We start from the raw sequence: 45,816 nt of genomic DNA on the forward strand, positions 1-45,816 counted from the left end.
ACCGATGACGCTCATGCTCGGGCTGGACCCGCTCGGGATGGCGCTGCTCGTCCTCACAGGTGTGGTGAGCACCCTCACAGTTGTTCGTGGCCGCGCGACGCGTCAGCAGGCTGGGCTGCACATCGTGCTTGCAGCGGCGTTTATCTTCCTCGCGGCGAACCCGTAGCGGGTGGGGGGAAGGGTGCGCTAGTCGTTCGGCTGCGCGACGGCCAGGTCGATTCGACGCGAGATCTTGACCTCAAGCGCGGGCACGCGCATCGTGATGTGGGCGATGCCGTTGGCATCCACGAAGAGCTCCTCTTCGACGAGCGGTCCAGCATTGAGACGCTGGATCGGGGCGTTCGCGAGGTCGTCCGCACCCAGGTGGCTGAGCGCTGCCGTGAAGGGCACGAGGACGTGTGCGAGCTGGACGAGCTCGCCGGCCGGAGTGTCGTCACCGGCCAGCTCGGTGAACTCGAGGAACCGGTAGCTGCCGATGTTGTGGGCGGCACGGTATTCGCGCCGTGCACGAAGCTCGCCTGCCGTATCCACCCGCGATCCCGGCTCAATGAGGACGTCGAAGCCAAACTTTGCGCCGCCTTCACGTTCGCGGAAGACGCCGATGCCTCGCCCGAGGCGCTCACGCATGACGTGCTGCGCGTCAGGGTCGGCGTAGAGCGCGAGCCCGATTGCCGTCGCCGCCATAGCCTGCGGCGAGCGGTGGACGCGTCGCGCAAAGCGCTCACGCATCATGCGGGGGACGAGGGGCAGAGAACTCGCACCGCCGACGAGGTACAGGCCGGCAACCTCGGCCTGCGCGAGTGCATCCTGGTCGAGCCCGCCCAGCAGACGTTCAATTGTGTCGAGGGTCATCAAGACGAGCTTCTCGGCGCGCGCAGAGAACTCGTCGACAGGGATTGTGATGACTGAGTCGCCCACTTCGAGAACGAGTCGACGCGACTGGGGCGTGAGCCGTTCCTTCGCGATCCGGGCAGCCTCCTGCAGCATTCCCACCTCGTGATCGCTGTGTGGTTTCGCCTCGTCCGGCACATGCTCGAGCGCGAGCTCAGCGAGGAGGGCATCGAAGTCCTCACCGCCAAGGTTCGGGAGCCCGAGCGTGCGATCGACTTCGTGGACGGCATCGCCGAGCTGCACCATCGAAGCGTCAAAGGTGCCACCACCGAGGTCGTACACGATGACGCTCTGTCGCTGTGAATTGATTTGCTTGGGGTAGCGGTGGAGGAACTCGAACGCGGCAGCCGTCGGCTCGTTCACAAGGCCGAGCACCTCGAAGCCAGCACGCGTGAAGGCGTCGATCGTCAGGAAGCGTTGAGCGGATGGGGCGTGGGCTGGCACGCCGAGCGCAATTTCAAGGCGTTCCTCACCGTCAAGGTCGAGCGAGGAGTGCTCAACAAGGGCGGTGCGCAGATCCGCGGCAAACATCCACAGCAGTTGGGAAAGCGTCGCTTCGGCGGTGCCGAGGGTGATCCGTTCCCGACCGGTCGTCGCCGGGTCTGCGAGTAGACGCTTCAAGGTGCGGAACGAGGGCGCGCCGTGGAGAACTGCCTCCTGGGCAGCCCATCCACTCACGAAGGAATGCCCCGGTCCGAGCGCGACCACCGTCGGCACGTGGTCGTGGAGGTCACCAGCCGCGTCCTCAAAAGAGACAACCGGATGATTGCCGTCCTTGACGGCGGCGACAACCGTGCGGGTCGTGCCGAAGTCAATTCCGAGGCGCACTGTGCGGACCATGGACACGACGTTAGCAACGCTCGATGACGTGAATGCGAACACCTGCTTCGGCTGGGAACCCGCAGAACGTGCCCCGTTACTTCGTGGCCGGGGTTTCGCTTGCGTCCTGTGCATCCTCCGAGGTCGCGGTCTCGGCCCCAGTTTCAGGCGTCGGCGCGCGGTGGGGGATGAGGGCGAGCACGCCCACGACCACCGAGCCGACGAGGAACCCCGCAATGGCCGAACCGAGCGTTTCAGTCAGCCACGCGAGCGCGGGAGCGAGTGCCGCCGGAGTAATGGTCTCCACCCAGTGCTCGGCTGCGTGCACGAGGTCGAACGGGGCCGTGAAGCCAAGCTTCGATGCGCCGTCAAGGAGGATGTGGCCACCCACCCAGAGCATTGCGGCGGTGCCGATGACCGAGATTGCCTCGAGCACGTAGGGCATTCCGTTCACGAGGCCGCGGCCAATGACGGAGCGCTTGTTGTGCTTCGTGATGCGCAGGCCCAGGTCATCCGCCTTCACGAGCACCGCAACCACGCCGTAGACGAGGATCGTCATGACGAGCGCGACGACGATCATGATGGCGAGCCGCTTCCAGAACGACTCATTCGCCACCTCATTGAGCGAGATGACCATGATCTCGGCAGAGAGGATCAGGTCGGTGCGGATTGCGCCCGAGACAAGCTGCTTTTCCTGCTCAGGATCTGCCGCGGCGCCTTGGTCGTCGTCAGACTCCTCATGGCCGTGCCCGGTGATGGCGTCCCACACCTTGTGGGCACCCTCGTAGGAGAGGAACGCGCCACCGAGCATGAGGATTGGCGTGAGCAGCCACGGCACAAACTGCGAGAGCAGCATGGCGACCGGCAGGATAATGGCGAGCTTGTTGACGAGCGAGCCCTTGGCGATGCGCCAGATGATCGGGATCTCACGGTCTGGCGTGACGCCGGTGACGTACTGCGGGGTGACGGCAGTGTCGTCGACCACGACGCCGGTAGCCTTCACGCTTGCACGGCCAGCGGCGGCCGCGACATCGTCGACCGAGGCGGCTGCAGCCTTGGCGATGGCGGCGACGTCGTCGAGGAGTGCAATGAGACCAGCGCTCACGGGGTGCCCTTCCTGGAAAGCGGAGTGATGCGGCGAAGACCGCACCGGGTCAGCCTACGGTGCCGTGGAAACGCGTGTGAGATGCCACAACATCGCGCGATAGCGCACGATTCGCAGCAAGGCTGGGCGAGTGCACAGCCAGAGTTGGGCGGAATTCCGGGTTGACTCCGTACCGTCGGGGTCATCACCGAAAGGATGTTGACTCGACATGATCCCCACTCCGAGCAAGGACGACACGCTGGACTTCATCGCCAAGGGTTACGACTTCGGCAAGGGGGTGTGGGAGCGAGCCCGCTCGCTCGGATCTCCCAAGGTTGCGCCCATGAAGCTCCTCGGCACCGACTCGGTGCTCGTTCGCGGTGAGGAGGGCATCAAGCTGTACTACAACGAGGAGCTCATCGACCGTCAGGGTGCGATGCCGGGCCTCATTGGTGAGCCCCTGTTTGGTCACGGTTCGGTTCACAGCATGGACGGCGAGGCGCACCGCCGCCGCAAGAACACCTTCGTGCAGGCAGCCTACGTCGACGAGCAGGTGGAGCGACTCACGCCGTACTTCGAGCGCGAGTGGACCCGCGAGCGCGACGAATGGATCGCGGGTGGCACTCGTAGCGCCTATGATGCCGCCGTTGGCGCACTCGGCCGCGGCATCCAGCGCTGGGCAGGCCTGCCGGGTACGGCGGACGCGAAGACCCGTTTTGCCGCGCGCCTCGCGCAAATCGTTGACGGCTTCGGCGCTGTTGTTGAGCCCGCCTATGTGCTTGCCTGGGCGAACCGCAAGTGGTGCGACCAGCACGCGGCGGAACTCATCGAGGCGGTCCGAGCCGGGACGCTCGAGGCCCGCGAGGGTACGGCTCTGCACGCCTGGGCCTGGCACCGGGAACTCGACGGCGAGCTGCTTGATGCGCGCCTCGCCGGCATTGAGCTGCAGAACATCCTCCGCCCGACGATCGCCGTCGCTCGCTTCGTGGCCTTTGCTGCGAAGGAACTCGAGGCGCGTCCCGAGTGGCGGGCACGTATCGCGCAAGAATCTGCGGAGCGTGGGGGAGTGCTCGTCGGTGGCCCGCTCGCGGTGGCCTTCGCTCAGGAGGTTCGCCGCACGGCGCCTTTCGTGCCGATGCTGCCGGGGCTTGCCAAGCGCGACATCGAGTTCGCAGGGGAGACGATCCCGGCAGGTACCCGCGTGTTCATCGACATCCAGGGCACGAACCACGACCCGGCCGCGTGGGATGACGCAGAAGCCTTCAACCCGGAGCGATTCCTCGGTCACGAAGACTACGAGGCGCTCACATCCTTCGTCCCGCAGGGTGGCGGGGAAGTGCCCACGGGCCACCGCTGCCCGGGCGAGAAGGTCGCCATCGCCGGTCTTTCGGCAGCGATCACGGCAATGAGCGATCCGCGCCTTGCCATCCTTCCCGAGGGACTCGAGGTGAACCGCCGCCGCTTCCCGACGAAGCCGAGTTCGGGCGGACGCCTTCGTTCGATTGCCAAGCAGGCCGGGGTCGGATGCCCCGTCGAGCACTAGCGCCCGAGAACACAGAATCTTCCTCCCAAGGTAGGGGAGTGGGGCCGCAGCAGTGGACCGCTGCGGCCCTTCTTCCGTGTTGCTGGATCGACGCGTGTCGTCTGGTTCCCGGTTACCTCTTCGTTACCGGGGATGCGGATACTCTGGCGGGCGCACGCTGCCGCGTGTCACACCATCCGCATCTCAAGGAGCCTCTGTGCGCAAGCTTGCTTCCGTTGCGGCGCTCTCGCTCATCGCCATGGGTGTTGCCACCCCGGCAGAGGCTGTCACTGGACAGCCGGGCGACATTGCCGACATCACGATCCTTGCCTCGACCGACACCCACGGCACGGCGCTCAACTACGACTACTTCACGGGGCAGCCCTTCGGTACCGCTGCCGCACCCAAGAATCTCCGTGGCATGGAGCACCTCGCGACTGCCATCCAGCAGGTGCGCGCTGACAAGGGCGCCGACTCGGTGGTGCTGCTCGACAACGGTGACGCGAACCAGGGTTCGTCGATCGAGACCGTCTACCACGCGAACCGCACCGGTGCCACGACCGACCCGATGGCCGCGCTCTCGAACTACCTCGGCTACGACGCTGGCACGGTGGGCAACCACGAGTTCAACTACGGCCTCGGCGACCTCTCGCAGTACCGTGGCTCGCTCAACTTCCCGCTGCTTGGTGCCAACGTCATCGACAAGGCGACCGGCCAGCCGTACCTCGACCCGTACACGATGATCGAGAAGACGACGGCTGACGGCCACAAGGTGCAGATCGCCGTCATCGGTGTCGTGACCCCCGGCATCCCGGGCTGGGACGGCTCGAAGGTCGCCTCGCTCGACTTCCGCGACACGGTCGAGACCGTGAAGCAGTGGGTGCCGCAGGTGAAGGCCCTCGGCGCGGATGTCGTCGTCGTGTCGGCCCACACTGGCCAGGACCCGCAGGGCTACGTCTGGAACCCGGCCGACCTGCAGGAGAACGCGGCTCGTTCGATCGCTGAAAACGTGTCGGGCGTCGACCTCATCATCGGTGGTCACTCGCACGTCACCGACCAGGTGCAGACGTACTACACGAGCCCGGACGGCCGTGAGGTGCTCTTCACACAGCCCGGCTACCACGCCCGCTTCCTCTCCGAGGTGAACATCCCGCTGAGCCTCGACGCGAACGGCAACCCGGTCGTTGACTGGACCGCCACGGAGAAGCCGACTGCGAAGGCCCTGAAGGCCGCTGACTACCCGGCCGACCCGCAGGTCGCCCAGGTGATTGCCCCTTGGCACGCCATGACCCAGGAGTGGGTGTCGACGGTCGTTGCCACGGCCACGGGAGACATGCCGGCTGCTGACGCTGCGTGGAAGGACACCGCCATCCTCGACTTCATCAACAAGGTGCAGACCGACGAGCTCACGCGTGCGCTCAAGGGCACCGAGCTTGCAGGCCTCCCCGTGATCTCGGAAGCTTCGCCGTTCTCGCGCACCGCTGTGTTCGAGAAGGGTGATGTCACGATCGCCGACATGGCGGCCCTCTACGTCTACGACAACACGCTCCTCGGCGTGAAGATGACCGGCGCGGAGCTCAAGGACTACCTCGAGCACTCGGCCCGCTACTACATCCAGAGCAGCCTGAGGGTGCCGCCATCGCTGACTGGTCGACCGTCACGAACGCGCAGTACGACGGCATGACCCGCGGTATCCCGGACTACTCGTACGACGTTCTCTCTGGTGTGAACTACCACATCAACATCTCGAAGCCGGTCGGTGAGCGCATCGAGAACCTCACGATGCCTGACGGCACGCCGATCAAGGACACTGATGTGTTCGCCTTCGCCGTGAACAACTACCGCCAGTCGGGTGGCTCGGGCTACCCGCACGTGGCGAGTGCTCCGGTCATCTACGACGAGCAGAAGGCCATCCGTGAGCTCATGATCGAATGGGCTCAGGAGAAGAAGGTCATCAACCCTGCCGACTTCTTCGTCGAGAACTGGACGGTGTCGACGAGCGCTGCACCGGTGGAGCCCCCGGCTCCGACCGAGGTTCCGACCGCAGCACCGATCGAGACCGCTGTCGCCACGCCGGAGTCCACCGAGGCTCCTGCGGAGGCAGCTGCTGAACCGCAGGGCGACCTTGCTGGCACGGGTGCTGAGATGCTCATCCCGGCATCCATCGCCGCCATGCTCATGCTGCTCGGCACGGTGCTCGTGCTTCGCCGCACGCAGCACTAAGAAGCTACGCGCACGCAATGTGGGGCGTCACCTTCGGGTGGTGCCCCACGTTGCGTGTTTGTGGCAGGTGAGAGGTGCCTAACTCTGCCCGAAGGCGCGCTCGGCGGCCCGGAATCGAGCTTCGTAGATGGCTTCGGGTTGCAGTTCGACTGCTGGCCACGTCGTGGTGTCGGCGCTGAGGTCAAGCTCGAGGTGCACGCCAAAGCGTACGAAGGGATGTGCAAGGTTCGAACGCATCGCGCTGTCGTGCGATCCAGGTGCGAGCATCCTTCGGAATCATCGTTGCTCCTTCCTGTCACGTCGAGAGCGAAGAAGCTGCGGCGGCGATTGTTCAGCGCTGTGGGGAGCGAGGGGAGGTAGTTCACATGGCTGTGTCCGCGTGGGCGCGTGTCCACAGTTCTTTAGATTGACATAATGTGCATTATCGGAAGCAGGCTGCGTAGGGCGGCGTGTAGTGTGCTGCAGTTCATCTCAATGTGAATTGCTCCTCCAGAATGCACTCACCGCAGCTCGGTGTGGGCGAGCTGCGGTGAGTTGATGCGTGTTGGTTACGCGTGCTTGTCCTGGGCGTCAGGAGCTGGCTGGACTGTCCACTCGGGCGGATTGTCATCGCCAGCTTCTTCGTCACGCTCGGCATCTGCCGCTGTCTCCTGGATGATGCCTTGAGCGTGATGCACGGGCGCGTACACCGTGTAGAGCTTGAGAGGTTCGTTGCCCGTGTTTTCGATGTCGTGCCAGTAGCCGGCCGGAACCTGGACGGCTGAGCCATCCTCGACGGACTCTTCAAATTCGAGGCGGTCCTTCGAGGTGCCCATGACGCAGCGTCCGGTGCCGCGGTCGATGCGAATGAACTGGTCAGTCTCCGGGTGCACCTCAAGGCCGATCGACTCGCCGACGGGAATTGACATAAGTGTAACCTGCAGGTACTTACCGGTCCACACCACCGTGCGGTAATTCGCGTTGTGAATGGTTGCCGATTCAATATTGAGCGCGTTCGGGCGTGCGCCCGGATCGATGATCTGCATGGTGATTCCCTTCGACATGCCCCACGATGTGGCGGCCTCGCACCCCAGTGTGGCTGCTCCAACTGGTAGCGCTCACAGCCTCCACTCCCCTAGGGCTTCCGAGGGCGCGAGGTACTGCTTGAGGTGCTGCACCGTGAGTCGTCGCTTCGGGATGCTCAGCGAGACGTCGTTGAGATTGTGTTCGCGTGCGCCGGAGATGCGAATGACGTCGTGCTGATCGGCCGGATGTGTGGAAGAAGCGGGCATGAGGAGGGTCTTTCTGCGGCCGCACCGTTGTGGGTCGGTGGGCTCGGCACACGGGCCGTCGCGATCACCATCCTTGCGTGTTCTCGTTGCACGCACGCAGAGAACACGAGGTTCACTCACTCGTGTCGCGTGAGGAGGGCGTGCTCGTCGCCCGAACGCGTTGTACGACTCGCATCCGGCGCCGACGTTCCAACAGAAGCAGCGTGCCGCCGACGAGGACAATGCCGCCGAGCGAACCGAAAATTGCAGCGCGCCCATCCGGTTGCGCGGACTTCGCCGGGAGCGGCGGCATCACGTTCATAGGCTCATGCGGCGTGCGCTCGAGTTCGGGATGCTTCGTCTGAATGGCATCCGCCGCCGTATTCGCCAGGTAGTTGTGTCCCGGCAGATTCGGGTGAAGTGCCCCCTGCTGTGCCGTCGGCGGGTCAAGCGTCGTAATCGTGATACCTGCAATGTACGACTCGTGACGGGGCGCGCACACGCTGTGCTCCGACGATGCCTCCTCGGTGTTCACGAAGGTGAAACCGGCTGCACTCGCTTCTTCTTCAACAGTGCGGTTGAGTTCGCGCACGATCTCGGCGATGAAGGTGATGTCCTCATCCGTGAAGGGCACTGAGTCGGGGGCGTAGCCGTCGAGACCGATCACAGGACGGAAGCATCCGTGCGCGGGAATCTTTCCGCCGACAGGGACGACCGCGGGGTAACCGACGACGTAGATGTCGGCGTTCGGAGCCGCCTCGGCAACGGCCTGAAAGTTCCGCCGCAAGCCGTCACGCACGTTGTAGTCGATGCGGTCCTTGAGGATGTTGCCCTCCGGGCGCTCGTAGACTTCCCGACAGTTCGGCGACTGGAAGGCGCCGTCCTCCCCCGCGACCGGGCCCTTCTCGTCGAGCGCGAGGCAGGCGCTCGCGATGTTGAAGAAGCCCGCATCGTTGCCGCCGATCGTGATCGTGACGAAGTCGGTGTTGTCGCTCAGCGCCTCGATCTGAAGGGGCGCCGTGGCACCGCCCGGGAGCGGCTGCGGATCCTGGGCAATGTTCGGTGTGGCGGCCCCGGTGCAGCTCCGGTCCTCAAGAGTGAAGCCGAATTGGCTCGCGAGCTGGTGCGGGTAGTTGTTGTAGGACTGCCAGCAGGTGGGCTGCGGGCTGCCCGTTTCCGGCAGAAGGCCGTACCCCGAGGCGTAGGAGTCGCCGAGCGCGACGTATTCAATGGGGTCGCTCGCGGTGGCCTCACCCGAAGTTGCTGTTGCAGGTGGGGTGTTCGCGTCGCGCGCTAAGGTGTCCACGGCCAGCGCGTTCTCCGGCGCGACGAGCGCAGCACAGAGCGCGAACAGAGTCATGACACCGGCCGCCAATGAGCGTGGGAGCGTGCGCATTTCACTCAGTCTGGCGAAGCCACCTGAACGTCTTCCGCCAGCAGGATGCGTCGTTCGCCTGCATCCTGTCAGCCTCGCGCGGAAAATCGCGGCACGCGACATGGCAAACTGTTGTGGACACGATGCGGTCACCTACACTTCGCGTAGCCCGATGTCAGGTCCGCCATTCTGCAACGAGGCGTGAATGGCCTGTGTCGTGTTCAAGGAGGAGCACATGACCACACAAGAGACCGCGCCCGCGGCCGCGTCGACCATCGACAAGCCGACGCTCGCGACTACCGAATCGAGCCTCGAGAAGGGCTCTCTCGAGCAGAAGCTCACGCCTGGACAGCTCACGATGATGAGCCTCGGTGGCGCAATTGGTGCGGGCCTGTTCGTCGGCTCGGGCGCAGCCATCGCCGTTGCCGGCCCCGCGGTGCTCATTGCCTATGTCATTGCCGGCCTCATCATCATCGCGATCATGCACATGCTCGGCGAGATGGCGGTTCGTGAGCCAGCTTCCGGTGCCTTTTCTGTGTTTGCCGAACGCGCGATGGGCCGCATCGTCGGCACGACCGTGGGATGGCTGTACTGGGTGCAGCTCATCATCGTCATCGCCGCTGAAGCGCTCGGTGCAGCCGCCGTCATGGCCGGTTGGTTCCCGACGCTCGGCGTAGGCGGCTGGGTCATCGCCTTCGTGGCGCTCTTCACGGTGCTCAACCTCTTGAACGTCAAGCACTACGGCCGCGTCGAGTTCTGGTTCGCTGGGCTCAAGGTCGTCGCGATTCTCGCCTTCCTCGTCCTCGGCGGGGCGCTCCTGTTCGGCCTCATCCCGGGTGTCCCCTCCCCCGGCCTCTCGAATCTCGTTCCGCCAGAAGGCTTTGCGCCGACGGGAATCCTCGGTATCGCCTCGGCACTCCTCATCGTCATGTTCGCCTTCGGCGGCACGGAGGTTGCAGCGATCGCGGCGGCTGAAACCGAGAACCCCAAGTCGAGCATCCAGCGCGCGGTGCGATCGGTGCTCTTCCGCATCCTCGTGTTCTACATCTGCTCGATCCTCGTCATCGTGTTGGCACTCCCGTGGAATGACCCGGCTGTTGAGGCAGGGCCCTTCGCCGCGGTGCTCGAACTCACGAACATCCCAGCGGTTGAGACGATCATCCAGATCATTGTCGTGGTCGCGCTCCTCTCGGCACTCAACGCGAACCTTTACGCGGCCTCGCGCATGATCTTCTCGCTCGCTCGCCGCGGGAACGCGCCTGCGTTCCTCGGCCGTGTCTCGCCGAACTCGGTGCCACGCATCGCCGTCATTGCATCGGTGCTTGTGGGCTTCGCCACGGGTGTTATTGCGCTCTTCAACCCGGACGAAGACCTCCTCGTGCCGTTGCTCAACATCATCGGTTCGACGATCATCCTGCTGTGGATCTCGATTTCCGTGTCGTTCATCATCCTGCGCCGCCGCGGCGAGCGCCGAGGTGAACAACTCGACTACCGACTCCCCTTCGGCTATGGCTTCGCAGCGATCGCACTGCTCGGGCTCGGCCTCATCATGGTGCTCTCGGCCTTCGACCCGGTTGCAGGTGGGCAGCTCTTCGCCACGATCGCGCTCTCGCTCGTCATTGGTGCGGTGACGGCCGTCGTATTCCTCGCGCGCGGAACGAAGCGCCCGAGCGATCGCGTCCACAAGTTCTAGCCATGAGGTGACATCGACGGGGCGGCATCCAACGGGTGCCGCCCCGTCCGGTATGATGAACAGACCGCGCGAACGCGCCCCTGTCAACGTTTGCTAGGAGAACCCCCGTGAGCTTCCTTCTCACTGCGCTGTGCGCTGCCATCTTTGTTGCTGGCCTTTGGTGCTACGGCCTTGCCTTCCAGATCGACAACGACATGCTGCAGCTGCTCACCTTCGTTGCTGGCATGTTCCTCAACGCCATTGCCTTTTTCATCCCGTGGCAGCTCACGGGACACAGCCGCAAATAATCCTCGCATCGTTCGTGCCTGGCACGGCGAGTATCGACAAAACGCCGTGCCTTTGAGCGCGGCGTTTTGCTCAGCCTCTCCTTCTCTCCCCCGCGAGGCCATCATGGGTCACTTTTCCCCGCAGCTGGACATGTCGATGAGGACAAGCATCTCCACACGTGCACTCTGGTTCGCGTGCTGGGATGCAGCGATCCTGAGTGAGTGGTGGCCAGAGCTCACCATCGCGAAAAAGGTTGGTGGCCGGATCGAAGTCGCGGAAGTGCCGTATAAGCGGAAGAAGTACCGCCACGTCTCCGGGCGGCTGCTCAAACTCAAACCCGGTGAACACGCTCGCTTCGAGTGGCGAACGAAAGGTCGCGACGCAACAACCACCGTCGACGTGTACGTCTCACAGTCGAAGAAGAAGTCGCGGCTGCGGATCGTCGAATCAGGCTTTACCAAGGATGATTACGCCGCCATTGAGGTCGAGCGCATGCGCGACTTCTGGCGTGATCGTGCTGGTGACCTCCAGGAGTGGCTCGAGGCGCCCGGCAATGCCGAACGCCTCGAAGCTGCAGCGAAGGCCGCTGCAAAGTAGCGCGAAGTCTTAGGCGCCTTCGGTGTTGAAGGAGCTCACGTCGCCGATGAGGATGATGTGGTCTTCCGGAACCGGGGCCACCGTCGCCTTGGCGACCTCGGCCGCGAACTCCTGCACGTTGTAGAGTCGACCGGCCTGCTTGCGGCGCTCGTCGATGGCACCCGGGTTGAGGCGGTTGAGGAGCGTCGCGGTGATCGTGCCTTCGATCATGTCGCCCGAGACGACCACAAACTCGACGTTCTGTTCGGCCATCGTCGGCACGAGTTCGAGGAGGGCGTCCTCTCCGGCACGCTTCGACTCGGCGACGGGACGGTATTCCTCCATCGTCGGGGTCGTGCGGATGAAGTGCGCCTGGTGGCTCGTGACGAACACGACGCGGCCACCTTCGTTCATGAGTTCGAGCGCCGCCTGCAGTGTGTTCACCTGGGCGTCGCGGTTGAGTTTGAGGGCGTAGTCCTCTTCCATTCCGGATTCCATGCCGCCGGACGCGTTGAGGATGAGGAGGTCAAGCCCGCCGTACTCCTGACGGATTGCCTCAAACATGGCCTCGAGCGAGCCCTGATCGGTGAGGTCCGCCCCAACAGCCATGGCGGTGGCACCCTGCTCGGTGAGCTCGCTCACGAGCTTCTGTGCGCGGGCTTCCTTGTTGCGGTAGTTCACGACGACCTTGGCACCTGCTTCGGCGAGGAAGCGGACGGTGTCGGCGCCGACACCGCGCGAGGAGCCGGTGACGAGGGCACGACGCCCCTCGAGCGAACCAGGGGCAAGCGGAGACTGAGTTGCAGACATGGCTCTCAGCATAACGACGTCCCGTCCCGGCGAGCTGGACTCGTATGCTGTCCGCGAGTGTGTCGAGGAGGATGAATGTCCGAGTGGTTTGACGAGGTGCATCACCGGGTTCTCGCCCATCGAGGTCTCGCGCTCGATGCCCTCGAAAACTCGCTCCGAGCGCACCAGGCTGCCGTGGCCCTCGGCATCACGCATCTTGAATGTGACGCGCGTGCCACCCGTGACGGCGTTGCGGTCCTGTGGCACGACGAAACACTCGAACGCGTCGACGGCGGCGACGACAAGGTGGCGGAGCTCAGCCTGGAGGAGCTTGCAGCGCGAGGAAAGGGCGACTGGCGCATCTCGACGGTGGCCGAGGTATTGGAGGCGCTCCCCCATGCACGGTTCAACATTGACGTGAAGTCACGGGATGCCGTCGAGCCGCTCGCTCGTGCGATCCACGAAGCTCACGCGGAGCACCGTGTCCTCGTGTGTTCTTTTGACGAGGGACGGCGCCGGGCCATCCACCGCCTCGTGCCCAACGCCGCCACGAGTGCGTCGGGACGTCAGCTTATGCTAGCCTTCCTCGCGCTCGAACTCGGGTGGGATCGTCTTGCGGGGCGCATCCTCCGAGGCTGCGATGCACTCCAGATCCCGGAGCGGGCCGCGGGCATCACGCTCGTCTCGCCGCCTCGCCTGGCGAAATGGAAGCGTCATGTGCGCGAGATTCATGTGTGGACCGTGAACGAGCCGAGCGAGATGCGACGGCTCTGGCAACTCGGCGTCGAAGGTATCGTCACCGACCGGGCCGATCTCGCTCTCCAGGTGCGATCAAGCCTTGAACGGCGCCCATAGCGCATCGAATTCCGCACCATTCCGGGAATACCCAAGCTCTTCCCGGAGTTTCACGATAGACAAGAGGCACACAGCGCGTCGTCGCTGTCGACTGGCGGTGAGTCAGCGCGGACATGAGAGGAGGCCACTGATGGCCGATCGAAGCCTGCGGGGCATGCGCCTCGGGTCACAGAGTTTGCAGAGTGACGAGGGCGTTGTCTTCGTTGAGCGTCAATTGCGGAGCTACGTCACGGATGAGGGCGAGACCTTCGTCGTGACGTTTGCTGCCGACGCCGAGGTGCCCGAAGTGTGGCCCTCGCCGAAGACGGGCAATGAGGGGCGACTCCTCGACGACGCCGGCAACAAGGTCCAGTACGAGGCCCCGACAGAGAAGCCGCAGCGCACGCATTGGGACATGCTGCTCGAGCGTCGCTCGCGCGAAGAGCTCGAAGAGATCCTCAACGAGCGTCTCAACTATCTCCGTGAGCGTCGCGGCACGAAGAAGAACGACGCCTAACGCACAGCCAACATAGCGTGTGAGCGCGGGCCTTCGGGCTCGCGCTCATTGCGTTGCACGACGCTTCCCGGCGCGAGGCCAGTACGTGATGACCATGAGGAGGCCACCGAGCGCGAGCGCCCGGCTCACACCCTCCCCGATCACCATGGCGGGCGTGCTGCCCTGAACCGCGGGAACCTCGAGAAGCATTGCGCCGTCGTCAAACCAGTTGAGCGCCGCGACTTCGCGACCGGCACCGTCGTAGGCGGCGCTCCAGCCCACAGTTGACGCCTGCACCGTCCAGCGGCCCGTCTCAACGGCGCGAATCCGCGCGAAGGAGACTTGCTGGGCGGCTTCATCGGTGCGGTCAAAGTCAGCGTTGTTCGTCGGCAGGAGGAGGAACTCAGCGCCCTCCCCCACTGACTGGCGGACCACTCCATCCTCGATGACGTCAAAGCAAATAAGCACGCCGGCGCGATGCCCCGCGACGCTGACCGTGGCCGGGTCGGTGCCCGGGGAATAGCCGCGGCCCACCATCCCGATGAGGTCGGGCGCGAGCGCGTAGTAGAAGTCGCGGTCGGGAATGTATTCGCCGAACGGCACCGGGCGCTTCTTGGAGGTCTCCGCACCCCAGCCGGATGCGGAGCTCCACTCAAACTGCGTGTTGAAGTACTGCTCGCTCTTGCCGCGTCCTGTGACCGTCACCGTGTTAGCGAGAATCGGGGCATCACCGTAGCGCGCGGAGAGATCGTTCAAGGCTTCCTCGGCAGCCGCGTGATACTGCGGGCCAAGATCGGCCGAACCTTCGGGCCACAGGATGAGTTCGGGCTGCCACGTGCTTGGCACATGCGCTTCGGTCACGCGGATGTGGCTCGCAAGCACCTGGCCCGGAGCACCCGAGGTGAAGTATCCCGCCTCCGGGGTGTTCCCTTGCACGGCGGCGACACGGACGGTGCCGTTGCTCGGGAGTGAGCACGGCGGGATGAGGACAAGGACAGCGCAGGCAGCGGCGACCGTCGAAGCGAGCTCGAAGGTGCGCCACCGGGACATCGCGCGGAGCTTCGGGGCACTGCTCGAGGTCTGGATGGCGTGACGCAGGACGGCTAGGCCAAGCAGCGACATCCACACCATGAGGAAGCCGAGGCCGTCAATCCCGAGCCAGGCCACAACATCCAAGAACGGGCCATTCGATTGGCTCTGCGCGATGCGGCCCCACGCGAATCCGCCATAGGGGAATCGATTCGCGACGAACTCCCGCAGCATCCAGACGAGTGCGAGCGCGAGCGGCTCAGCGATGAGCATGCCGCGCTCTCCCGGTGCGCGGCGCTGTATGCCGCGCATGACCGCAGCGAGGAGCATCCCGCCCACGGCGAAGGAGAGCGTCATGACCGCGGTGAGTGCGAGCCAGGGAATCGGCCCCAGGAAGCGTGACGACCACGACACGAGCGGGCCGTAAAAGGCAGCACCTGCGATGGCACTGAGCACGAAGGCCGAGCCAAAGCCTCGCCCCCGCAGTGCCGTGACAAGCAGCGGTGGCGCCACGAACGCGAGTGGCCACAGGCTGGCGCCCGGGAACGAGAGTGCGAGCGAGAGCCCAGCGCACATAGCAAGCGCCGCGCACTCCCACCAGGGGCGTCGGATGGCGTCGATCACTCGGCCACGCTCGCGTAGGCGACGATGCCGTGGCGGACCGCATCGTAGGCTTCGCGTGCGGTGCGCTTGAGGCCGCCAGTCGTGACCTTCTCGATCTGGTCGAGCAGATCAAGCACCTGCTTCGACCAGCGCACGAAGTCGCCCGCCTGCAGGCCCGCCTCATCGAGGACGTCATCGAGGCGGCCGCCACGAGCCCAGCGGTGCATGGCGGGCACGAGTCCGGTCGCGAGCGGCACTGTCCGGGGCACACCGTGGCGTTCCTCGAGCTCGTCGAGCTCTTCCCAGAGCCGTTCCGTGTGCTCGAGCGCTTCCCGAAACCCGCCACGCGGGAGGAATCGCTCCGGTGGATTGTCTTCGTCGCGGCGCGGTTCAAACACGAGCGCAGCCGCCATCGCGGCAAGCCCCGCAGCGTCAAGTTTCAGCCACGCTTGCTTCCGAATGCACTCGGCGATAAGGAGGTCACGCTCGCCGTAGATGCGCTTAAGCGAGTGGCCGTGGCTTGTCAGGGCAAGGTCATCGCTCGTCGTGAGCTGCGCGAGATAGCCACGCTCAATGAGCGCATCCGTGAGCCGGTCAAACACCTGCGCGACGGCACCCGTGCGGGATTCGATCTGCCGGACGAGTCGGTCGGTGTCGTGCTTGAGGCGCCAGTAGCGCTCGCCCCAGCGGGCGTGGTCCTCGCGCTCCGGGCACGAGTGGCACGGATGCATGCGCATCTCGTGGCGGAGCTCCTGCAGGCGCTGCTGACGACGTTCGCGTTCAGCGTGGGCGTTTGGCATATCCTCGCGGATCTTCTTCCGCTCGAGATCGCTGAGTTCCCGGCGCACACGCGAGTAGCTGAAGAAATCACCCCGGTGGCACTCCATGGCCGCTTCGTAGCCGGCGAGCGACTCACGCTGCTGCTGCACCTTCCGGGCAATATCGACCACGGCTCGGTCGGCCTGGAACTGCGCAAAGGACGACTCGAGGACGTCGCGCGTGCGCTCGCGGCCAAAGCGGTCGACGAGGTTCACCGCCATGTTGTACGTCGGGCGGAAGGAGGAGTTGAGCGGGTACGAGCGGCGGGATGCGAGGGCTGCGAGCTGCTGCGGGTTCATGCCATCCCGCCACAGCACGACCGCGTGCCCCTCAACGTCGATACCGCGACGGCCAGCACGACCCGTGAGCTGCGTGAACTCACCCGGCGTGATCGGCACGCGGCCTTCACCGTTGAACTTGTCGAGCTTCTCGAGCACGACGGTGCGGGCCGGCATGTTGATGCCGAGCGCGAGGGTTTCCGTCGCGAACACGAGCTTCACGAGTTTGTTCTGGAAGAGCTCCTCGACGACCTCCTTGAACGCGGGCAGGAGGCCCGCGTGGTGTGAGGCGATGCCGAGTTCGAGTGCTTCCAGCCACTGGAAGTAGCCGAGCACGCCGAGGTCTTCATCCAGGAGAGAACGGCAGCGGGATTCCACGATCCAGCGGATCTCATCGCGTTCTTCGCGGGTCGTGAGACAGATGCCGGAGCGCTTCAGCTGCTGCACGGCGGCATCGCAGCCCGCGCGGCTGAAGATGAAGAAGATCGCCGGGAGCATATTCGCCCGATCGAGCTGATCGACGAGCTCTGCCCGGTTGTAACGCTCATCATTCGAGCGAACTCGAGCCTCCCAATTGCGACCGCCACGACGACCGCCACGAGAGCGCGGTCCCCCGCTTTGACCGCGTCCGCGCTGACGGACGAGGTTCACAAGCTCCGGGTTCACGCGATCGGTGTACGTGTCGCCGCGCGTCTCGAAGAGGTCCACGAGGCGAGATCCCGCGCGCACGTGGTAGTCGAGCGGGATGGGGCGATGCTCCGAAACGATCACCTGCGTGTCGCCGCGCACGGCCTGGAGCCAGTCGCCGAACTCTTCTGCATTCGAGACGGTTGCCGAGAGCGAAACGAGTCGAACTTCGCTCGGCAGGTGGATGATGACCTCTTCCCACACGGCTCCGCGGAAGCGGTCGGCGAGGTAGTGCACCTCATCCATGACGACGTAGGCAAGGTCATCCAAGAGCGGCGAATTCGCGTAGAGCATGTTGCGCAGCACCTCGGTCGTCATGACGACGATCCGGGCCTGCGAGTTGATGTTTGTGTCGCCGGTGAGGAGCCCCACTTCGCTCGGACCGTAGCGGCGCACGAATTCGTTGAACTTTTGATTCGAGAGGGCCTTGATTGGGGCCGTGTAGAAGATCTTCGCGTTCGGGTCACGCATCGTGAGGAAGACCGCGAACTCGGCAACAACCGTCTTACCGGCGCCCGTTGGTGCGGCGACGAGCACCGAGTCACCCTCTTCGAGCCGCTCGCACGCTTCCCGCTGGAACGGGTCAAAGTCGTAGGAGAGCTGCGACTGGAAGAGTTCAGTCACGGGATACGCGCGCTTGCGTCGCTGTGCCGCGTATCGCTCTGCGGGGCTCGCTTGGTGCTGCTCGGGCCGGCTCACAGGCTCGAGACTACCCCGGCGTTGAGTTCTTCTTCGAAGGCCCGCTGACGTTTGGCGCGACGACGGTCATTGAGCATGCACACGCCGACGGCGAGGAAGTAGAGCACGATCATCGGCACCATGAGGAGGAACATCGAGAGGACGTCGGCTGCGGGGGTCGCCATGGCGGCGAAGAGTGCCACGACGAGGACCGCACCGCGCCAGCCCTTGAGGATCGTCTTCCCCATGATGACGCCCGCGAAGTTCAGCATGACGAGTACGACCGGGACGACATAGGCGATGCCGACGGCGAGGCAGAGGTTGAGGACGAAAGAGTAGTAGTACTTCGCGTCAAAGAAGACGGTGTCTTGCACCGGGGCGAAGCTCGCCATCACCTCGACGATGCGGGGCATGATGAACCAGCCCGTGAGGCAGCCGGCGAGGAACAGCGGCACTGCTGCACCGAGGAAGCCGAGCGCGTATCGGCGCTCGTTCTTCTTGAGACCCGGCATGAGGAACATCCAGATCTCGTAGAGCCACACGGGTGCCGCGATGACGATGCCGATGGTGAGTGCCATCTGCATACGAATGTCGAAGGCACTCGTGACGTTCGGGAAGTTGATCGAGACGCCACCAGCGCGTGCGCTTGCGAGCTGCTCGATGGGGACGCGAATGGCATCCAGCACCGGGCCGGTCAGAATGAAGCCCGCGATCATACCGACGACGATCGCGATGACGGAAACGATGAATCGGTTGCGGAACTCGATGAGGTGTTCCGCCAGGCGCATGCGGCCTTCCGGATTCTTCGGTCGGCGTCGGCGCTTGGCTGAGCCCGTACGGTTCGGCACCCCGGAGGATGCGGTGCTCACGCTAGGCGTTGGACTCCGGCTTGGGCTGAGGCTCGGCCGTGTTCGGCGTCACCGGCTCGCTCGGAGCAGCAGGAGCGGTCGTGGCAGCGGGAGCGGCTTCGCCGTCCTTCTTCTGCTTGGGGTTCTCGTCCTGCATCTGACGCATTTCGCCGCGGAAGATGCGCATCGACTGGCCGAGGCTCTTCGCGAGGGCCGGCAGCTTCGGTGCACCGAACAGCAGTAGGACCAGGAAGAGAATCGCGATGAGGTGCCAGCCACCAAATCCTTGGAACATGCTCGTGCTCTACTTTCGTGCCAGGTGGGCGTATTGCATGGGGTCTGCCTTGATGAGCGCGCGGCCGCGTGCGAGGCGTGCTTCGTGGCGGGCGTGCTTGCGCTCGTCGATGTCCTCGCGGATGAGACGACGTTCGCGTTCCACCGCGGCGGCGCCACGCAGCATGGCGCTTTCCGGGTCTGGAATGGGCGCGACGAGTGCTTCTGCGGCAGCGGCCTGCTCGTCAAGCAGCTGCTGCAGCGACTCGAATTCGGCGAGGAGCGCCATGACCTTGCGGTACAGGCTCACTGCGCACAGCGTGAGCACGACGAGCAGGACGAGAACCAGTCCCGTCCAAATCAGTACCCACGACCACCACGGCATCATCAGGAGGACAGTCTACGCACCCTCGTGAATGAAGGGTGACCTGCGGGTAGCCGCAGCGGTCCATTCCGCCACGGCCCGGCGGGCGTCCGCAGGTTCCACGACTTCGAGGTGTCCGGCATGGCGTGTCGCGAGGCGCGCGAGCACCGACCAGTCTGTGACGAGCGCGGTTGCGCGACGCCATCCTTCGCGGTCTGGCTTTGACACGCGGCGGGCTGTGTCGAGGTACTCCGAGACGTGTTCGTGCGCGACCGGTGAGAAGCGGATCTCGGCGCGCAGCACGGAGTCGTCGTAGCTGAACACGGGCGCTTCGTCTTCGGCCGGATGCTGCTTCGCCGGGGTGTCGAGCATCGTGAGCTTCGTCATCCGGTCGAGGCGGAAGGTTCGGTAGGCGTTGTGCTCGTAGCTCCAGGCCCGCAGATACAGTTCGTGGCCATGCTCGAGCACCTTGCTCGGGTCCGCGATGAGGCTCCGCTCCCCTCGCCGAGGCGAGCGGTAGGTGAATTCGAGTTGGCGACCTTCGCCCATTGCATCACGAATGCGTTCGGCGCGTTCGCTCAGCCACTCATCGCGGGTGGCGACGATCGTCGGGTCCCCTCCGAGTTTCGCGATGAGCTCGCGGTACGGCGTCGGGTCGGTGATGCTCGCGAGCGAGGCGAGATAGTTGAGCCCCATGAGCAGGGCCGCGAGGTCACGGTTGCCGAGCGGCGGCGCATCCTCGAGCGCAACAAAGTGGGTGACTTCGATGAGCCCGTCATCGAGGGCGTCAAAGTTGAGGTCGAAGAGCTCTGTCCCGCTGTAGTCGTCAAGCTGCGGTTTGCCGGACACCGAGAGCATCGTCACGAGGTCGCGCATCGTGGCCTCGCTCGTGTTGAAGTGGGCCGCCGCCTCACGGAGCGTGACAGCCTCGCCGCGCGCCTTGAGGTACGGCACGAGTGAAGTGAGGATGGTCAGTTCGTCGAAGAGGAAGTCGTGGGTTGAGCGGCGCTTCGTCATGTGGTCACCTCCGCGTGGAGGGCACGGACACGCTCGAGACGCTCGGTAACATCTGCGCGGAGCTCGGCAGGCTCCAGGACGATAACCTCCGGGCCGAAGCCAGCGAGTTCATCGGCGAGGAGCCAGCGGTCGAGGTAGCCGAGCTCGAGTTCGCTCCATCCCGTGTGTTCGGATTCGCGGCTCGAGCTTCGGCGGGCAAGGCGCACTTCGGCGTCGCTGCCCTCCTCGACGAGGATGCGGGCCCGCTGCTCAGCGCGAAGTTCGCTGAAGTCGGCGAGCGTGGACTCGGTCACCTCACGCTGCGAGGGGTACTCGTCGGGGTAGGAGTCCCCGAGGCGAATCGTGCCGGAGATGCGCGAGACGACGAAGCGGCGAAGCGCCTTGCGGTCCCGGTCATCGGCGATGAGCATCCACACGCCATCCACGGCCACAAGTGCGAGCGGCCGCGCGTGGCGCTCCTCGAGCTGGGTCGCATCCACCTTCCGGTAGGCGAAGGTGATCTCGCGGCGGCTCGCGATGGCCTCGGAAAGGCGATCGAAGTGCGCCGAGCGGGCGCGGAGCCTCGGCGCGTCGCCACTCGGGAGGGCTGCCGTCGCTTCGGTGGCACGAATCTTTGCCAGACCTCGGGCTGCGGAGTCGGCGAAGTCGCTCGATCGAAGCGCTGCGTAGGCCGCTTCGATGAGCGCACACTCTTCGGCCGAAAAGTGCAGGCCGTGCGGCATGCTCTGTGCGCCTTCGCGGATGCAGTACCGCAAGAAGCGGTTGTCACCAGGCCGTGCTGGGTCCTCGAGCGTTTCGATGCGCCATCCGCGGTCGCGCAGCTCTTGCTTGTCGCGCTCGAACATTTTCTCGAGTGAGGCGTTCGCGCCGCTGGCATCGACGAGCTGACGGTAGCCGTCGATGCCGGTGAAGAGTTCGTGCTTCGTGTAGCCGCGTTCGCTCGTGAGCAACGCCATGAGCAGGTTGAACTTGCGTGATGCGGGTGACACCTCGCGCACGCCCCTCGTCACTAGTGCGCCTTGAGGATGTCAATCACGAACACGAGCGGCGCGTTGGCGGGAATGCTGCCACCCTGCGGAGGCTGCGCGCCATACGCGAGATCGGCGGGGATGATCGCAATGACCCGCGAACCGACCGTCTGCCCAACGAGCGCCTTGCCGAAGCCCGGCACGACCTGGTCGGTCTGGAACTGGGCGGGCTCGCCTCGCTGCCAGCTCGAGTCGAAGACCTTGCCGTCCTGCAAGAGCATGCCCTGGTACTGGACGACGACCGTCTGGCCCTCGAGCACGAGGTCCCCATCACCCTTGAGCACCGGGTCGATGACGAGTTCTGGCTGCTCGGTGGCGGGCTTTGCAACCGTGATGCCTTCGGGCTTCGCCTTCGCCTCGTTCTTCGAGATGGTGACGATGTCCTGGACTGGCGCCTGCGGGGTGCCCCAGGCGATGCTCTGATCGAGGACGTCAACGTCGGCGATGAGGAGCCCGTCACCGACGTTTTCTGCCCCGGTGGTGGATTCGAGCATGAGCTCACTCGGCAGCAGCACGGCGATGCGCGAGTTGCTCTTCACGCCAATGAAGGCGTCTTTGATGTATTGCGGGATGTTCGAGGCAGAGAGATCAATCGGCGCGGAGGAGAGCACGCCGTATTGCGCCTGCTCCTGCTTCGTCGCGACGTCGAAGACCGACGCCTTCACGAACACGGTCGAAGCGCTCGTCACCTCAGGGCCGGTGCCGCCATTGACGACCGTGCGCTGGATCTCCGAACCGAGCGAGGAAACATCACCGATCGTGACGCGAGGCTCCGTCCAGGTCTCCCCGACGACGCTCACATTGTCGATGGCCTGATTGGCGCCGCCAAGCGTCGAAGCGGGGTCGGCCGGGTCTGCTGTGGAGCAGCCGCTCAACACCAGCATGCCCGCAAGCACTGCCGCGCCAATGAGAGCACGCATCCGAGGCCGAGTCAGTCCAGACATCACTTCGTCTCCACTTCATCCGAGGCAAGCACATCCACGACGAGCACGAGCGTGCGGCCAGTCGCCAGCGAGGGGCTCAGCGGGCCGCGTCGTGAGAGCGCCTGCTCGGTCGGCACGACCGTCACGAGCTGCGAACCACCGGGTTGACCGATGAGCTGGCTCGTCACGCCGTACAGGCCATCGTCACCGTTCGGGTCTGCCGTCGCGGTGAGCTGCATGACGGAGTTGCTCGCATCCCAGCTCGACGCGATTTCGGTGCCACTCTCCCAATCGAAGATCGACACGTGCACGGTGAGCTTCTCGCCGTCGGTGATCGGCTCGCCGAAGCCGCGCACGCGGAGCGCGTGGCGCGCTTCCGTCGGGGCGGGCTGATTCGGCATGGTCACACCAGGGCGACCGTTCGGCGCCGTCACCACGGCGGGGATGCCATCCTGTGGCGGGGCAATGACGCCGGCGGCACTCGAGGGATACACGCGCGTGACATCCGCCGCAAAAATGACGGTCGAGTTGGTGCTTCCGGCCATCGTGCCGATGTCGCCGAAGAGCTCGTTGGCGGGCATCGCCGAGACGAGACGCTCCCCTGCCTGTGCACACTGCAGCACGGCTGCGGCGCCCGGCAGCTGTGCCGTGAGCGCCGCCATCGTCATTGGGACAGGCTCACCCTCCGGGGTGCTCGCGAAGTCGCCGTACTCGATGATGGGCGAGCCGTCGATCGCCGAAGCGACCGTAAAGCGTGCTTCGAGGACACCCGATTCGGTGGCGAAGTTGCCGCTGCCAGCGCCCGCACGAGCAAGCTGCATCGTGTGCGTGCTCACGGGCGCGGCAAGCTGGATGTCCAGGCGCTCGCCGAAGGCGCCGTCGCTGCCAATCGCGTCGGCGGCAGCACCCGGCAGGCTCGGGGGCGTGCACGAACCGTCTGGGCCAGCGCTCGCAGGGATCTGCGTGCAGCCAGTGAGTGAGACGAGCGCGGCGGCGCTCAGGGCGAATGCGGTGCAGCGTCGAACGAGCGTCATGCCAGTACCTCTCCCTCACCATCGACATCTTCCTGATCCTGAGTCACCTCGCCGAGGACGAGCCTGGCTCCCCGCTGGGCCTGACGGGCGCGCTTGCGGAGGATCTTGTCGCTCGCCTCGCGCTCACCGAGCGCTCCGGGCGTCCACAGCTCAACATCCTCATCCGAGTATTCGCTCTTGGAACTGCGGCGCTTGAGCGGCGGGAGCACCGCGCCGGGTGCGAGGCGACGAGCGGTGAGCAGGAACGCCGTGTGCGCCACCATGCGGTGGTCCGGGCGGACCGCGAGCCCCTCCACGTGCCAGCCGCGAACGAGCGTCTCGTCACACTGCGGTTCCGTGAAGCAGCCGGTCGCGCGGATGGCTTCGGCCACACGCGAGAGCTGGGTGACGGTTGCGACGTAGCAGCACAGGACGCCGCCAGGTGCAAGAGCATCCGCCACCACATCCAGGCACTCCCACGGGGCGAGCATGTCAAGGAGCACGCGATCGGCCTCGCCGGGCTGAACTGCCTGCGGCAGCGCCTCCTGCAGCTCGCCAATGACCACATCCCAGTTCTCGTTGCCGGGGCCCGTGACGCTTTCGACATTGCCGATCGCAACGTCCGCGAACTCTTCGCGACGTTCGAAGGAGACGAGGCGTCCCGTGCCAGCGAGTGCTCGCAGCAGCCACATCGACAGCCCACCCGAGCCAAGGCCCGCCTCGACGACGACGGCGCCCGGGCGGATGTCCGCCTTCGCGAGGATCTGTGCGGCATCCTTCGGGTAGATGATCGCGGCGCCGCGCGGCATCGACATGACGACGTCGTTGAGCAGCGGGCGCAGGCACAGGTACGGGGTGCCGTCGCTTGCCTCCACGACCGAACCATCGGGCTTCCCGATGATGTCGTCGTGTGCGAGCGCGCCGCGGTGCGAGTGCCAGAACTTGCTTGGCTCCAGGTGCACGGTGGCAAGCCGCTGCTTCGGGCCGGTGAGCTGCACCCGCTCCCCCACACGGAATTCGCCGCGGAACGGCAGCGAACCAGAGGCAGTCTCGGTCGGCGTAGCAGAGGTGGTCATGGGCTCCTTGGAGGTTGCTCCCGTCTCGCGGGCGGCGGTGAGGATACGTGAGAGTTCGGCAACGGTGACGCCCTCGAGCGTGCTCCGAAGCGTCACGGATTCGCGGGGTTCGAGCGGTGCGCCGTGTGGGACGCCGAGGACGGCGGCACCGGCTGCGAGCGCGCTCGTGACGCCGTAGCGGGAATCCTCAATGACGACGCAGTCGCAGATGTCAACGCCGAGGCGCTCGGCGGCGAGCAGATACGGCTCCGGTGAGGGCTTGCCGGCAGAGACGTCCCGTGCCGTCACCACCGTGGCAAAGGGGTCGCCGCCGTGATCGGCAATGAGTGCCGTGACGAGCTCGGGCAGGGAGTTCGTGACGAGTGCGCACGGGATGCCTGCAGCGCGGACGGCGTCAAGAAGTTCACGTGCTCCGGGACGCCACGGCAGGCCACGTCGGGCCTCGGCGTGCACGTAGCTCGCGACCTCGGCGATGAGCGACTCCGGAGCATCCGTGATGTCGAAGGTCTCGGCAAACCAGCGTCCTGCCTTCTTGAGGTCTGCGCCGACAAGTTCGAGTTCTTGCTCGGGTGTGAGGGGCGGCAGGCCTCGGGCGTGCAGCATCGCCTCTTGGGCAGCGCGCCAGTGGGGCTCCGTGTCGACGAGCGTGCCGTCCATGTCCCAGAGAACGGCCGCCGGGAAGTAGGCGGTCACCTGGTTCAGTGTAGTCAGAACCGGGTGGCAATCCGGCGAGCGCGACAAGCCAGCCGCGGGCACTCGTGGAGCACCCCGCACGTATCCTGGTGGAACGTCCATTCCACGCATGAGGAGCACCGTGAACGATTTCGACGAGGCCAAGGCCCGCCGACCCAAGCACGCCGCCGAGCCGGACATCACGCCCCGGGAACAGGATGTTCGCTCCTTCTCCGACGGCCGCATCTTGCTGGTCGCGTTCAAGGGATGGAATGACGCTGGTGACGCAGCCACCGAGGCCGCCCGCCATGTGCAGGAGCGTCTCATCGAGAGTTCAGAGCGCGTGTGGGTGTGCGACGACGAACGCTTCTTTGACTATTCCCTTCACCGCCCGATCGTGCGCTTTGCTGAGGGTGGCGAGCGGGAGCTCGTGTGGCCGTCGGTGACCATGACCGGCCCGAAGGATCTCGAATCTGCTCGCGCCGCATCCATTGCTGTTGACGCGGAGATGTCGGTGTCCGGCGAGAACAGCAACATTTTTGTGCTCACGGGGATCGAACCGACCCTCAACTGGAAGAGCTTTGTCGAGTGCCTGTTTGAAGCGATCGACTACTTCGAGATCGACCGGATCATCCTCACAGGTGCCTTGCTCGCGGATACTCCGCACACGCGTCCGACCACGGTCTACGCCTCGAGTGAGCACCCCGGCGTGCGCGAAGAGCTCGGCGTGAGTCGGAGCGACTACGAGGGTCCGACGGGCATGCTCGGCCTCATCTCGAGTGCTGCCTACGCGGTGGGGATCCCCTGCGTGAGCTACTGGGCAGCGGTGCCGCACTACGCGAACACGACGCCCTCCCCCAAAGCCACGACCGCGCTCCTCGACAAACTCGAAGAGGTGCTCGACCTCACCATCTCGCGCGGTGAGCTCGTCGAAGAAGCGCAGCGCTGGCAGGAAGCCGTCAACGTGATCGCCAGTCAGGATGACGATCTGCGCGAGTACATTCGCGTGCTCGAGCACACCTACGACACGGTCGAGGCACCGGAAGCATCCGGCGAAGCAATCGCCCGCGAGTTCGAGCGCTATCTCGAGCAGTCTGCCAATACGACCAAGTCCACAGGTTCGGCAAGCCACCCGAGCGCACGACTGGATGCTGGCAGCGTAGTCTCAGCGCGCGAGGACACCGCCGACGAGCCGGGCGACGAGGGTGACAGTCAGGACACCGACCCCTCGTCGAACCCCGACGGTGAGCCGGAGACCGACGACGAGCGCGGCTAGCGGAGCTGGATGCCGAGGAGCGCGTCGATGAGCAGCGGCACGCCGTAGACATCCGCCTGTGACGTCTCGTCCGTGAGCTGAGGCTCGGCGGCGACCCAGGCATCCACGATCTCGAGCATGCGGGGCGTGTCGAGGTCATCCGCCATTGCCTCACGAAGCGCGGCCATGACGGGACCTTCTAGCTCCTCGGCCTGGGCTGTCTCGGGAAGCGTCGCAACGCGTGCGCACCAGCGTTCGAGGCGCGCGATCCCGTCCTGGAGCCCTTCTTCGGTCCACTCCCAGTCCTCGCGGTAGCGGTGCGCGAGAATCGCGAGGCGGATGGCACGGGGGTCGACACCGCGCTCGCGGAGCTTCGACACGAGCACGAGATTGCCGAGCGACTTCGACATTTTTTCGCCGTCGTAGGCGATGAGACCGGCGTGCGCGTAGCGGGTCGCGAACGGCTCCCCCGTCACCGCGCTCGCGTGCTGGGCTGACATCTCGTGGTGCGGGAAGCGCAGATCGCGGCCGCCACCCTGCAGCGTGATGTGTGTGCCGAGTTCGGCGTTCGCGATGATGGCGCACTCGACATGCCAGCCCGGGCGACCCGCACCAAAGTGGGTCTCCCACGCGGGCTCACCCTCGCGGGCTGCACGCCAGAGCAGCGGGTCGAAGGGGTCGCGCTTGCCGGGACGCTCCGGATCGCCACCGAACTCGCGAAACACGCGGTCAAGCTCGACATCGTCGAAGTGAGACACTGTGCCAAGCGGGAAGACACCATCGAGGTCTTCCGCAGCACGATGATCGAAGTAGAGATCACACGCATCCGCATCAACCGCTGCCGGTGTCGCGTCGGCAGCGATCGGCACCCGGTACGCGATCCCCTGCTCAAGAAGCTGGCCGATAGCGCTCGCGGTCTCCGGAATGATGTCCTGCACACGCACGTAGGCGTCCGGCGGGAGGATCCGCAGCGCTTCCATGTCGCCTCGGAAGAGATTCGTCTGGTCCTCGGCCAGGGCTCGCCAGTCAACGCCCGTCTTATCGGCTCGCTCGAGGAGCGGATCGTCGACATCCGTCACGTTCTGGGCGTAGTGGACAGTGATACCGGCATCGCGCCAGGCACGCTGCACGCTGTCGAAGGCGAGATAGGTCGCGGCGTGGCCAAGGTGCGTCGCGTCGTACGGCGTGATGCCGCACACGTAGAGCGTTGCTTCCGGACCCGTCTCGATGGTCTCGACCCGCTCGAGCGCGGAGTCGTAGAGCTTCAACGGGCGGCCCCGGCCGGGGGCACTCGGGAGGGAGGGAACAAGCCAGCTGGGGATGTGTTGCACGCTTGGAGCCTAGACGTGCACGCCGGAAAGCGGGTTCAAGATGCCGAAGGCGAGGCACATGAGGATGATCGTGCCGATGACGATGCGGTAGAGCACGAACGGCATAAAGCTGTGGTTCTCGATGTAGCGCATGAAGTACTTGATGACGAACCAACCCACGACACCGGCGACGATCGTCGCGAACATCGTCGGACCCCAACCAAGGCCGGTCGAGGTGCCGTCCTTGAGGGCCGAGACGAGCTCGTGCAGACCCGAACCGAAGACAGCAGGGATTGCGAGCAGGAAGCCGTAGCGGGCCGCCGAGGGGCGGTCGTAGCCGAGAAGACGGCCGGCCGTGATCGTGCCGCCAGAGCGCGAGACACCGGGGATGAGTGCGAGGGCCTGCGCGAAACCGTAGATGATGCCGTGCTTCACGGTGAGGTTCTCGAGGGTGAGGACCTTCTTTCCGAGCACGTCAGCGACACCGAGGATGACACCGAAGATGATGAGCGTCGCGCCGACGAACCAGAGGGAACGGAACTGGTCACGGATGAAGCCCTGCAGGAGCACGCCCAGGATGACGATCGGCAGCGTGCCGATGATGATGTACCACCCCATCCGCACATCCGGGTGGTCCTTCGCGACCTTGCCCGTGAAAGAGCCAAACCAGGCCTTCAGGATACGGACGATGTCGTTCCACACGTAGATGACGACGGCCGCCTCAGTGCCGATCTGCGTGATGGCCGTAAAGGTGGCCCCGGGGTCGCCACCGAACCATTCGCCAACGATGCGCAGGTGAGCACTCGAGGAGACGGGCAGAAACTCGGTGAGTCCCTGCACGAGTCCGAGGACGAATGCGGCTAGCCAATCCATGTGGTGTATCCCTTCTGGCTGCTCGTCGCGAGCAACGACGCGATGCTACGCGCCGAATCCCGAAGGACAGGTGCGGCGTGCCGAATGAATGTTCCGAGATGGAGCGATTGCCCAGCTCGTCCTCCTGGCGGTAGAGCGCGGGCAGCGTCCAGGGACTAGTACTCGAGCAGGAAGTCACGCAGCACGTGACGGCCGAATACCAGCGCGTCGAGCGGCACGCGCTCATCGATGCCGTGGAACATGCCCGGGAAGTCGAGCTCTGCCGGGAGCTTGAGCGGTGCGAAGCCATAGCCGTGGATGCCGAGCTTCGAGAGCGCCTTATTGTCGGTGCCAGCCGAGAGGAAGTACGGGATGACGCGGGCGCCCGGGTCGTGCTTGCGGAGCGCCGTCACCGCCGCGTCAAAGAGCGGGCCGCTCGCCGGAGCCTCGGCGCCCACATCCCGCCAGCTCACCTCGATCTCGACCTCGTCGCCGACGATCTGCTGAATCTCGCGGAGAATTTCGTCTTCTTTCCCCGGGAACGGGCGAACGTCAATCGCGACGGTCGCCTCCTCGGGGATGACGTTGTGCTTGTAGCCTGCCTGGAGCATCGTCGGGTTGCTCGTCGTGCGAAGGCTCGCCGTGAGGAAGCCTGCTGCCTTGCCCGAGTTCTCGGCGATCTTCTGCGGGTCGCTTGGGTCCATCTTGAGGAGCTCGGCAAGCTCGCGCACCATGCGTTCGGTCGTGTCGTTGAGCATGATCGGCCACTCGTGCTCGGCCAGGCGTGCGATCGCTCGGGCAAGCGTCGAGATGGCGTTCTGCTCGGCGGGGACGACGCGGGAGCCGTGGCCTGCGGGCTTGTGTACGCGCAGCTTGATCCAGAGCATTGCCTTCTCGCCGGTCTGCACGAGGTAGGCGCGCTCGTCACCGATCGTGACCGAGTAACCGCCCACTTCGGAGATCGCGGTCGTGGCGCCCTTGAAAAGTTCCGGGCGCTCGCGGACGGCATAGTGTGAGCCGAATTGGCCACCGTTCTCTTCGTCAGCGAACATCGCGACGATGAGGTCACGTGAGGGGCGCTGACCGTTTGCAAAGATCTCTTCGATCGCGGTGACGATCATGGCGTCCATGTTTTTCATGTCGACGGCGCCGCGACCCCAGACGCAACCGTCCTTGACGACCGCCTCGAAGGGGTTGACGCTCCACTGTGCCGGGTCGGCGGGGACGACATCCGTGTGGCCGTGCACGACGAGTGCGGGCTTCGAACGGTCCGTGCCCTCAATGCGGGTAACGAAGCTCGTGCGGCGGGGAGCTGACTCGAACATGTCGATCGTGAGACCGAGCTTCTCAAAACGAGCCGCCAGGAACTCGGCGCACTCGGTCTCCCCCTTCGACTTCCCCTCGCCGTAGTTGCTTGTGTCGAAGCGGATGAGCTCACGCGTGAGCTCAACGGTGGGGTCGTGGAGGAGCGTGTCGTCAGTCATGGCATCTACGGTACGCCTGCAGGTGCGTCGGGGAGGGGATGCGAGGCCTGCTTTCATGCGCGACACGCCGTGTGTGCCTCGATTCGCATTTTCGGAGAACGCCGGGTAATGTCTTACTTCGTGCTCAGGCACGCCACACCATGCGCGGGTGGCGGAATTGGCAGACGCGCTAGCTTGAGGTGCTAGTGCCCGTATTAGGGCGTGGGGGTTCAAGTCCCCCCTCGCGCACGAAGAGAAGGCCCCGGTCCTAGACCGGGGCCTTCGTCGTTTCTACCCCGTCATGGCAGGGATGCTGGCGAGTTGCTGGGAGCGTTCGATCTCTGCCGCGAGGCAGAGGGTCTTGGACTGATTGGGGCCGTAACGTTGCCACGGCACTGCGTCGCCCGAACACGGTGTCGTTGAGAGGAATTGTTGTGACCACTCCCCTGATCATGGCTGCGGACCAGTCAGCGCTTGGTACCTTCGGCCAGTGGGCCGTCGATGTAATGGGCCAGCTTGGCTCCTTCGGCATTGGTGTGCTGGTTGCTGCGGAAAACCTCTTCCCGCCGATCCCGAGCGAGGTCATCCTGCCGCTCGGTGGTTTTGCGGCTGCCCAGGGCAAGTTCACGCTCTTTGAGGCGATCCTCTGGGCAACGATCGGCTCGGTGGTGGGTGCGTACATGCTCTACGCGCTTGGCCGCCTGCTCGGCCACGACCGCATGGTCTGGATCGCCGACAAAATGCCGCTTGTTGACTCGAATGACATCAAGAAAACGGTTGGCTGGTTTGACCGCCACGGCACGAAGGCCGTCTTCTTCGGCCGCATGCTGCCCATTTTCCGTTCGCTGATCTCCATCCCGGCAGGTATCGAAAAGATGCCGCTCGTGAAGTTCGGTCTTCTCACGACCGCGGGATCGCTCATTTGGAACACGATTTTCGTCGTCGCCGGATTCGTCCTCGGTGAGAACTGGGACGTCGTTCTGCAGTACGCCGACATCCTGCAGAACATCGTCATCGTCGCCGTCCTCATTGGTATCGCCTGGTGGCTTGTGCAGAAGATTCGCAAGCACAACGCGCGAAAGCGTGCCGGCGCGGTGAACGCAGAGGCCGCAGCAAGCGACACGGACACACTGAACTAGCGCTTGGTTCTGCGGGGCGTCAGCACACGTGCTGGCGCCCCGTTGTCGTGTGTGAGGTGTCTTAGTGGAGCAGGCGCCGTAGCGCGTCAATGCGCTGCTGGAGTTGGGTGACTGTCGCCTGTGGCACGGCTGGCCCGCCGCACTGTCGGCGCAGTTGCGCGTGAATCATGCCGTGCGGTTGTCCGGACTGTTTTGCGTAGAGACCGACGAGTGAATTGAGGAGCGATCGCTGCTCCTTGAGTGAGCGATACATCGGCTGATGGTCGCGAGACACGGGCGGCTCGCCCTGCTTTCGCCGGCGCTCCTCCTGGATGCGGCTCTGGCGAGCCTGCCGCTGGGCGAGGACCTGGCGCACCTGTTCTGGCTCGAGGATGCCGGGCAGCCCGAGAAACTCGAGCTCCTCTTCGGAACCAACTTCGGCGGTGAAGCCGAAGTCGCCGCCGTCGTAGAGCACGCGCTCGAACGTGGCTTCTGAGGAGATCGCCTGGAAGCTGTAACGCTCGAGCTCGTCGGATGCCTGGTCGGGGCGCTCCGCCTCGGCGAGGAGATCTGCCTCCGGGCATTCCTCGCCATCGCCTGTGGTCTTGCGGTCGAGTGCGTGGTCGCGCTGGCGCTCGAGCTCTTTCGCGAGCGTCGTGAGCACGGGGACGGTCGGCAGGAACACGGTTGCGACTTCGCCGCGTCGGCGTGCGCGCACGAAGCGGCCGATTGCCTGCGCAAAGAAGAGTGGCGTGGAGGAGTTCGTGGCGTAGACACCCACGGCGAGGCGCGGCACGTCCACGCCCTCCGACACCATGCGGACGGCGACCATCCACCGCTCCTCGGGGTTGTTCGAGAAGGTCGAGATGCGCTCGGAGGCACCCTTGTCGTCGGAGAGGATGAGCGCCGGCCGCTCCCCCGTGATCTGTTCGAGGAGCGCCGCATAGGCGCGGGCATTGGCGTGGTCGGTGGCGATGACGAGGCCGCCCGCGTCGGGAAGGTGTTCGCGGGTTTCGGTGAGGCGCTTGTTCGCCGCGTGGAGCACCTGCGGCATCCACTGGCCTTCGGGGTCGAGCGCTGTGCGCCAGGCCTGCGCGGTGACGTCCTTCGTATTGTCTTCGGCAAGCCCCGCCGACATTTCTTCGCCATTGGTGTCACGCCAGCGCACGGAGCCGCCGTAGGACATGAACACGACCGGTCGCACGACGCCGTCGCCGAGGGCGCGCCCGTAACCGTAGGCGTAGTCGGTGACGGAGGTGCGGATGCCGTCTTCGTCGGGAGCGTAGGTGACGAAGGGAATGGGGGCCGTGTCCGAACGGAACGGCGTTCCCGTGAGGGAGAGGCGCCGTTCGGCGTGCTCGAAGGCCTCGCGGATGCCGTCACCCCAGCTCAGCGTGTCGCCGCCGTGGTGCACCTCATCGAGGATGACGAGCGTGCGGGCGTTTGCCGTCATCGTCGCGTGGACGCGCGGCTTCATGGCAACCTGCGCGTATGTCACTGCGGCACCGTGATACTCGCGTGAGAGGACACCGTGGGCGTTGCTGAACTTCGGGTCGAGCTTGATGCCGACGCGTGCCGCCGCCTCCGCCCACTGGGTTTTGAGGTGATCGGTTGGCGCGACGACGGTGACGCGATTGACGGTGCGGTTGTGGAGGAGCTCGGCGGCGAGTCGCAGCGCGAAGGTGGTCTTTCCTGCACCCGGGGTTGCGGCGGCGAGAAAGTCGCGCGGTTCGCGAGCGAAGTACGCGTCGAGTGCCTCCTGCTGCCACGCACGCAGACTTCCCGCGGTGCCTCGTGGGGCACGCTGCGGGAAGGCTGGTGAGAGGTGCTCTGCGGCGGAGGTGCCGGGAACACGCCCGGGTCGTTCCTCTGCCAGGTTATGCATCGGGGTGCGTGGCTCCGATCGGGCCGAGCAGCCACTGTGCGTAGGTGGCGCGGACGGAGCGGTCCTGCGAGGGGTGGTAGACGCTCGCAGCAACGTCGCGGTAGAGGCGGCTGAGCTCGTGACCTGCGCGGAACGAGGATCCGCCAACAACTTCGAGCGCCTCCTCGACCGTGCGGCGGGCCGCCTGCGTGGCGTGGAGCTTCGCGCCGGTGAGACGCGGGAACCATTCGGCGCCGTGCTCGGCGAGTTTGTCAACATCGCGGGCGGTGGCCTCGAGCGTCACACGGGCGTTCAGCTGGCGAAGGCCCATGCGGGCGACGATGTCGCGAATCTGCACGTCATCCGCGAAGGGGCGGTTGCCGGTGCTTCGGCTCGTGCGGTAGTGCGCAGCCTCCACGGCAAGGTCGATGGCACGCTCGCCGATGCCGAGGTAGACCGATCCGAGCAGCAGGAGGAAGTTTGAGAACACGGCGAACACGAACGGCTCCTGGTTGGGGCCGACTGGCAGCGAGGCGACGATGCGCTCGGGCGGGACGATAGCGCCCTTGAGCGTCGTCGAGCACGACTGTGAGGCGCGCATACCGAGGGTGTTCCAGTCGTCGTGGATGTGGATGCCGTCTTCGCCGCGGTGCAGGATGCCGTGGATGAGGCGCGGCTCAGCACCGGAGTCGTCTCGACCGAAGACGCCAAGACGCGTCCACACGGGGCTCAGCGAGGTGAAGATCTTCGTGCCGGAGTAGCGGTACGAGCCATCGGCGAGGCGTTCGGCGTTCACGACCGAGTCGAAGAGGACGGCGTCGTTGCCCGCCTCCGAGATGCCGAGCGCGTAGACGTGGCCGTCGGCGATGTCCTGAACGACCTGCGTGAGGCTGTTGTCGCCGCGTTCACTGAGCACGCGCGCCATGCCCGACCAGATGAGGTGCATGTTGACAGCGAGCGCTGTTGCCGGAGCTGCCGTGGCGAGACGGCGCTGCGCCTGGCAGGCCTCCTCGAGGGTTGCGCCGTGGCCGCCGAGCTCTTCGGGAATCATGAGCTTGAGATAGCCAACGTCGTGAAGCGCCTCGAGGTCGTCGTCAGGGAAGACATTTTCGCCGTCGGACCGAGCAGCGCGTTCGCGCATGTCGGTGAGCAGGTCATCGGGCAGAACTTCACAGGGGTCGATGGGCATGCTTCCAAGGTACTCGGCACCACCGACATTCCGAATTCAGCACCCCGGAGTGTGCCTCATGGGGTGGTCGAGTGGAGGGCGGCTACTTCGCGGAGTAGTCGAGGTCGGGCACCTGTTCCATGGCGCAGGCGTAGCCGAGGACGCCGAGGAGCATGTTTTCGGCGTCGTCGAACTGGTCGCGACGCTCATCCGGGAACACATCCGTCAGCACCACCTCGAGCGAGCGATCGGTGCACACCCACCCCGCCGTCACTTGCACCCCTGGTTCGCCGAAGATGTACCCCTGCCCAGGTGCCCCCTTCGGGTCGGCGATCGGCTCTCCCCCGGATGCCATCCATGACTCCGTGAGTTCTGCCGCCTTCGTCGGTGCTTCTTCCGCCGTGAACGGCGTCACGGTGATGTCGACCGTGCCGTGGGGTGAGTCGACATTGCACGCGAAGCCGTGCTCCTTAACAGTGCGCCAGTCCCCCGTCTGCATCGGCAGATTCGGGTTCCCGACGATGCGTTCAATGTTGAAGCGCGCCACGCCGTCGCAGGCCCACGGCCCTTCGGAGCTTGTCTGCGGCACTGGGATCTCGTCGAGCGGTGAGCATGCCGTGAGTGAGCAAGCGAGCAGCGCCACAAGCGGCACAGCCGCCACACGAGTCGCTGGCCAGCTCACGATAGCTCCTCGGTGAGGGCATACAGTGCGACAGCGCCAGCGGAGGCAACGTTGAGCGAATCGACACCGTGGAGCATCGGGATGATGACCGTCTGATCGGCGGCCATGAGCGCGTGGCTCGAGAGGCCGTCACCTTCGGTGCCGAGCGCGATGGCGACGCGTTCTGGCCGGTTCCGGGCAAAGTCTCGAAGCGACACGGCGCGCTCGTCGAGCGCGAGCGCCGCGATCGTGAAGCCGTGCTCGTGGAAGAGTGCCTGGCTTTCGCGCCAGCCGGGGAGCCGCGTCCACGGCACCTGCAGGACGGTGCCCATACTCACACGGACGCTGCGGCGGTAGAGCGGATCGGCGCACTGCTCGGTGACGAAGACGGCATCGGCGCCAAGGCCTGCGGCGGCGCGGAACGCAGCGCCCACATTCGTGTGGTCGACGATGTCTTCGAGGATGACGACGGTCCGCGCGTCGCGAAGGAGCTCTGCCGGGTCGGGCAACGCTGGCCGGTGGATGGACGCCAGCGCGCCGCGGTGCATTCGGAAGCCGGTGAGGTTTTCGAGTTGCTCGCTCGACCCGACGTAGACCGGGGTCTCGGGATGCTCAGCCAGCAGCGGCTCGATCGTCGGAATCCACTGCTCCTGTAGGAGTACCGCGCGCGGGGTGTGGCCTGCCGCGAGGGCACGCTCGATGACCTTGGGTGATTCGGCGAGGTAAAGCCCGCCTTCGGGTTCGAGCTTCCGGCGGAGGGCGACATCCGTGAGCTGGGTGAAGTCAGCGAGCTCAGGGATGTCGAGGCTCGTGAGGTCGATGCGGCGCATGCAGCTATTTTCTCGCGGCCGCACGTGTTGCGGCGACCTCCTGCGCTGCCGCGAGGAGGCGCTTCGCCGAGTGGTCCCAGCTGTACGCCGCTGCCCGCTCGGTGCCGCGCAGGGAATGCTGACGGAAGGTGTCGGTATCGGTGAGCGTGAGTGCTGCTTCGGCGAAGGCACGCGGCGAATCCGGATTCGCGAAGAGCGCCGCGTCCTCGGCCACTTCGCGGAAGATCGGGATGTCGCTGCACACGACCGGCGTACCAGCTGCCATCGCTTCAACGAGCGGTAGACCGAATCCTTCATTCCGGCTCGCCGTGGCGAGGGCTGTGGCACCTGCCAAGAGCTCCCGGTACTCCTCATCACTCACGCCCTGGTGGGCAACGATTGCGCCGGAGGGCGCGAGCGCTTCGAGTGCCGCGAGCTGTTCTGGCCGGATGCGGGAGCAAAGGTGCAGCGTCCATCCCGGCAGGTGCTGCATCGCCTTCGCGAGCGTCTCGACGTTCTTGTACGGCATGAACGAGCCCATGTACACGAGCGAGTGTTCACTCGGCGGCGTGGTGCGCGCAGCCGCAATGAAGTTCGGATCCGGCGCATTCGGCACGAGCGGCATGGGCTTCGTCGTGAGCTTGTGCTTGGTGAGGAGCTTCGCGGTCGTGTTCGAGATGACCGCCACCTGATCGGCGCCCCGCAAGAGCATCCGCTGCGGCGCGAAGGAAAGGTGGTACGCCCGCCAAAGCAGGCGGATCGGCCACGCAAATTGCGCGGGCGGTGTCCGGTTCTCGTAGTAGATGAGGTCGTGGATTGTGAGGATGAGGCCGTACTTGCGCCCGAGGCTTCCCATGGTCTGCATGGGTGAGATGACGACGTCTGGCTTGAGGCGATTCACGTGGCGTGCGACGAAGGGCTCTCCTGGGCTCGTCGGTGCGGGGATCATCTCCCACGGAAGGTCCGGCAGCAGCCGCAGCTGGCGTCCATCTGAGATGAGCATCGTCACCGGGTGGAGCTTGGCGAGCGCGGTGACGAGCTCGGCCGAGTATCGCGAGATGCCGTCGTGCCGGTCGGTGCGCACGTAGCGGCAGTCGAACAAGAGTTTCATCGGGTGGCCACTCCTCGCTCGCTGGGCGTCAGTCGCTCGCCAGGAATATCGAGCGTCTCCCGAAGGACGCGTGCGAGTGCTCGCGGCGTCTCGTAGTGGATGAGGTGTCCGACGCCCGCAATGACGTAGAGGCTGCTGCCGGGCATCCGCTCGACAAGCACGCGCTGAGCCGCCACCGGGGCGATCTGGTCGCGCTCCCCCGCCACCAGCACCGTGCCCACAGGGAACTTGTGCGCGTGCGCGGTGACGGAGTCGGAGACTGAAGCACGGAATGCGTCGAGCAGCGTCGTCCGGTCGAAGAAGTCCGAGAAGTGCCGGTCATGTTCCTCGTGGATCCAACGGCGCAGGCCTGAATGGTGCGTGGTCGCCATCACTTCACTCATGACGCGGGTGATGAGGCGGGACGCCATGAGCCGTTGGCCGAGGGACGCCGGTAGCCATGCACCGAGGCGGTAATACGCGATCGCGAGCTGTGTCGCGAAGCGATCCGGGCCCTCGAGCGCCGGCGAGGCGATCGGGTTCACGAGCACAATGCGGCGACTGCCACATACGCTCGGGTTTCGCGCAATGACGAGCGAACCGAAGGAATGGCCGAGCAGGATCGCTTGCCCTTTCGGGTCGACGCGCTCAAGGTAGCGACCGAGCCACCGCGAATAGGCATGGAGGTTATGTTCGCCCTCGAGCGGCGTCGATTCTCCGAAACCCGGGAGATCCGGCGCGAGAAACTCAACGTTCGGCAGCTCAGCAACAAGCGGCAGGAGGCCGTGGTGGGTACCGCGGAACCCGTGCACGAGGATGATCTTCGGCGCGTTGGCGTCGTCGTTCACGGTCGGATAGCGCCAGCTGCGCGTCCGAGAACCGCTGATGGGCGCGTCGATTCGCTCACTCGCACGCTGGGCGAGATGGCGGGTACTCGGAGCCTCAACAGGGAACATCGTGGAAGAGTGTAGTTCGACACCTCTCAAGTTCCCCCAAGGAGCCCTGCCGATGAGTTTCAACGCACCCCTGCATCTGCCCGGCCTCGAGCGTGACGAGCAGTGGCACAAGCGAGGCGTCTTTTATGAGGTGATGGTGCGTTCCTTCGCCGATTCAAACGGCGACGGGATTGGTGACTTCCAGGGCCTCATCGGCAAGCTCGACTATCTCCAGTGGCTCGGGATTGATGTGCTCTGGATTCCGCCATTCTTTGATTCGCCGCTTCGCGATGGTGGATATGACGTGGCGGATTACCGTTCGGTGCTCCCCGAATATGGTTCGCTCGACGATTTCCGCGAACTCGTGCACAAGGCGCACGAACGCAATATGCGCGTCGTCATCGACATGGTCATCAACCACACGAGTGATCAGCACGAGTGGTTCCAGCAGTCCCGCCAAGACCCGGATGGTCCGTACGGCGACTTCTATGTCTGGAGCGACACGGACGAGAAGTACGAGGACATCCGCATCATCTTTGTGGACACGGAAACCTCGAACTGGACCTTTGATCCGGTGCGTCGCCAGTATTTCTTCCACCGTTTCTTCTCGCACCAGCCGGACCTCAACTTCGAAAACCCGAAGGTTCGGGATGCGATGAAGGACGTCATGCGCTTCTGGTTTGACCTGGGCGTTGACGGCTGCCGACTTGACGCCATCCCCTACCTCTTTGAATCGGATGAGGGCAACGGTGAGGGCGAGCCTGCGACCCACGAATACATTCGCGAGTTGCGCGAGATGGTCGACACGGAATACCCCGGACGCATTCTTCTCGCCGAGGCAAACCAGTGGCCGAATGAGGTCGTTGACTTCTTGGGCACGAATGAGGCGCCGGAATGCCACATGGCCTTCGACTTCCCGACGATGCCGCGTATCTTCTATTCGCTTCGTTCGCAGCACAAGGGCGAGTTGCAGGCGATTCTCGAACAGCAGCTTGAGATTCCGGAGTCGAGCGCGTGGGGTGTGTTCCTTCGCAATCACGATGAGCTCACGCTCGAAATGGTGTCGGAGGAGTACCGCCAGGCAATGTACGGCTGGTACGCCTATGACCCGCGCATGCGCGTGAACATTGGTATTCGCCGCCGCCTGGCTCCCCTGCTCGACAATTCGCGTGCCGAGATCGAACTCGCGAACGCGATTCTTCTCTCCCTCAAGGGCGCGCCGTTCCTGTATTACGGCGACGAGATCGGCATGGGTGACAACATTTGGCTCGATGACCGTGACGCATCCCGTACGCCGATGCAGTGGACGCCCGACCGGAATGCGGGCTTCTCGACGGCAGACCCGGGGAAGCTTTACCTCCCGGTCGTGGATTCGCTCGTCTACAACTTCCGTCACGTGAACGTGGAGGCGCAGCTCGCGCAGTCGCGCTCGCTTCTGCAGTGGACGCGCTCGATGCTCCACATCCGCCGCCAACACCCCGTGTTTGGTCTCGGAGACCTCACGATTTGTGAAACGGACCACGATTCAGTGCTCGCGTACGTGCGCAGCTATGAGGGCGGTACGGATTCGCCGATTGCAGGTGAGCGCCCAGAGACGATTCTGTGCGCGTTCTCCTTCGCGCACCAGCCGGCGAGTGCGACGATCACGCTGCCCGACTATGAGGGCTGCCGTCTCTTCGACCTGTTTGGTGGTCAGGAGTTCCCGCGTGTAGGCGAGGACGGCACGGTGACGTTGACGTTTGGTTCGCAGACGTTCTACTGGCTGCACGTTGCGGACGCTGAGTTCTCGACGACGGCCACCACTTCGGTGCCCGTGATTCGGGCACTGCCGACTACTGAGGAGCGTGAACGCGCGTGAGTTGGATGTCGCGAGTCGCTGTTTTCGACACAGAGACCACGGGCGTCAAGCCGCTGGAGGACCGCATTGTGACGGCCTTTGTGGGCATGCTCGATGCGACTGGTGAAGTGGAACGTGGCACGGATTGGCTCGCCGATCCGGGTGTCGAAATCCCCGAGCAGGCGGCTGCGGTGCATGGCATCACGACCGAGATGGCCCGTGAAGAGGGTGAGCCAGCGGCTGTCGTTGTCGGCAAGGTGCGTGTGGCCATTGAATGGATTGCCGTGCACCGAGTGCCGCTCGTGGTCTTTAACGCGCCGTACGACTTGACGCTGCTGGATGCAGAGTGTCGTCGCTACGGGCTCGAGCCGGTTTCGCCGTTGCTCGGCGAGCAGGTGATTGACCCACTTGTGATCGACCGTGCTGTCGAGAAGTTCCGGAAGGGGAAGCGCACGCTCGTCGACCTGGCACCGGTCTACGGGGTTGAGCTTCTGGACGCACACTCGGCCGGGGATGACGCGATCGCTGCTGGGCAGCTTGCCCTTGCGATGGCCGCGAAATATCCAGAAGAGATCGGTGCACTCCCGCTCGATGAGCTGCATCGCCGCCAGGTGGCCTGGGCCGAAGCTCAGGCGAAGGACTTCGAGGAGTACATGCGCCGGGCCCGCGACCCAGAGTTCACCGCCGACCGCGGGTGGCCTGTCAAGCGGTAGGCGCGCCGTCTATCGGCTCATTCATGTCCTCGCCGGCTAGTGCGAAAACATCCCCACTCATCACTTTCGCGAGTCGCTGAGCAAGACTGAGCCCGAGCTCCACTGCTCGTGGCGTGACGATCGCCTCGTGGAGAAATCCAGGCACTGTGAGTTGCTCACTGAGCGCTGGGAAGAGCCGATCCACTTCGCTTTCATCCTCAACACGCATTGGCGCGTAAAGCGAGAGGACAGGGCCCGTAGCGTCACAAATTGCGATCGCCGTTCCATGGTCGATTGACTGGAACGTGAGCGGAGTTGTGCTCTCCGCTTCCGCGATCTCCCCGAGCATCGCGGGCAGGATGGGGCGCGTTCCAGAGAAGAGAATGTCGTAGCTCAAGCGTCGTTCTCCTGTTTTTCGTCGCTTGTCGTCGAATCCGACTCCGATTCCGTCGACTCGTGAGCGACGTTGAACGCATCAACATCAGCAAGTGCATCGTCACCAAAGCGGGCGGCGAACGACGCTCTCGCACGAGCTTGTAGGTCGTCGCCGAGCCCAGCCAAGGTTGCGGTGCCGATACCTCCCTCGAGGGCAGCCGGTCCCAGTGCGTAGCTTAACGCCGCAAGTTCCTCGATGTTGTCGGACTCTGGTTCGTGCCCAAGCTCCACCATGAGGTTGGGTACGCGACGAGGGCCGAGGAACTCAGCCTGGAAGTGTTCTTCGATGAGGGCTCGTCGTTCGAGGATTCCGAATCGGCGCAAACCGGTCGCGCCGATCATGAGGACCATGGGCAGCGAAGGGATGCGCACCCATGGCCACACCGAGAGGTCGTGGGGTCCGGCAGTCCCGTACGCAGTTGCGTTCAGCAGATTTCCCGGGAGCGTGGCAAGCATCCGCATGGTGTCGGCGACCTGTTCCCAGCGGCCATCGTCCTCGGCCTCACGAGGCCCAAGGCATGCCTTGAGATGGATGACTTCGTCGATCCCGAGCGAGGACGGTATCCCGCGGATATCCAGGGTGATGCGATGTCCGTTCTCATCTTGGCCACTTGCGAAGCACTGAACCGGTCCGGACAGGCGTCCTTCCATGTACTGGCCAGGCTCGTTATCGAGCCATGGCAAGACCAGTGGCTCTCTCAGTCCCCACGTCATGATCGGCTCGTCAAGCAGTGCCTCTGCGAGTTTCAACCCTGTTGAACCGATCTTGGAACGTGCGCTCGAGTGGTGCCGGAACCGAACCGCAATTTCCACAATCTCTGTCAGCGTGAACGATGACAGCTCCGCCTCAGCATGTTCTTCAGCAAGAACTGGCTCAGGAAGGGGTCGAAGTGCATCGGCTGGTGACTCGTATCGGATGCCGGTGTTGGCGTCCCGGAGACCGTTCTCGGTGCTCACCATCCACACTCCGACGTGATCACTGAGAAACGCGTGAAGCGCCGGTGTGAGCCGCGACCCATTGGACGTGATGAGGAGCGTACGGCGACGCTCCCTCGCCGCTTCGACGATGAGATGAAGTCGAGCCTCGCTCAGATGCACGATGGGAGCGGCGCTCGTGGTGACCACGAAGCCAGCTCCCATGGCATCAGCCGCTGGATTTTCTCGCACCGGCACGACGGGTGAGGGTCGCTGGAATGCGTGACGTCGAGGAATAGGCTGCTTGCTGGGCTCCACGCGGCCACAGCATAGCTGGCTGCGGCAACTCCTTAATCGGTGTCGATAGGATCAGGGGCCGTACCTGACGGGAGGGTCATGTCACTCGAAGAGATTGCACGTTGGCAGCGTCAGATCGTGGACGCATGGTGGGATGCCCTGCCTCGAGACGGATGGACATTGACCTTTGCCGTGTGGTCGCGCGTCGTGGAGAGTACGATGCGGGAGATTGCTGTGATTCATGAGGACGGCACCGAAACGTTTGTGCCGTTCCCGGAGTCCATGACGGAAGCAATCGTTGGATATCGCGAAGCGCTCGCTGACCCACACGGCGGCGGCTGGCCAATTGCCTTCCAGATGCGGATGAATGGTGAAGGCGAAGCACAAATGCGTGTGGTCTGGAACGACCAAGTCTGGTTTGGTCTGCACCCCGGCGCTCCGCTCCAGCCTCCGACGGACCCGACAGCGGATGTCGTGCCCACGCCAGAAATGTGGCGTCTTGAACTTGAAATGCATCCGCGTGCTCAGGATGCAATTCCTGACTGGTGGCGCTTCATGGTTGACGGCGGTCAAGGCGCGCCATCTACTTCGGAGCTCGATGAATCGGGTGCGCAACGTGTGCTCGTGAGTCGCGACGAAGCGTTGGCGAGCGAGATGGCGATCCCCGGATCGGTGCAGCTGATGGACGGCGCCTGGGGCTGGGACCGACTCGTTGAGGAAGTCCACGACGCGGTCAACAAGGTCGTGGCGGCTTCTGCCCACTTCGACGAGGCTCCTGGCCAGCCGCTCGAACAGTCCGTTCTTGACGACTTGACAGGTGAGGTTATGGCTGACCTGCGTTCGCTGCACAGTGAGTGGCCATCCGGCACACCCATCCGCCTCTTGCGGGAATGGAACGAGCGCCATGGCCTGCGTGATCCCGAAGGGCTCGGTGAAGTTGACCCGCAGGTGCGCGTGAGTGAGGCAGCACAGCGTAGCTTGCCGCTCAAGAACGTCATGGCGCTGCTGGACGGGATTCTCCTCGAATTGGGTGGCTACATGCTTCGAGTGAGGTGCACGCGACACGCATCGCGACCGTAGTTGGACGCGATGGGGAGTTCTCCCCAGCGACATACCTCGGTCCCAGACATTACGCTTCACGTGAAGACTGACTTGGGGTGATGCGTGTGGCGACGGGAATGTTCGGAGCGAACGTTGAAGAGCTCATGGAACTCGCCGGTGAGTTCGAGCGTTACGCCGGGGTCGCGGAAGAATCATCCCGCACCGTCGCCTCTGCAATCGACTCCGTGGCGTGGATGGGAGCTGATGCTGTCCGCTTCACCCAGAGCTTCGGTGAAAGCATTCCCTCTGGGCTGAACGAGCTTGCTGACCTCAACATTGGGCGCCACGACCACCTGGGTGAACAGGCAGAGACACAGGTTCAAGCCTCGCTTCCCGGTTCCGGAGGCGGCTGCTTGGAAGGTGTTGGTGACTTCCTGAAAGGCGTCTTTGTTGACGGCCTCTGGGGAGACATCAAGGGCATCGTGGACATCTTCACCGATCCAATTGGATTCCTGAAGGGGCTTGCTGGGCTCGTAGGCATTGATCTCTCTGGCAACAATCGGAGTTGGTGGGAGACCTTCAGTTCTTCTTGGGGAAGCGTGCTCCGCGACTTCTTCGCGGTCGACATGTGGGGAGAGGATCCTGCGCGCGCACTGGGTAAGGTCCTGTGGAACGTTGGTTCATGCTTCATACCCGGCTACAACGTCGCAAAAATCGCCAAGATTCTGCGCAAGGTGGACGTCCCGGATGCTCCACCCGCGGGTAAGGTCGACGCTCCTGAGGGAAAGAAGCCCGACACAGATACTGATACGAAGTCGAAGGACCCGGAGGGTGGTCCCGCGGAGCACCTTCCGCCTGGCGCCGAGCGCCTGCCCGACGGTTCGATCAAGACAAGTGACGGGCGCGTGTTTGACCCGGATCATCAGGTCAACGGTGTTGATCCTCAGCGAAAGTCGGGGACGCCTGACCCTCGGATCAACCGCGACGTCACTGACCCGAACTCGACGTTCAAAGAGAACTCGATGTATACGACGTCGGATGGTCAAACATTCATCACGAATGACAAGGGCCTCGTCGAGTATTCGTCAATCACCCGCAAGGGTTCCGAACTTCCCGGCGACCGCTCCGATATCCCAGGTCCCGCAGCAAAGGAATACGCTCACTACGATGTCGGCGATGAACGGGGTCACCACAATCCTGACTTCATGGGTGGAACCAACGACAACATCAATCTGACTGAGCAGTCCCCCGGTGCGAACCGAGGCGTGGATCGGCCTGGCAGCAACGGGGCAGCCCATCAACAGGTTCTGGAAACGCGTACCCGCGACTATATGGAGGCACATCCAGACGAGTCCATTACGTGGGAGCGCAGGACCCACTATGACGACAATGGTCACGCCGTTGGCTATGAGGTCCGTGTTTCGGGAGCTGATGGTAAGCCCATTGATCTCAGCAACGGCAACCGAGATTCGTTGAAACCAAACGATGAAGGTTGGACGCTCATCGAGGACTAACCTAGGCGGGTTTCGGGTCGTTGTCTCAAGATTCATTCACTCCCTTGCGACACGATTGCAGGCGTGATGTGACGTCCTTTCGGAAGGAGAGGAACTATGCCCGGCGCTGACGAGCAGGCTCGATCTTTTGCAGCATCGCTTCGAGACCTGCTGTGGAATCGATTTGGTGGTTTCAACTCGCTGACGGTGTCGTGGCCCGAGGCCTCTCCTGATGGAACCGCTGGTGTTGCGAAGCTCATGCGTGACAATCACCCGCTCACGGGCGACGAGCGTCAACAGCTTGACGGTCTGCTTGGTGTGTTTGCTGCGGAACATGGTTCGATGCCGGACACGCTCGACCTGTATTTCAGCGGTGAAGGTCCCGGTGTTGGCATTGAGCCGTACTGGGCTCCTCGGGGTGGCAATGAGCGAATCGCTGCTGGTGTTGCTCGAGATGAGGTAGTTCTCACTGCTCGACTCGCGCACCTGCGACCTCTCGCGGGCGTCGGAAAATTCCTGTCCCAGCTGGATGCCCGAGTCTGCACAGCTGCACAGTCGCTGACTGGCCAGGACGCTGCGGCGTTCACTGGTGAGCAGGGCGCAGACGCACAGCGAGAGTTGCGAATTCGCGTGGCTCAGGAGGTCTCGAGCGCGATGGGAACCGTCATTCGCCTCATGAATGCTGGCCAGGCGGCAGAGCTCTATGCAGCGTGGGCACACACGATTGGCAGGGAAGATCTCATGACACCAGGACCGCTCGATGAAGCGAGTGCCAACAAGGTGCTCATGGTTGCAGCGAAGTTAAACCCCTCCGCGGCGGTGCTCATGGAGCAGCTTCCCCAGGTTCTAGAGGATTTCGCCCTGGACCTCATGGCATCCCGCTTCGACTAGGGCCACCCACCCATCTAGCTTTGATCAATTTGGGCTGTCTCCCGACACAGGGAGGAGCACATGTCTGTGATGAATGATGTCGCTGTGCGTACTCCCCAAATGGAATCAGCCTCGACCGTGCTGCGCACCGAATGAGGATCACGTCACCCGCGCGCAGCAGGAGCACGATCGGGGCGGGTCCTATTTTGTGCATCGTCTGCGGACAGTCCCGGGCGCTAGGAGCCACGCGGAGAGGATCAGTCGATCGATGACGACGCTGGCAAGACTGTGGGCATCGAAACGTGCGCCCGCCATTCACCGACAGCATCGAGATCTGTGGTCAAGAGCGCAGTCACGCCCAGATCGGCAAACGAGGGTTAGCGGCAGAAATGTGTGTATGGCTGTCGGCGTGTCATGGGTGCCAGCGGCCTGCCCAGCCCTTCTGGATGCCGTTGCCGTCTTCCCATGAGAATGCGGTGCCGGGTTGTGGCCCGTCGGGTTCGTCGACCCGGCCGTTGGTTCGGGCTCGCTGCTGTTGAAGTTTGCGAAGGTGCTCGGAAAAGAGAACGTTCGGCAGGGGTTCT

General features: G+C 64.4%; 43 protein-coding genes, 1 tRNA gene and 1 pseudogene. 16 read left to right on the plus strand and 29 right to left on the minus strand.

What is annotated here, in order from left to right; all coding sequences use genetic code 11:
- Positions 1-186: 186 nt before the first annotated feature.
- Together ZAL01S_RS08620 and ZAL01S_RS08625 are read right to left on the minus strand one after the other, a co-directional pair.
- Complete coding sequence (locus ZAL01S_RS08620) at positions 187-1,731, minus strand: Hsp70 family protein (RefSeq protein WP_066082266.1); 1,545 nt, start codon at positions 1,729-1,731, stop codon at positions 187-189.
- Between the two features lie 76 nt (positions 1,732-1,807).
- Positions 1,808-2,815 (minus strand): DUF808 domain-containing protein, encoded by a 1,008-nt coding sequence (locus ZAL01S_RS08625; RefSeq protein WP_083523220.1) that lies wholly within the window; start codon positions 2,813-2,815, stop codon positions 1,808-1,810.
- A gap of 208 nt (positions 2,816-3,023) precedes the next feature.
- Between ZAL01S_RS08625 and ZAL01S_RS08630 the strand changes: the two genes are divergently transcribed.
- From ZAL01S_RS08630 to ZAL01S_RS10690, 3 genes are all read left to right on the plus strand, one after another.
- Positions 3,024-4,337: a cytochrome P450 gene (locus ZAL01S_RS08630; protein ID WP_066082268.1), complete on the plus strand. Its 1,314-nt coding sequence runs from the start codon at positions 3,024-3,026 to the stop codon at positions 4,335-4,337.
- 196 nt (positions 4,338-4,533) lie between these two features.
- A complete protein-coding gene (locus tag ZAL01S_RS08635) occupies positions 4,534-6,000 on the plus strand; it encodes a bifunctional metallophosphatase/5'-nucleotidase (protein WP_217995476.1) in 1,467 nt (488 codons plus the stop codon).
- On the plus strand, positions 5,997-6,539 hold the full coding sequence (locus tag ZAL01S_RS10690) for a 5'-nucleotidase C-terminal domain-containing protein (protein WP_217995477.1): 543 nt from the start codon (positions 5,997-5,999) through the stop codon (positions 6,537-6,539). Before ZAL01S_RS08635 ends, ZAL01S_RS10690 begins: the two co-directional genes overlap by 4 nt.
- Before the next feature lie 78 nt (positions 6,540-6,617).
- Here the strand turns inward: ZAL01S_RS10690 and ZAL01S_RS08640 are convergent, their stop codons facing one another.
- From ZAL01S_RS08640 to ZAL01S_RS08650, 4 genes are all read right to left on the minus strand, one after another.
- Complete coding sequence (locus ZAL01S_RS08640; protein ID WP_159421657.1) at positions 6,618-6,776, minus strand: hypothetical protein; 159 nt, start codon at positions 6,774-6,776, stop codon at positions 6,618-6,620.
- Between the two features lie 311 nt (positions 6,777-7,087).
- Entirely contained in the window at positions 7,088-7,582 is a 495-nt protein-coding gene (locus tag ZAL01S_RS08645) for a cupin domain-containing protein (RefSeq protein WP_244875376.1), read from the minus strand.
- A 54-nt stretch (positions 7,583-7,636) separates the two neighbouring features.
- Positions 7,637-7,810, minus strand: a complete 174-nt coding sequence (locus ZAL01S_RS10355) for a hypothetical protein (RefSeq protein ID WP_159421658.1) — start codon at positions 7,808-7,810, stop codon at positions 7,637-7,639.
- A 112-nt stretch (positions 7,811-7,922) separates the two neighbouring features.
- Positions 7,923-9,185, minus strand: coding sequence for an SGNH/GDSL hydrolase family protein (locus tag ZAL01S_RS08650; RefSeq protein WP_159421659.1), 1,263 nt, complete (start codon positions 9,183-9,185; stop codon positions 7,923-7,925).
- A 214-nt stretch (positions 9,186-9,399) separates the two neighbouring features.
- On the opposite strand from ZAL01S_RS08650, the gene ZAL01S_RS08655 reads away from it, so the two are divergent.
- From ZAL01S_RS08655 to ZAL01S_RS08665, 3 genes are all read left to right on the plus strand, one after another.
- Positions 9,400-10,857 (plus strand): amino acid permease, encoded by a 1,458-nt coding sequence (locus ZAL01S_RS08655; protein ID WP_083523225.1) that lies wholly within the window; start codon positions 9,400-9,402, stop codon positions 10,855-10,857.
- Positions 10,858-10,964: 107 nt separating this feature from the next.
- Positions 10,965-11,144: a hypothetical protein gene (locus ZAL01S_RS08660; RefSeq protein ID WP_066082274.1), complete on the plus strand. Its 180-nt coding sequence runs from the start codon at positions 10,965-10,967 to the stop codon at positions 11,142-11,144.
- A gap of 136 nt (positions 11,145-11,280) precedes the next feature.
- Complete coding sequence (locus ZAL01S_RS08665) at positions 11,281-11,721, plus strand: SRPBCC family protein (protein WP_159421660.1); 441 nt, start codon at positions 11,281-11,283, stop codon at positions 11,719-11,721.
- 9 nt (positions 11,722-11,730) lie between these two features.
- On the opposite strand, the gene ZAL01S_RS08670 is transcribed toward ZAL01S_RS08665, so the two are convergent.
- Positions 11,731-12,510 carry an SDR family oxidoreductase gene (locus tag ZAL01S_RS08670; protein ID WP_066082335.1) on the minus strand — a complete coding sequence of 260 codons (780 nt, stop codon included), beginning with the start codon at positions 12,508-12,510 and terminating at the stop codon, positions 11,731-11,733.
- Between the two features lie 75 nt (positions 12,511-12,585).
- Between ZAL01S_RS08670 and ZAL01S_RS08675 the strand changes: the two genes are divergently transcribed.
- Positions 12,586-13,344, plus strand: coding sequence for a glycerophosphodiester phosphodiesterase family protein (locus ZAL01S_RS08675; protein WP_066082279.1), 759 nt, complete (start codon positions 12,586-12,588; stop codon positions 13,342-13,344).
- 130 nt (positions 13,345-13,474) lie between these two features.
- Positions 13,475-13,840 carry an RNA polymerase-binding protein RbpA gene (locus ZAL01S_RS08680; RefSeq protein ID WP_066082282.1) on the plus strand — a complete coding sequence of 122 codons (366 nt, stop codon included), beginning with the start codon at positions 13,475-13,477 and terminating at the stop codon, positions 13,838-13,840.
- Between the two features lie 45 nt (positions 13,841-13,885).
- Here ZAL01S_RS08680 and lnt read toward each other — a convergent pair whose 3' ends face one another.
- From lnt to ZAL01S_RS10620, 11 genes and pseudogenes are all read right to left on the minus strand, one after another.
- Positions 13,886-15,472, minus strand: a complete 1,587-nt coding sequence (lnt, locus tag ZAL01S_RS08685) for an apolipoprotein N-acyltransferase (protein ID WP_066082284.1) — start codon at positions 15,470-15,472, stop codon at positions 13,886-13,888.
- Entirely contained in the window at positions 15,469-17,934 is a 2,466-nt protein-coding gene (locus ZAL01S_RS08690; RefSeq protein ID WP_066082286.1) for a DEAD/DEAH box helicase, read from the minus strand. The genes lnt and ZAL01S_RS08690 overlap by 4 nt, the downstream gene beginning before the upstream one ends.
- Positions 17,931-18,782: a twin-arginine translocase subunit TatC gene (tatC, locus tag ZAL01S_RS08695; protein WP_306301602.1), complete on the minus strand. Its 852-nt coding sequence runs from the start codon at positions 18,780-18,782 to the stop codon at positions 17,931-17,933. The genes ZAL01S_RS08690 and tatC overlap by 4 nt, the downstream gene beginning before the upstream one ends.
- Before the next feature lies 1 nt (position 18,783).
- Positions 18,784-19,056: a twin-arginine translocase TatA/TatE family subunit gene (tatA, locus tag ZAL01S_RS08700; RefSeq protein WP_066082288.1), complete on the minus strand. Its 273-nt coding sequence runs from the start codon at positions 19,054-19,056 to the stop codon at positions 18,784-18,786.
- A gap of 9 nt (positions 19,057-19,065) precedes the next feature.
- Positions 19,066-19,422 (minus strand): hypothetical protein, encoded by a 357-nt coding sequence (locus ZAL01S_RS08705; protein ID WP_066082290.1) that lies wholly within the window; start codon positions 19,420-19,422, stop codon positions 19,066-19,068.
- Positions 19,423-19,434: 12 nt separating this feature from the next.
- Positions 19,435-20,415 (minus strand): helix-turn-helix transcriptional regulator, encoded by a 981-nt coding sequence (locus ZAL01S_RS08710; RefSeq protein ID WP_066082292.1) that lies wholly within the window; start codon positions 20,413-20,415, stop codon positions 19,435-19,437.
- On the minus strand, positions 20,412-21,425 hold the full coding sequence (locus ZAL01S_RS08715; RefSeq protein ID WP_066082294.1) for a helix-turn-helix transcriptional regulator: 1,014 nt from the start codon (positions 21,423-21,425) through the stop codon (positions 20,412-20,414). Before ZAL01S_RS08715 ends, ZAL01S_RS08710 begins: the two co-directional genes overlap by 4 nt.
- On the minus strand, positions 21,425-22,387 hold the full coding sequence (locus tag ZAL01S_RS08720) for an FKBP-type peptidyl-prolyl cis-trans isomerase (protein WP_083523222.1): 963 nt from the start codon (positions 22,385-22,387) through the stop codon (positions 21,425-21,427). Before ZAL01S_RS08720 ends, ZAL01S_RS08715 begins: the two co-directional genes overlap by 1 nt.
- A complete protein-coding gene (locus ZAL01S_RS08725; RefSeq protein ID WP_066082299.1) occupies positions 22,387-23,400 on the minus strand; it encodes a hypothetical protein in 1,014 nt (337 codons plus the stop codon). The genes ZAL01S_RS08720 and ZAL01S_RS08725 overlap by 1 nt, the downstream gene beginning before the upstream one ends.
- Positions 23,397-24,455 carry a tRNA (adenine-N1)-methyltransferase gene (locus ZAL01S_RS10615; protein WP_066082340.1) on the minus strand — a complete coding sequence of 353 codons (1,059 nt, stop codon included), beginning with the start codon at positions 24,453-24,455 and terminating at the stop codon, positions 23,397-23,399. The genes ZAL01S_RS08725 and ZAL01S_RS10615 overlap by 4 nt, the downstream gene beginning before the upstream one ends.
- Positions 24,456-24,596: 141 nt before the next feature.
- Positions 24,597-25,373: pseudogene (locus ZAL01S_RS10620) on the minus strand (HAD family hydrolase); the annotation flags it as partial.
- Here ZAL01S_RS10620 and ZAL01S_RS08735 point away from each other — a divergent pair.
- Positions 25,270-26,403 carry a PAC2 family protein gene (locus ZAL01S_RS08735; protein WP_066082301.1) on the plus strand — a complete coding sequence of 378 codons (1,134 nt, stop codon included), beginning with the start codon at positions 25,270-25,272 and terminating at the stop codon, positions 26,401-26,403. The pseudogene ZAL01S_RS10620 and the gene ZAL01S_RS08735 sit on opposite strands and share 104 nt — an antisense overlap.
- On the opposite strand, the gene mshC is transcribed toward ZAL01S_RS08735, so the two are convergent.
- From mshC to ZAL01S_RS08750, 3 genes are all read right to left on the minus strand, one after another.
- Positions 26,400-27,704 (minus strand): cysteine--1-D-myo-inosityl 2-amino-2-deoxy-alpha-D-glucopyranoside ligase, encoded by a 1,305-nt coding sequence (gene mshC, locus ZAL01S_RS08740; protein WP_066082342.1) that lies wholly within the window; start codon positions 27,702-27,704, stop codon positions 26,400-26,402. The genes ZAL01S_RS08735 and mshC overlap by 4 nt on opposite strands.
- Positions 27,705-27,722: 18 nt before the next feature.
- Positions 27,723-28,565, minus strand: coding sequence for an undecaprenyl-diphosphate phosphatase (locus ZAL01S_RS08745; protein ID WP_066082303.1), 843 nt, complete (start codon positions 28,563-28,565; stop codon positions 27,723-27,725).
- A 155-nt stretch (positions 28,566-28,720) separates the two neighbouring features.
- Positions 28,721-30,028 (minus strand): M20/M25/M40 family metallo-hydrolase, encoded by a 1,308-nt coding sequence (locus ZAL01S_RS08750; RefSeq protein WP_066082306.1) that lies wholly within the window; start codon positions 30,026-30,028, stop codon positions 28,721-28,723.
- Positions 30,029-30,170: 142 nt separating this feature from the next.
- Between ZAL01S_RS08750 and ZAL01S_RS08755 the strand changes: the two genes are divergently transcribed.
- Both ZAL01S_RS08755 and ZAL01S_RS08760 read left to right on the plus strand, forming a co-directional pair.
- Positions 30,171-30,256, plus strand: a tRNA-Leu gene (locus ZAL01S_RS08755).
- Between the two features lie 185 nt (positions 30,257-30,441).
- Positions 30,442-31,146 (plus strand): DedA family protein, encoded by a 705-nt coding sequence (locus ZAL01S_RS08760; protein WP_244875378.1) that lies wholly within the window; start codon positions 30,442-30,444, stop codon positions 31,144-31,146.
- Between the two features lie 61 nt (positions 31,147-31,207).
- On the opposite strand, the gene ZAL01S_RS08765 is transcribed toward ZAL01S_RS08760, so the two are convergent.
- The 6 genes from ZAL01S_RS08765 to ZAL01S_RS08790 form a co-directional block, all read right to left on the minus strand.
- Entirely contained in the window at positions 31,208-33,010 is a 1,803-nt protein-coding gene (locus ZAL01S_RS08765) for a DEAD/DEAH box helicase (protein ID WP_066082309.1), read from the minus strand.
- Positions 33,003-34,178 (minus strand): acyl-CoA dehydrogenase family protein, encoded by a 1,176-nt coding sequence (locus tag ZAL01S_RS08770; RefSeq protein ID WP_306301603.1) that lies wholly within the window; start codon positions 34,176-34,178, stop codon positions 33,003-33,005. The genes ZAL01S_RS08765 and ZAL01S_RS08770 overlap by 8 nt, the downstream gene beginning before the upstream one ends.
- 82 nt (positions 34,179-34,260) lie before the next feature.
- Positions 34,261-34,839: a hypothetical protein gene (locus tag ZAL01S_RS08775; protein WP_066082311.1), complete on the minus strand. Its 579-nt coding sequence runs from the start codon at positions 34,837-34,839 to the stop codon at positions 34,261-34,263.
- The gene (locus ZAL01S_RS08780; protein WP_066082313.1) at positions 34,836-35,648 is read right to left on the minus strand and encodes a TrmH family RNA methyltransferase; all 813 of its coding nucleotides are present in this window, start codon (positions 35,646-35,648) and stop codon (positions 34,836-34,838) included. The genes ZAL01S_RS08775 and ZAL01S_RS08780 overlap by 4 nt, the downstream gene beginning before the upstream one ends.
- 4 nt (positions 35,649-35,652) lie before the next feature.
- Complete coding sequence (locus tag ZAL01S_RS08785; protein ID WP_066082316.1) at positions 35,653-36,738, minus strand: glycosyltransferase family 4 protein; 1,086 nt, start codon at positions 36,736-36,738, stop codon at positions 35,653-35,655.
- On the minus strand, positions 36,735-37,673 hold the full coding sequence (locus ZAL01S_RS08790; protein ID WP_083523224.1) for an alpha/beta fold hydrolase: 939 nt from the start codon (positions 37,671-37,673) through the stop codon (positions 36,735-36,737). The genes ZAL01S_RS08785 and ZAL01S_RS08790 overlap by 4 nt, the downstream gene beginning before the upstream one ends.
- A gap of 52 nt (positions 37,674-37,725) precedes the next feature.
- Here ZAL01S_RS08790 and treS point away from each other — a divergent pair, with 52 nt between their 5' ends.
- On the plus strand, positions 37,726-39,510 hold the full coding sequence (gene treS, locus ZAL01S_RS08795; RefSeq protein ID WP_066082318.1) for a maltose alpha-D-glucosyltransferase: 1,785 nt from the start codon (positions 37,726-37,728) through the stop codon (positions 39,508-39,510).
- 5 nt (positions 39,511-39,515) lie between these two features.
- Complete coding sequence (locus ZAL01S_RS08800) at positions 39,516-40,202, plus strand: exonuclease domain-containing protein (RefSeq protein WP_066082320.1); 687 nt, start codon at positions 39,516-39,518, stop codon at positions 40,200-40,202.
- On the opposite strand, the gene ZAL01S_RS08805 is transcribed toward ZAL01S_RS08800, so the two are convergent.
- Positions 40,192-40,578 (minus strand): hypothetical protein, encoded by a 387-nt coding sequence (locus tag ZAL01S_RS08805; RefSeq protein WP_066082323.1) that lies wholly within the window; start codon positions 40,576-40,578, stop codon positions 40,192-40,194. The two genes, ZAL01S_RS08800 and ZAL01S_RS08805, sit on opposite strands and share 11 nt — an antisense overlap.
- Positions 40,575-41,849, minus strand: a complete 1,275-nt coding sequence (locus tag ZAL01S_RS08810; RefSeq protein ID WP_306301604.1) for a DUF6177 family protein — start codon at positions 41,847-41,849, stop codon at positions 40,575-40,577. The genes ZAL01S_RS08805 and ZAL01S_RS08810 overlap by 4 nt, the downstream gene beginning before the upstream one ends.
- A gap of 78 nt (positions 41,850-41,927) precedes the next feature.
- On the opposite strand from ZAL01S_RS08810, the gene ZAL01S_RS08815 reads away from it, so the two are divergent.
- The 3 genes from ZAL01S_RS08815 (at position 41,928) to ZAL01S_RS08825 (ending at position 45,253) form a co-directional block, all read left to right on the plus strand.
- Positions 41,928-42,908: a hypothetical protein gene (locus ZAL01S_RS08815; protein WP_066082327.1), complete on the plus strand. Its 981-nt coding sequence runs from the start codon at positions 41,928-41,930 to the stop codon at positions 42,906-42,908.
- A gap of 125 nt (positions 42,909-43,033) precedes the next feature.
- Entirely contained in the window at positions 43,034-44,383 is a 1,350-nt protein-coding gene (locus ZAL01S_RS08820; protein WP_159421663.1) for a DNA/RNA non-specific endonuclease, read from the plus strand.
- 96 nt (positions 44,384-44,479) lie between these two features.
- Entirely contained in the window at positions 44,480-45,253 is a 774-nt protein-coding gene (locus ZAL01S_RS08825) for a hypothetical protein (RefSeq protein WP_066082332.1), read from the plus strand.
- Positions 45,254-45,816: the final 563 nt, after the last annotated feature.

Origin of the sequence: [Zimmermannella] alba NBRC 15616 (genome assembly GCF_001570905.1) — a bacterium.
GTDB classification, from domain to species: Bacteria; Actinomycetota; Actinomycetes; order Actinomycetales; family Microbacteriaceae; genus Pseudoclavibacter; species Pseudoclavibacter albus.

What these genes read in the sequence shown, in the direction of transcription:
- ZAL01S_RS08670 (WP_066082335.1), bottom strand. Translation starts at nt 12,510, where the DNA reads ATGTCTGCAACTCAGTCTCCGCTTGCCCCTGGTTCGCTCGAGGGGCGT.
- ZAL01S_RS08645 (WP_244875376.1), bottom strand. Translation starts at nt 7,582, where the DNA reads ATGTCGAAGGGAATCACCATGCAGATCATCGATCCGGGCGCACGCCCG.
- ZAL01S_RS08820 (WP_159421663.1), top strand. Translation starts at nt 43,034, where the DNA reads ATGGAACTCGCCGGTGAGTTCGAGCGTTACGCCGGGGTCGCGGAAGAA.
- ZAL01S_RS08675 (WP_066082279.1), top strand. Translation starts at nt 12,586, where the DNA reads ATGTCCGAGTGGTTTGACGAGGTGCATCACCGGGTTCTCGCCCATCGA.
- ZAL01S_RS08825 (WP_066082332.1), top strand. Translation starts at nt 44,480, where the DNA reads ATGCCCGGCGCTGACGAGCAGGCTCGATCTTTTGCAGCATCGCTTCGA.
- treS (WP_066082318.1), top strand. Translation starts at nt 37,726, where the DNA reads ATGAGTTTCAACGCACCCCTGCATCTGCCCGGCCTCGAGCGTGACGAG.
- ZAL01S_RS08790 (WP_083523224.1), bottom strand. Translation starts at nt 37,673, where the DNA reads ATGTTCCCTGTTGAGGCTCCGAGTACCCGCCATCTCGCCCAGCGTGCG.
- ZAL01S_RS08765 (WP_066082309.1), bottom strand. Translation starts at nt 33,010, where the DNA reads ATGCATAACCTGGCAGAGGAACGACCCGGGCGTGTTCCCGGCACCTCC.
- ZAL01S_RS08770 (WP_306301603.1), bottom strand. Translation starts at nt 34,178, where the DNA reads ATGCCCATCGACCCCTGTGAAGTTCTGCCCGATGACCTGCTCACCGAC.
- ZAL01S_RS08640 (WP_159421657.1), bottom strand. Translation starts at nt 6,776, where the DNA reads ATGCGTTCGAACCTTGCACATCCCTTCGTACGCTTTGGCGTGCACCTC.
- ZAL01S_RS08665 (WP_159421660.1), top strand. Translation starts at nt 11,281, where the DNA reads ATGAGGACAAGCATCTCCACACGTGCACTCTGGTTCGCGTGCTGGGAT.
- ZAL01S_RS08780 (WP_066082313.1), bottom strand. Translation starts at nt 35,648, where the DNA reads ATGCGCCGCATCGACCTCACGAGCCTCGACATCCCTGAGCTCGCTGAC.
- ZAL01S_RS08710 (WP_066082292.1), bottom strand. Translation starts at nt 20,415, where the DNA reads ATGACGAAGCGCCGCTCAACCCACGACTTCCTCTTCGACGAACTGACC.
- ZAL01S_RS08650 (WP_159421659.1), bottom strand. Translation starts at nt 9,185, where the DNA reads ATGCGCACGCTCCCACGCTCATTGGCGGCCGGTGTCATGACTCTGTTC.
- ZAL01S_RS08620 (WP_066082266.1), bottom strand. Translation starts at nt 1,731, where the DNA reads ATGGTCCGCACAGTGCGCCTCGGAATTGACTTCGGCACGACCCGCACG.
- ZAL01S_RS10690 (WP_217995477.1), top strand. Translation starts at nt 5,997, where the DNA reads ATGACCCGCGGTATCCCGGACTACTCGTACGACGTTCTCTCTGGTGTG.
- ZAL01S_RS08630 (WP_066082268.1), top strand. Translation starts at nt 3,024, where the DNA reads ATGATCCCCACTCCGAGCAAGGACGACACGCTGGACTTCATCGCCAAG.
- ZAL01S_RS08655 (WP_083523225.1), top strand. Translation starts at nt 9,400, where the DNA reads ATGACCACACAAGAGACCGCGCCCGCGGCCGCGTCGACCATCGACAAG.
- ZAL01S_RS08720 (WP_083523222.1), bottom strand. Translation starts at nt 22,387, where the DNA reads ATGTCTGGACTGACTCGGCCTCGGATGCGTGCTCTCATTGGCGCGGCA.
- ZAL01S_RS08725 (WP_066082299.1), bottom strand. Translation starts at nt 23,400, where the DNA reads ATGACGCTCGTTCGACGCTGCACCGCATTCGCCCTGAGCGCCGCCGCG.
- ZAL01S_RS08815 (WP_066082327.1), top strand. Translation starts at nt 41,928, where the DNA reads ATGTCACTCGAAGAGATTGCACGTTGGCAGCGTCAGATCGTGGACGCA.
- ZAL01S_RS10355 (WP_159421658.1), bottom strand. Translation starts at nt 7,810, where the DNA reads ATGCCCGCTTCTTCCACACATCCGGCCGATCAGCACGACGTCATTCGC.
- ZAL01S_RS08800 (WP_066082320.1), top strand. Translation starts at nt 39,516, where the DNA reads ATGTCGCGAGTCGCTGTTTTCGACACAGAGACCACGGGCGTCAAGCCG.
- ZAL01S_RS08750 (WP_066082306.1), bottom strand. Translation starts at nt 30,028, where the DNA reads ATGACTGACGACACGCTCCTCCACGACCCCACCGTTGAGCTCACGCGT.
- ZAL01S_RS08785 (WP_066082316.1), bottom strand. Translation starts at nt 36,738, where the DNA reads ATGAAACTCTTGTTCGACTGCCGCTACGTGCGCACCGACCGGCACGAC.
- ZAL01S_RS08680 (WP_066082282.1), top strand. Translation starts at nt 13,475, where the DNA reads ATGGCCGATCGAAGCCTGCGGGGCATGCGCCTCGGGTCACAGAGTTTG.
- ZAL01S_RS08745 (WP_066082303.1), bottom strand. Translation starts at nt 28,565, where the DNA reads ATGGATTGGCTAGCCGCATTCGTCCTCGGACTCGTGCAGGGACTCACC.
- tatA (WP_066082288.1), bottom strand. Translation starts at nt 19,056, where the DNA reads ATGTTCCAAGGATTTGGTGGCTGGCACCTCATCGCGATTCTCTTCCTG.
- ZAL01S_RS10615 (WP_066082340.1), bottom strand. Translation starts at nt 24,455, where the DNA reads ATGACCACCTCTGCTACGCCGACCGAGACTGCCTCTGGTTCGCTGCCG.
- ZAL01S_RS08705 (WP_066082290.1), bottom strand. Translation starts at nt 19,422, where the DNA reads ATGATGCCGTGGTGGTCGTGGGTACTGATTTGGACGGGACTGGTTCTC.